This window comes from Cyanothece sp. BG0011, from assembly GCF_003013815.1.
Lineage (GTDB): Bacteria > Cyanobacteriota > Cyanobacteriia > Cyanobacteriales > Microcystaceae > Crocosphaera.
Genome location: NZ_PRLH01000008.1, coordinates 1 through 49,508 on the forward strand (window position 1 = coordinate 1; position 49,508 = coordinate 49,508).

The 49,508-nt window shown below is 37.9% G+C and carries 45 protein-coding genes, 3 pseudogenes and 1 riboswitch; of the genes and pseudogenes, 26 read left to right on the top strand and 22 right to left on the bottom strand.

Annotation, left to right across the window (positions count from 1 at the left end; translation table 11 throughout):
• The 6 genes and pseudogenes from argC to C4E06_RS02440 form a co-directional block, all read right to left on the bottom strand.
• Positions 1-188 (bottom strand): annotated as a pseudogene (gene argC / locus C4E06_RS02415) (N-acetyl-gamma-glutamyl-phosphate reductase); the annotation flags it as partial.
• A gap of 181 nt (positions 189-369) precedes the next feature.
• Entirely contained in the window at positions 370-867 is a 498-nt protein-coding gene (locus tag C4E06_RS02420) for a DUF427 domain-containing protein (RefSeq protein WP_107666640.1), read from the bottom strand.
• 55 nt (positions 868-922) lie between these two features.
• Positions 923-2,262, bottom strand: a pseudogene (locus C4E06_RS29425) (ArsB/NhaD family transporter).
• Between the two features lie 18 nt (positions 2,263-2,280).
• The gene (locus C4E06_RS02430) at positions 2,281-4,065 is read right to left on the bottom strand and encodes an SLC13 family permease (protein WP_107666641.1); all 1,785 of its coding nucleotides are present in this window, start codon (positions 4,063-4,065) and stop codon (positions 2,281-2,283) included.
• A 147-nt stretch (positions 4,066-4,212) separates the two neighbouring features.
• On the bottom strand, positions 4,213-7,029 hold the full coding sequence (locus C4E06_RS02435) for a cation-translocating P-type ATPase (protein WP_107666642.1): 2,817 nt from the start codon (positions 7,027-7,029) through the stop codon (positions 4,213-4,215).
• A 19-nt stretch (positions 7,030-7,048) separates the two neighbouring features.
• Positions 7,049-7,654 carry an exopolysaccharide biosynthesis protein gene (locus C4E06_RS02440; RefSeq protein WP_107666643.1) on the bottom strand — a complete coding sequence of 202 codons (606 nt, stop codon included), beginning with the start codon at positions 7,652-7,654 and terminating at the stop codon, positions 7,049-7,051.
• A 274-nt stretch (positions 7,655-7,928) separates the two neighbouring features.
• Positions 7,929-8,085: riboswitch (cyclic di-AMP (ydaO/yuaA leader) on the bottom strand.
• 183 nt (positions 8,086-8,268) lie between these two features.
• Between C4E06_RS02440 and C4E06_RS02445 the strand changes: the two genes are divergently transcribed.
• Positions 8,269-9,885 carry a YcjF family protein gene (locus tag C4E06_RS02445; RefSeq protein WP_107666644.1) on the top strand — a complete coding sequence of 539 codons (1,617 nt, stop codon included), beginning with the start codon at positions 8,269-8,271 and terminating at the stop codon, positions 9,883-9,885.
• A gap of 93 nt (positions 9,886-9,978) precedes the next feature.
• Complete coding sequence (locus C4E06_RS02450; RefSeq protein WP_107666645.1) at positions 9,979-10,269, top strand: YggT family protein; 291 nt, start codon at positions 9,979-9,981, stop codon at positions 10,267-10,269.
• A 173-nt stretch (positions 10,270-10,442) separates the two neighbouring features.
• Here the strand turns inward: C4E06_RS02450 and C4E06_RS02455 are convergent, their stop codons facing one another.
• Complete coding sequence (locus C4E06_RS02455) at positions 10,443-10,892, bottom strand: hypothetical protein (protein ID WP_107666646.1); 450 nt, start codon at positions 10,890-10,892, stop codon at positions 10,443-10,445.
• 93 nt (positions 10,893-10,985) lie between these two features.
• Here C4E06_RS02455 and C4E06_RS02460 point away from each other — a divergent pair, with 93 nt between their 5' ends.
• The 4 genes from C4E06_RS02460 to C4E06_RS02475 are packed head-to-tail and all read left to right on the top strand — an operon-like array spanning position 10,986 to position 15,762.
• Positions 10,986-11,915, top strand: coding sequence for a lysylphosphatidylglycerol synthase domain-containing protein (locus C4E06_RS02460; RefSeq protein WP_107666647.1), 930 nt, complete (start codon positions 10,986-10,988; stop codon positions 11,913-11,915).
• A 52-nt stretch (positions 11,916-11,967) separates the two neighbouring features.
• Complete coding sequence (locus C4E06_RS02465) at positions 11,968-12,405, top strand: DUF29 domain-containing protein (protein WP_107666648.1); 438 nt, start codon at positions 11,968-11,970, stop codon at positions 12,403-12,405.
• Between the two features lie 45 nt (positions 12,406-12,450).
• Positions 12,451-12,993 (top strand): dCMP deaminase family protein, encoded by a 543-nt coding sequence (locus C4E06_RS02470; protein WP_107666649.1) that lies wholly within the window; start codon positions 12,451-12,453, stop codon positions 12,991-12,993.
• Between the two features lie 27 nt (positions 12,994-13,020).
• Positions 13,021-15,762, top strand: a complete 2,742-nt coding sequence (locus C4E06_RS02475; RefSeq protein ID WP_107666650.1) for a cation-transporting P-type ATPase — start codon at positions 13,021-13,023, stop codon at positions 15,760-15,762.
• 14 nt (positions 15,763-15,776) lie between these two features.
• Here the strand turns inward: C4E06_RS02475 and C4E06_RS02480 are convergent, their stop codons facing one another.
• From C4E06_RS02480 to C4E06_RS28570, 11 genes and pseudogenes are all read right to left on the bottom strand, one after another.
• Positions 15,777-16,469 carry a TrkA family potassium uptake protein gene (locus tag C4E06_RS02480; protein WP_107666651.1) on the bottom strand — a complete coding sequence of 231 codons (693 nt, stop codon included), beginning with the start codon at positions 16,467-16,469 and terminating at the stop codon, positions 15,777-15,779.
• A 63-nt stretch (positions 16,470-16,532) separates the two neighbouring features.
• Positions 16,533-17,897 (bottom strand): TrkH family potassium uptake protein, encoded by a 1,365-nt coding sequence (locus C4E06_RS02485; RefSeq protein WP_107666652.1) that lies wholly within the window; start codon positions 17,895-17,897, stop codon positions 16,533-16,535.
• An 85-nt stretch (positions 17,898-17,982) separates the two neighbouring features.
• Entirely contained in the window at positions 17,983-18,546 is a 564-nt protein-coding gene (gene nrdR, locus C4E06_RS02490; protein WP_107666682.1) for a transcriptional regulator NrdR, read from the bottom strand.
• A gap of 179 nt (positions 18,547-18,725) precedes the next feature.
• Positions 18,726-18,821 (bottom strand): photosystem II reaction center protein T, encoded by a 96-nt coding sequence (locus C4E06_RS02495; RefSeq protein WP_008277098.1) that lies wholly within the window; start codon positions 18,819-18,821, stop codon positions 18,726-18,728.
• A gap of 130 nt (positions 18,822-18,951) precedes the next feature.
• The gene (locus C4E06_RS02500) at positions 18,952-19,239 is read right to left on the bottom strand and encodes a DUF2288 domain-containing protein (RefSeq protein WP_107666653.1); all 288 of its coding nucleotides are present in this window, start codon (positions 19,237-19,239) and stop codon (positions 18,952-18,954) included.
• A gap of 68 nt (positions 19,240-19,307) precedes the next feature.
• Entirely contained in the window at positions 19,308-20,768 is a 1,461-nt protein-coding gene (locus C4E06_RS02505; protein ID WP_107666654.1) for a glycoside hydrolase family 13 protein, read from the bottom strand.
• 131 nt (positions 20,769-20,899) lie between these two features.
• Complete coding sequence (locus C4E06_RS02510; protein WP_107666655.1) at positions 20,900-22,066, bottom strand: McrC family protein; 1,167 nt, start codon at positions 22,064-22,066, stop codon at positions 20,900-20,902.
• Between the two features lie 56 nt (positions 22,067-22,122).
• Positions 22,123-22,464 (bottom strand): XisI protein, encoded by a 342-nt coding sequence (locus C4E06_RS02515; protein WP_107666656.1) that lies wholly within the window; start codon positions 22,462-22,464, stop codon positions 22,123-22,125.
• Positions 22,452-22,869, bottom strand: a pseudogene (locus tag C4E06_RS02520) (XisH family protein). The gene C4E06_RS02515 and the pseudogene C4E06_RS02520 overlap by 13 nt, the downstream one beginning before the upstream one ends.
• A gap of 368 nt (positions 22,870-23,237) precedes the next feature.
• The gene (locus C4E06_RS02530; protein ID WP_232826124.1) at positions 23,238-24,167 is read right to left on the bottom strand and encodes an McrB family protein; all 930 of its coding nucleotides are present in this window, start codon (positions 24,165-24,167) and stop codon (positions 23,238-23,240) included.
• Positions 24,168-24,232: 65 nt separating this feature from the next.
• Positions 24,233-24,583 (bottom strand): hypothetical protein, encoded by a 351-nt coding sequence (locus C4E06_RS28570; protein WP_232826125.1) that lies wholly within the window; start codon positions 24,581-24,583, stop codon positions 24,233-24,235.
• Between the two features lie 503 nt (positions 24,584-25,086).
• On the opposite strand from C4E06_RS28570, the gene C4E06_RS02545 reads away from it, so the two are divergent.
• Together C4E06_RS02545 and C4E06_RS27535 are read left to right on the top strand one after the other, a co-directional pair.
• Positions 25,087-25,341 (top strand): type II toxin-antitoxin system prevent-host-death family antitoxin, encoded by a 255-nt coding sequence (locus C4E06_RS02545; protein ID WP_107666662.1) that lies wholly within the window; start codon positions 25,087-25,089, stop codon positions 25,339-25,341.
• A gap of 3 nt (positions 25,342-25,344) precedes the next feature.
• Positions 25,345-25,497, top strand: a complete 153-nt coding sequence (locus tag C4E06_RS27535; protein WP_198648238.1) for a hypothetical protein — start codon at positions 25,345-25,347, stop codon at positions 25,495-25,497.
• A 44-nt stretch (positions 25,498-25,541) separates the two neighbouring features.
• Here the strand turns inward: C4E06_RS27535 and C4E06_RS02550 are convergent, their stop codons facing one another.
• Positions 25,542-25,820 carry a hypothetical protein gene (locus C4E06_RS02550; protein WP_232826126.1) on the bottom strand — a complete coding sequence of 93 codons (279 nt, stop codon included), beginning with the start codon at positions 25,818-25,820 and terminating at the stop codon, positions 25,542-25,544.
• A 227-nt stretch (positions 25,821-26,047) separates the two neighbouring features.
• On the opposite strand from C4E06_RS02550, the gene C4E06_RS02555 reads away from it, so the two are divergent.
• From C4E06_RS02555 to C4E06_RS02605, 11 genes are all read left to right on the top strand, one after another.
• The gene (locus C4E06_RS02555) at positions 26,048-27,592 is read left to right on the top strand and encodes a ferredoxin--nitrite reductase (protein ID WP_107666663.1); all 1,545 of its coding nucleotides are present in this window, start codon (positions 26,048-26,050) and stop codon (positions 27,590-27,592) included.
• A gap of 108 nt (positions 27,593-27,700) precedes the next feature.
• On the top strand, positions 27,701-29,290 hold the full coding sequence (locus tag C4E06_RS02560; protein WP_107666664.1) for an MFS transporter: 1,590 nt from the start codon (positions 27,701-27,703) through the stop codon (positions 29,288-29,290).
• A 450-nt stretch (positions 29,291-29,740) separates the two neighbouring features.
• Entirely contained in the window at positions 29,741-30,373 is a 633-nt protein-coding gene (locus C4E06_RS02565) for a Uma2 family endonuclease (RefSeq protein ID WP_107666665.1), read from the top strand.
• A complete protein-coding gene (locus tag C4E06_RS02570; protein ID WP_198648239.1) occupies positions 30,363-30,983 on the top strand; it encodes an LppP/LprE family lipoprotein in 621 nt (206 codons plus the stop codon). The genes C4E06_RS02565 and C4E06_RS02570 overlap by 11 nt, the downstream gene beginning before the upstream one ends.
• Before the next feature lie 66 nt (positions 30,984-31,049).
• Positions 31,050-33,275: a molybdopterin oxidoreductase family protein gene (locus C4E06_RS02575; protein ID WP_107666666.1), complete on the top strand. Its 2,226-nt coding sequence runs from the start codon at positions 31,050-31,052 to the stop codon at positions 33,273-33,275.
• A gap of 360 nt (positions 33,276-33,635) precedes the next feature.
• Positions 33,636-33,926: a citramalate synthase gene (locus C4E06_RS02580; RefSeq protein WP_107666667.1), complete on the top strand. Its 291-nt coding sequence runs from the start codon at positions 33,636-33,638 to the stop codon at positions 33,924-33,926.
• Between the two features lie 66 nt (positions 33,927-33,992).
• Positions 33,993-35,018, top strand: a complete 1,026-nt coding sequence (locus C4E06_RS02585; RefSeq protein WP_107666668.1) for an ABC transporter permease — start codon at positions 33,993-33,995, stop codon at positions 35,016-35,018.
• A gap of 74 nt (positions 35,019-35,092) precedes the next feature.
• Positions 35,093-35,299: a hypothetical protein gene (locus C4E06_RS02590; protein WP_107666669.1), complete on the top strand. Its 207-nt coding sequence runs from the start codon at positions 35,093-35,095 to the stop codon at positions 35,297-35,299.
• On the top strand, positions 35,292-35,705 hold the full coding sequence (locus C4E06_RS02595) for a PIN domain-containing protein (RefSeq protein ID WP_107666670.1): 414 nt from the start codon (positions 35,292-35,294) through the stop codon (positions 35,703-35,705). The genes C4E06_RS02590 and C4E06_RS02595 overlap by 8 nt, the downstream gene beginning before the upstream one ends.
• Before the next feature lie 59 nt (positions 35,706-35,764).
• Positions 35,765-37,528: an ABC transporter substrate-binding protein gene (locus tag C4E06_RS02600; protein WP_107666671.1), complete on the top strand. Its 1,764-nt coding sequence runs from the start codon at positions 35,765-35,767 to the stop codon at positions 37,526-37,528.
• An 82-nt stretch (positions 37,529-37,610) separates the two neighbouring features.
• Positions 37,611-39,983 carry a class I SAM-dependent DNA methyltransferase gene (locus tag C4E06_RS02605; RefSeq protein ID WP_107666672.1) on the top strand — a complete coding sequence of 791 codons (2,373 nt, stop codon included), beginning with the start codon at positions 37,611-37,613 and terminating at the stop codon, positions 39,981-39,983.
• Between the two features lie 82 nt (positions 39,984-40,065).
• Here C4E06_RS02605 and C4E06_RS02610 read toward each other — a convergent pair whose 3' ends face one another.
• Positions 40,066-40,404 carry a DUF86 domain-containing protein gene (locus C4E06_RS02610; protein ID WP_107666673.1) on the bottom strand — a complete coding sequence of 113 codons (339 nt, stop codon included), beginning with the start codon at positions 40,402-40,404 and terminating at the stop codon, positions 40,066-40,068.
• Complete coding sequence (locus tag C4E06_RS02615; protein WP_107666674.1) at positions 40,401-40,706, bottom strand: nucleotidyltransferase family protein; 306 nt, start codon at positions 40,704-40,706, stop codon at positions 40,401-40,403. Before C4E06_RS02615 ends, C4E06_RS02610 begins: the two co-directional genes overlap by 4 nt.
• A 286-nt stretch (positions 40,707-40,992) precedes the next feature.
• Between C4E06_RS02615 and C4E06_RS02620 the strand changes: the two genes are divergently transcribed.
• From C4E06_RS02620 to C4E06_RS02635, 4 genes are all read left to right on the top strand, one after another.
• The gene (locus C4E06_RS02620) at positions 40,993-42,291 is read left to right on the top strand and encodes a restriction endonuclease subunit S (protein WP_107666675.1); all 1,299 of its coding nucleotides are present in this window, start codon (positions 40,993-40,995) and stop codon (positions 42,289-42,291) included.
• A gap of 109 nt (positions 42,292-42,400) precedes the next feature.
• Positions 42,401-42,664 carry a hypothetical protein gene (locus C4E06_RS02625; protein ID WP_107666676.1) on the top strand — a complete coding sequence of 88 codons (264 nt, stop codon included), beginning with the start codon at positions 42,401-42,403 and terminating at the stop codon, positions 42,662-42,664.
• Positions 42,664-43,089, top strand: a complete 426-nt coding sequence (locus C4E06_RS02630; RefSeq protein ID WP_107666677.1) for a type II toxin-antitoxin system VapC family toxin — start codon at positions 42,664-42,666, stop codon at positions 43,087-43,089. The genes C4E06_RS02625 and C4E06_RS02630 overlap by 1 nt, the downstream gene beginning before the upstream one ends.
• 163 nt (positions 43,090-43,252) lie before the next feature.
• Positions 43,253-46,204, top strand: a complete 2,952-nt coding sequence (locus C4E06_RS02635; protein WP_107666678.1) for a type I restriction endonuclease subunit R — start codon at positions 43,253-43,255, stop codon at positions 46,202-46,204.
• Positions 46,205-46,450: 246 nt separating this feature from the next.
• Here the strand turns inward: C4E06_RS02635 and C4E06_RS02640 are convergent, their stop codons facing one another.
• Positions 46,451-47,146 carry an aldehyde oxygenase (deformylating) gene (locus C4E06_RS02640; RefSeq protein WP_107666679.1) on the bottom strand — a complete coding sequence of 232 codons (696 nt, stop codon included), beginning with the start codon at positions 47,144-47,146 and terminating at the stop codon, positions 46,451-46,453.
• 180 nt (positions 47,147-47,326) lie between these two features.
• Between C4E06_RS02640 and C4E06_RS02645 the strand changes: the two genes are divergently transcribed.
• From C4E06_RS02645 to C4E06_RS02655, 3 genes are all read left to right on the top strand, one after another.
• Positions 47,327-48,172, top strand: coding sequence for an alpha/beta fold hydrolase (locus tag C4E06_RS02645; RefSeq protein WP_107666680.1), 846 nt, complete (start codon positions 47,327-47,329; stop codon positions 48,170-48,172).
• Between the two features lie 126 nt (positions 48,173-48,298).
• Entirely contained in the window at positions 48,299-48,742 is a 444-nt protein-coding gene (gene psbQ / locus C4E06_RS02650) for a photosystem II protein PsbQ (RefSeq protein ID WP_107666681.1), read from the top strand.
• Positions 48,743-48,816: 74 nt separating this feature from the next.
• Positions 48,817-49,508, top strand: a 692-nt coding sequence (locus C4E06_RS02655; RefSeq protein ID WP_157951101.1) for an FAD-binding oxidoreductase, incomplete at its 3' end; no start/stop codon positions are given.

A 49,508-nucleotide genomic window follows, 5' to 3' on the forward strand; every position in this document is an offset into this window, starting at 1 on the left:
AGGTCAATGGTTAAATCGACAGCATGGCCTAAATGGGGATAGATTTCAGCGTAAGCTTGTCCTGCGCTACTGTTGCCCCCTAAATAGACAATGTCTACTAAAGGATGTTCTTGTAGTAGTCTAACTAATTGGACTCCGCCATATCCCGAAGCTCCAATAATTCCCACTGATATTTTTTTCTGACTCACCCATATCGATTAATTCCTAATACGATTTCTCTTTAATATTGCCATTGACCGCATTGTAATCTTAAAACAGAGTCTTGAATCAAAAGCTTTTGTAAAGTTGAAGTTTTCACGCTTAACTGATTTGTACTATCTGCTCCCTGCTTCCTGCTCCCCCTGCTCCCCCTGCTCCCCACACTCATACTTACCATCCCCAACTGCCGGGTTCCCCTTTAAACGGTCCAACAACATCAGAGGTGATCCAACCTCCATAAAAGTTTCCGGGTTGGGGGGTGACGGTTTCCCCATCCACTAAACATTCATCCATCGGATCAGCATAAAATGCCACATAATCTTTAATATCGGCAAAGTCTGGGGTGGGGTTGGGGTAATACCAAGCCACATTAACCACTTGTTTATCCTTGACGGTAAGGGTGTAATAGTTTCCTGGGCCTTTCCATTCACAAAAAGAACCTTTTTCGGTGGGTTGTAAGTATTCCATTTTGATGTCTTCGGGGGGAATATAATAAGTCGGGGGATGGGAGGTTTCTAAGACACGATAGGCTTTTTTGGTATCAGCAATAGTAACACCATTAAAAATGATTTGAATATGTTTATCACAGGGTTCTAAACGAGGGGGACGAGGATAATCCCATACTGACTCTTGGCCTTCTTTGGGTTGAATGGGTTGGGGTCGAAACATGGTTAATAGTTAATAGTTAAGAAGATGGGCATTGCCCACCTTACAAAATTAACTCTTATCTTAACAAGAAAATTACCACATATAAAGCGGAGACAACTAACTGCATTGCCATCACCGGGAAACCATATTTAAGAAAGGTTTTAAAGGAAATGGGTTGACCATGTTGTTCAGAAACGCCGGCGGCCACAATATTAGAAGATGCCCCTACTAAAGTACCATTTCCTCCTAAGGTTGCCCCAAACATCATGGCATAAAATAAGGGTAAAACTTCGGGAGGTAAATGACCGGAAAAATCGGGATTTAAAATGTCAGGACTGGCTAAATTGATGTTAACCAGATACTCTTTTAAAAGAGGAACCATGGCCACAACTAGGGGAATATTAGGAACTACACTCGATAGAATTCCAACTAAAAATAAGAGAACTAATGCCCCTAACATGATATTTTGACCAATGACTAAGGCGAGTATTTTGGATAAATAGCTAGTTACTCCCGTCTTTTGTAACCCCCAATTAAAACAAAGGTGGACATAAAAAATAATAGGGTACTCCAATCTAAATCTCGAAAGATATTATTGATGGTATCAATTTTACTTTGATGGGCTAAAATTAGAGCCAATACTGCCCCAAATAAGGCGACAGAGGCAGGAGCAATCGGAGTGGGTAACGATTCCCCAATCATGAAAAATAAGAGGACAAAAGCCATAATAACTCCCCCTAACATTAAGACTTTTGGGTGATTAATTTTTGGCTGGGGTAACTGATCTAAATGGGTAAATTTTTTGTTCCATATTTTAGCAAAAAGAAACGGGGCCATCACTAAAATAGTAATAACGGCGATCGCTCCTCCTAAACTGAGTCGAGTTAGATAATCTGTAAAGCTTAAATTAATAGCATCCCCCACAATAAAAGTAGCCGGATCTCCTACTAACGTTAATAGTCCAGCACTATTAGCAACAAACACCATTAAAATGAGCAAGGGAACAAAATCTACGCCTATTTCTTGAGCAATAGGAGGAATTAATGGAGCTAATAACATCACTGTTGTCGCATTAGGTAAAACGGCACAAATTGGGGTAGTAACACCAATAATTCCCATAACTAAAAGTTTACCGCTTCCTTTAGCCATTAACACCATTTGAGTGGCTAAATATTCAAAAATTTTTGTCGGCTCAAAGGCTCTGACTAAAACCATAACTCCAAAAAATAGAGCTAATGTTCCATGACTATTACTAATATAATCAAATGCTTCTTGTAGGGTCATTATGTGGGTAAAAACAAGAATTAAAGCCCCCAAAAAAGCAGCGGCAGTGATGTGTAATCTTTCGGTCATAATGGCAAACATTACACCGATGAAACTAGAGATAGAAATAAGTGCGGGTAAAGACATAATTATTGCTCCTTTCTTGTTTAATTAAAGTCCATAAATTAAGGTAATCAGTAACGGGGTTCCTATCATAAATAATAGATTTAGCCATAAACCAATTTTTACAAAATCTGAAAATTTATAGCCTCCTGGTGCATAAACCATTGTATTAGTTTGGTAGCCAATGGGGGTTAAAAAGCTATTAGATGCAGCGAAGGTAACAGCAAAAATAAACGCCATTGGATTCAAAGTTAAGGATTTTGCGACTTCCACTGCAATGGGAATCATTAAAACAACACTGGCATTATTAGATAAAATTTCTGTCATTAATGAAGTCACAATATAAAAACAAGTTAAAAGCCAATAACCTGATAAATGACCTCCTAAGTCAACTAAAAAGTTAGCTAACCATTCAGTGGTTCCTGAGTTTTCCATGGCAATGCCTAACGGAATTAATCCAGCCAATAAAAAGATAATATCCCAACGCACTGCACCGTAGATTTCTCCTGGTTTTAAACATCCAGTAATAACCATTAAAATTACTCCCATTAAACTACTAACGAGGATAGGTAAAATATTAAAAGCAGCGATAAGAATAACTCCTAAAATAATAGATAATGCTATCCAAGCTTTATCAGTTCTAAGGGTTTCTAAGTCCCTTTCTTCTAACACTAATAATTCTCTAGTAGTTTGTAGACCGATAAAACTCTCTTTTGGGGCTTGTATAAGTAATAAATCTCCAAATTTAATGGAAAGTTTACCGAGCCTTTCTCTAACTAATTCTTCACCTCTACGGACAGCTAATACAGTGGAATTATACCGTTGTCGAAACCTTAAATCTTTTAGGGTTGAACCAATCAAACGGGAATTAGATAACACCAAAACTTCTGCGATTTTTTCCTCACTTTCTTGATTAGTTTGTTCTAGGTTACTAAATTTAAAATCGGCAAAAATTTCGACTCCTTTTTCATCTTTAATTTGTAGTAAACTTTCACGACTTCCTCTGACTAATAAGATATCTCCAACGGATAATCTTTTATCAGCAAAAGGGGAAATAAAATGGGTGTCATTATGGATTAACTCTAAGACATCAATATCAAACTTACGTTGAATTCCACTTTGTTTTAAGGTTTGTTTTACTAAACTAGAATTCGGTAAAATAATCAATTCTGTAACATAATCTTTTAAGTCATAATTTTCACTCATTAAGTTACTTTTTGCTGGTATTCTTTCAGATAACAACTTAGGAGCAAAAATCATTAAATAAACTAAACCAATAATAAAAGTAATGATTCCTAATCCTGTAAACTGAAATAAGCTAAATTCCCCATAACCTAACTGTTTAGAAACACCACTAGCTAAAAGATTAGTTGATGTGCCAATTAAAGTTAACATTCCGCCTAAAATAGTGACAAAAGATAAAGGAATTAAGAGTTTAGAAACGGATATTTTTCTCTGTTTACACCAAGCTTCAACAATGGGTAAAAAAATAGCAACCACAGCCGTATTATTAATAAAAGCACTAATAGGACCTACAATTAAACCCATGACTAAAATTTGTTGACTGGCACTTTTTCCACCCCATTTCATTAACAAATCTCGAACAATTTGTATCACTCCTGTACGAGTAATTCCTGCACTTAAAATAAACATGGCCATCACGGTAATGGTGGCATTATTCGCAAATCCTGAAATTCCTTCCTCTGGACTCACTAACTTGAGTAAAATCAAAACAACAGCCACCGATAAAGCAGTTAAATCAGCCGGTAGCCATTCAAAAACAAAGAAAACTAGAGCAATAATAATAATGGAAATAGTTAGAAGAATTGGCATATTTTAGAATTTAGAATTTAGAATTTAGAATTTAGAATGTAAAAAAAGATCCTAAACTATAAATAATTGTTCACTGATGATAGAGTGAGGAATAGGCAAGAGATTCTTTAAATGTTTGCTACCTATTCCTAGAATGTTGGACTTTGTCTAAATGTTTTTAAATTTAGATTTAGACTTAGGTTTTCTCTGGAAAAACCAGCGAGAAATCAACTTTTCTAACTCGATCCAAACAAACATTAAAGCACTAAATCCAAAACAGATTAACAACTCAGAAAAACTCAGGGTATGAGTGCCAAAAAACTGTTGTAATGGAGGAACATAAATCAACAAAATTTGCAAACAAGTGGTTAAAGTGACTGCCCCTAAAATATAAGGATTAGAAAAAGGATTGAGATTAATAGTTAACTGACTATCCGATCGCACCGCTAACCCGTGGCCCATCTGGGCTAAACACAAGGTGGTAAAGACCATGGTTTTCCAGCGATCGGGATCACCAGATTGATGAGCGTGATCATAAGCCCATACCATCAAAAGAATGGTCAAAATAGCAAAAATAACCCCAATTCTCACCATATATAAGCCTAAACCTCTAGAAAAAATGCTTTCACGGGGACTATAAGGCGGACGCTGCATCACGTTGGGTTCTGCTGGTTCCATAGCCAAAGCTAAAGCCGGTAAACCATCGGTAACAAGGTTCATCCAGAGAATTTGTAACGGGGATAGGGGAACCCCACCCAACCCAATCAGAGGGGCTGCTGCAATCACCAACACTTCGCCGATATTGCTACCTAAAATGTACTTGATGAAGCGACGAATATTATCGTAAACCACCCGTCCCTCTTCTGTGGCAGCGACAATGGTGGCAAAATTATCATCCAGTAAAATGGCATCGCTGGCCTCTTTACTAACATCGGTTCCGGTGATACCCATCGCGATACCAATATCTGCTTGTTTGAGGGCCGGGGCATCATTAACCCCGTCCCCTGTCATGGCCACAAACTCCCCTTGGTGTTGCAGGGCCTGGACAATTTGCAATTTATGTTCCGGGGCAACACGGGCATAAACACTCACCTTTGAAACGATTTTTCTCAGTTCTAAGGGGTTCATTTGTTCTAAATCTTGGCCCGTGACAATGGAATCATGGGGTTGGGCAATACCTAACTCAGTGGCGATCGCTTGGGCCGTTAGGGGATGATCTCCGGTAATCATAACGGGGCGAATACCAGCGTTACGGCAACTTAACACCGCTTGTTTAACTTCTTTGCGAGGGGCATCAATCATGGCCACTAATCCCAACCAAATCAGCCCGTTTTCTGCTGTTTCTGAGTCATGATCTTCAGGAACCTCATCCAGGAGTTTGATCCCTAACCCTAACACCCGTAATCCTTGGGCAGCCCATTGGTCGTTTTGGGCTAAAATTTGCCTCCGTTGTTCATGATTGAGAGAAACAGCTTGATTATTTCGATAAATCTTAGTGCATCGTTCTAAGACAATTTCTGGGGAACCCTTGCTATACATGATATAGGGGCTGGTTTCTTTCTCTTGAAACGTTTTAACCACCACCGACATTCGTTTACGTTCCGAAGAAAAGGGAATTTCAGCCACACGGGGCATTTCTAACCATAGGTCCTCCCGATAGAAACCTGCTTTACCTCCCAAAGTCAATAAAGCCCCTTCGGTGGGATCGCCTAAAATCTCCCAGTTTTTTGCTTTTTTGTGGAGTAGAGCATCATTACAGAAGACACAAGCTCGTAAAAGTTGTTCTAATTCGGGATTAATGTCGTATTCATCACTATTCTGAACGATAAAATCTCCTTGTGGGGCGTATCCTTCCCCAGTCACTTCGTAAGTATGGCTTCCTGTGTGAATCTTTTGAACCACCATTTTATTTTGGGTTAGGGTTCCTGTTTTATCGGAACAAATAGTAGTAACTGATCCCAAGGTTTCCACCGCCGGTAACTTACGAATTAAGGCGTGACGGCGTACCATGCGCTGAGTTCCAATGGCTAAGGTTACGGTAACGACGGCCGGCAACCCTTCGGGAACCACCGCCACCGCCATGCTCAAAGAAACCTCTAATAATTCCTCGAAATTTTGCCATCCTGAGCGCAAAACCCCCACAAATACCACTAAGACCACTAAAACTAAAGAACTACTCACTAAGACGTTGCCGAGTTGGGACATTCTGCGTTGTAAGGGTGTGTCTTCTGCTTCTACGCCTTGGATGAGGGTGGCAATGTGGCCGATCTCGGTGTCCATACCGGTGCGAGTTACCAGCACTTTGCCCCGTCCCTGAACCACTTCTGTGCCTTGAAAGACTAAATTAATGCGATCGCCTAAGGGAACCCCTTCCCCTAAAACGATGTCAGCTTGTTTATTGACGGTTTCCGCTTCTCCCGTTAAAGCAGACTCCCGAATTTGTAGATTATGGCTTTCCATTAAACGACCATCGGCCGCCAGGGAGACACCGGCCTCCAATAACATAATGTCCCCTGGAACGAGTTCGGTGGCTGAAATTTCTTCCACTTGACCGGCACGAATAACCCGTACATTAGGAGAAGATAAGCGTTTTAAGGCAGCTAAAGCTTTTTCTGCTTGACTTTCTTGAAAATACCCTAATAATCCATTGAGAATGACAATGGCGAAGATAGCCACCGCATCTTTAGGAAATGCTTGTTGTCGGATATCTAAAACAGCAGAGATGACGGCCACCGCCATTAACATCACTAGCATGATATTGGTGAACTGTTCCCATAAAATTGTTAACGGGGAACGGCCAGCCATTTCTTTGAGTTCGTTGGGACCGAAATATTGCTGACGTTGTTTGATTTGGTCTTGGGTTAAGCCTTGGTTAGCATCACTGTGTAATTTTTCTAAGGATGCGTCCACAGACAGGGCCTGCCATGAGTCACTAAGTTCGGGAAAGGCAGGAGACGGGGAAGTAGAGGTGGTAGGAAAGGTCATAGGAGTTAGTTTAAGAGGATTATTGAAAGATTTTGGGTAAAAATTGGGGAGCTTGCCAGGCTAGATAGGCCAGAGAACCGAAGAATAGGGTATTGAGCAGAGTTAAGCCATAACCGACACACATCATCAGTCCGTCTTTTTCGAGGGTGGCCACGGCCAGAACCAAAATAGCGATGGTGGGTAGGGGGTTGGTGAAAGGGATGGGTAACATCAGTAACACCGCTAACCAGGCCATACATAAGCCATTGCCTCGCCAAACTAAGGGATGGTTAGCAACGGTGAAAAAGCGAGGACGGCTGACTTTTTCTAGGTGTTTGGTCACTTTTTTTAAATTTTTGAGTAATTGTGTTGTAAAACCTTTAGGAAACTGGAATTCAGCGACGGGTTGGGGTAGCCAAGGCGATCGCCGTCCTAACCCCATTTGCAGGGATAACAGTAAACAACCTCCCCCTAAAATGCTCGAAAAACCAGGCGGCATGGGAAATAAAAACGGTAACACCAGTAAACTGATGGTTAAACAAAAACCTCGTTCTGACGTTTGTGAGAGAATTTCTCTTAAAGTCAGGGGACGAAGTAGCAAACAATTAAGTAAGGTTTCAAGATCCTCAGAAAATCTTAATTTCATTTACTAATCCGTTATTTTTATTGATAACCCTATTTTTTAAGGGCGAACATCAGTTCGCCCCTAGTGGTTTGAGTTCATTTTCTTCTCTAAATAGCTATCACGATAGGTTTCAGCTATTCATCGCTAAAAAATGTCTATATTTTGTTTCTAATTTCTTTTTGTTATGTGCTTCTCATACCTTGAGCCTCAATTTCAAAACAACAATCTAAGTTAAAGTAGGGTCAAACTCAGAGTCACTGAATGAAATCAAGGCATTTTTTTAAATGCTGATTGTTCAGTCTCCTCTCATTGCCGACGAGGTTAGCTGACGGGCTAGGATTGAGAGTTATCCCTTTCTAGTTGGCGTTCCCCTAGAAATGCGCCCCACGATTGGTTCCCCCGCTTTCTTACTTGCCAATTTTGGTCAACAAGAAACTAGGCTGACTTTCCTTTACTCTATTTATTACCTGACTTGGGGACATTTGTCAAGAGTTTATTCCTCTTTTTATAAAAAGTTAATGTTTTAACCTCTGTTATATAATAAAAAAAGACTGATAAATTAGGCAATATCTACTTATTTTATTCTATTTTACATCAACTCATTCAACTAATTATAAATTAATTAATTTTGGTCTATGCCTCTTCCTCGTTTAATAATTCTAATCATTGGTTTATGTATAATCATTGGCTTAATTATCTGGTTAATTAACTCTATTTATCGACTTTATATATCCATTTCTTTTACGGCTCCCTTATTAGCTAATTTTCTCATTTTTCTGATTATGGGATTATTAGGGTTGCTAATTTATGCTTTCATTTATTATTTTAATATTTTTTCTTCTCGTAAAAAGTCTCGTCGTCGTAATAAGCGTTATGCTAACCTAAAATTACCCGAACAAAAAACAGAAGCTGCTCAAGAAAACTTAAATGCCATTCGCAGACAACTCGAAACCATTCAAGATAAAGTCGCTCAAAAAGCATTATTAAATCGCTCCCAAGAAATTGCCGAAAATTTAAGGAGAGGAGAGTTTAAAGTCGTTGTTTTTGGCACAGGTTCAGCCGGAAAAACCTCTTTAGTTAATGCCTTATTAGGAGAAATTATCGGTCAAGTTCAAGCTACCATGGGAACGACAAAAATAGGAGAAACCTATTCTTTAAAATTAAAAGGTTTATCCAGAGAAATATTAATTACCGATACCCCTGGAATCTTAGAAGCAGGAATAGAAGGAACGGAAAGAGAACAGTTAGCTAGACAGTTAGCAACGGAAGCGGATTTACTCTTATTTGTCGTTGATAATGATTTAAGACAGTCAGAATATAAACCCTTACAAATTTTAGTCGATATTGGAAAGCGATCGCTATTAGTTTTTAATAAAGTTGATCTTTATACCGAAGAAGAAGAAACCCAAATTTTACAGCAACTCAAAGAAAGAGTAAAATCATTTATCCCTGAACAAGACGTTATTTCTGTAGCGGCTAATCCTCAAAGCTTTCCATCCCAAACCGGTCAAAAAGTTCAACCGTCTCCTGATATTCTTCCCTTAATTAAACGCTTAGCAACTATTTTAAGAGCAGAAGGAGAAGACTTAATCGCTGATAATATTTTATTACAATCCCAACGATTAGGAGAAGAAGCCAGAAACCTCATTGATCGTCAAAGAAAACGACAAAGCGATCAGATTATTGATCGTTATCAATGGATTAGTGCAGGGGTGATTGCTGTTACACCTTTACCCGTGGTTGATATGTTAGCCACCGCAGCCGTTAATGCTCAAATGGTAATAGAAATCGGCAAAGTTTATGGCTGTGAAATTAATAGCGATCGCGGTAAAGAATTAGCGTTATCATTAGGGAGGACGTTAGTTAGTTTAGGGGTGGTTAAAGGGGCGATCGATCTCTTAGGAAAAGCCTTACAATTACATATCGCCACCTATTTAGTCGGGAAAGCTATTCAAGGGGTTACCGCAGCTTATTTAACCCGTATTGCTGGTAAAAGCTTTGTTGAATATTTCCGTCAAGATCAAGACTGGGGTGATGGAGGAATGACAGAAGTGGTACAACGACAGTTTCAACTCAGTCGAAAGGATGAATTTCTCAAAGCTTTTGTCAAGGATGCTATCACTAAAGTGGTGCAACCCTTATCAGACAGTTGGGAAGAAGAGACAGAAGAGATGGAAGATAGAAAACCCCTCAAACAACCCCCTCTGCAACAACAAGCGGTGTTAGAAGATGAAGAGGAGGATGATTGGTAAACGCAGGTGCAAGATGTGAGTCAGTTACATTTCATCTAAAATTGATATAAGATCACTTAGTAGACCTATTATTTATCAGGAAAATAGTTCATTATGGATAGTTCCATTACCCAATTAATTTTTCAAACCCTCAGCGCATTTCTTAACATCTATTTGGTATTACTGTTTATTCGCATTCTTTTATCGTGGTTTCAAAGTGCGGAATGGGCAATGAATGCCATGTCTTTTTTAAGTCCTATTACTGACCCTTATCTTAACATTTTCCGTTCTATTATTCCCCCACTAGGTGGCATCGATTTTTCTGCCATTTTAGCGATTTTGGCGTTACAATTTCTTTCGAGTGCCATTGATAGCTTATATGTTTCTAGTATGACAGGATTTTAAATGATTAGAAAAATACCCCATCCCTGTTAAGCTGTTATCTATTTAAACAGGGTATTTAAAGGTTTAATACAAAGGATTAAACTCTTTTTCCTGCGCTCCCTTTGCTCCCTGCTCCCATGCAGTCTAAACTAGCAACTTAAATGATTAACAGCTTATGATGGGGCATTTTTTTGTTAAAAAATAGGGGTAACTTTTGTGGTAAATCCAGACGCTTTAAATTTCTTCAATTTTAAGGGAGTGGGTTGATTCGCTGGAACGGTAATTCTTACTTCAAAATCACTCACTCCTGGGGGAACTTCTGCAATGGAACCTACACGACTTCTGTTTTGTAAAGCGGGTTCATTATTAGCATCTAAAATCCGTCCGAAGACATCAGCATCATAAACCATTTTACCCGATGTATTTTTAGCTTTTCCTGTGATAATATAACAATCAGCAGGAAGACTCGAACCCCCACTGGTGACATTACCTTCTGCTAATTCTGGAGGACAATCTTTATAAGAAATATCGAATAAATCAATATTGGTTAAAGCTAAAGCGGGTTGACTCCAGAAGCTGGTGAATACAGAGAAGACACACCCGATTATTATTGCGATCGCATGATTTTTTATAAACTGTAACATTAATCATTTCCTCAACTTGTCGTTTTAAGGTAATATAGACTTCTTGATTATTATCATAACAAGGCCAGTCATTTCAATTTACTAAATTATCTCATGGTTCGGCGTTATATCAAATATTTGCCCGTCTTTTTAGCTATCGCCTTATTAACTCTTTCTATTGTTACCATTAGCCATGAGTTTAAAGACCATAATCCTGCTGAAATTTTACGCTATTTAAGTAACCTAAACACAACTCACAAAATAGGCGTTATTGCTTTAACCAGTCTAGGATATTTTATCATGACGGGTTACGATTTTTTAGGATTTCATTATATTGATCAATACCTCAAACGGTCTAAAATTATCATGACAGCTTTTATCAGTTATGCTGTGGGTAATACCATTGGGTTTACTGCGTTTTCAGGAACAGCAATTCGTTACCGTTTTTACGGGAGTTGGGGGGTTTCTAAGGTAAAAATTGCTCAATTAATTATTTTTACTCATTTAACGTTTTGGGTGGGATTATTAGGGGTGGGTGGCGTTGTCTTTTTAATTGATCCTTTAAGTTTACCAAAAATTTTAAATCTACCTTTTCAATCTGCTCATCCTATTGGTTTCGTTTTTCTTGTTTTAGTTTCTATTTATTTTATTATTAGTTTTTTTAGAAAACAACCTTTTAAAATGGGTTCAGAATTGATCTATTTTCCTTCCCCGAAAATTTCTTTAGCTTCTATTTGTATTGCTGCCATGGACTGGGGAGTTGCTTCTGGAGTCTTATATTTATTGCTTCCGTTATCAGAAAAAATATCATTTCCTGGCTTTTTTGGCATTTATATTTTAGGATTAACGGCCGGTTTAATTAGTAGTGTTCCTGGGGGATTAGGGGTTTTTGAAACCGTTATTTTATTGTCTCTTCCTAATACTATTTCTCAAGCAGATATTTTAGGAGGATTGATTGCATATCGAGGAATTTATTACTTTTTACCGTTGGTAGTTGCTATATTTTTGTTGATTATTAAAGAAGTACAGCAACAAAGAAGTTAACTGCCTAGATTTAGGCTATAATATTGAAGTCTATAGTCTCAAATAAAAACTGATGAATGAAACCTCTACTAAAATCAGTAACAACCCATCACTAAGCTATGAAAAAGACTTTTATCAGTGGACAATTGAACAATCTGAAGCATTACGCGATCGCCAAATAAAAGCATTAGATTGGGATAACTTAACGGAGGAAATAGAAGCATTGGGCAAAGAACAACTTCACGCAGTGGAAAGCTATCTGAAGCAGTTGATTGCCCATCGTTTTAAACTAGAATATGTTAATGACGAATATTGTCGTCGGGGATGGCAGAAAGAAATTAATACGTTTAAAGATGGGATTGAAGATCGTTTAACTAATTCATTAAAACGAAAAATTGATCTAGAAAAAGTTTATAACCGAGCTAAAAGAGACTTATTAATAGATTATCCAGAACTTAAAAGAAAGTTACCCGAAAAATGTCCATATTCCCTAGATGAATGGCTTCAATAAATAACATTTAATCCCTAGAGTAATTAAATCAGTTTAAAAGTACCAATGACCTTTCTTGAAGAACAACGACCCAGTTGGGATGAATACTTTATTATGATCGCTAAATTAGCAGCGACTCGCTCAACCTGTTTAGCCTTTCCAGTGGGTGCAGTGATCGTCAAAGATAGACAAGTCTTAGCCACCGGTTATAATGGTTCCCCTTCCGGTTCAGCCCATTGTACCGCACAAGGATTCTGTTACCCTGGACTCGATAGCTGTGATAGTTCCAGTGGTCTCCCTTCCCGTGCCATTCACGCTGAAGCTAATGCGATCGCTCAAGCGGCTAAACATGGCATTTCGACCCACGGAGCCAGTATATATGTTACCTTAGAGCCATGCGTTTCTTGTTTAAAATTAATTATCTCTGCAGGCATCAAAGAAGTTTTTTATGAAACAGGGTTTAACAAAGGAGAAAAAGTTTTGGTTAGGGATGCTTTTCTCAAAGATGGATTAGTCAATTTAACCCAGATTCACTTATCCTCAGAAACGGCAAAACGCGCTTCGATTTTTCTGTTAAACCCCACATCAGTTGCCAGAGAAATGAGTTAACCATCTAGCTTTCATCGTGAGGACAAAATGCAGACAAAATCTTCATCTTCTCACCGATATCATGAACGTTCAGACTTAGAAGTCCTCAACACTTTTAACAGCGATGTGGAAAAGGGTTTAACTGCCGAAGAAGTGGCCAGACGATTAGAACAATATGGCTTTAACGAACTGGAAATAAAACAGGGAAAACCGGCCTGGTTAAGATTACTCTTACAATTTCATCAGCCTTTGCTGTACATTCTACTCATTGCAGGGGCGATCAAAGCGTTACTGGGTTCTTGGACCAATGCCGGGGTGATTTGGGGGGTAACGATGATCAACGCCGTGATCGGCTTTATTCAAGAATCAAAAGCCGAAGAAGCGATCGCCTCCCTATCCAAAGCCGTCACCACCGAAGCCACTGTTATCCGTGATAATAGCACCATCGAAATTCCTTCACGAGATTTAGTCCCAGGAGACATTGTTCTCTTAGTTTCTGGGGATAAAGTCCCCGGAGATTTGCGACTCTTAAGGGTTCGTAACCTACAAATTGATGAATCTGCACTCACAGGAGAATCCCTACCTGTCACCAAATCTGTCTCCCCTTTACCGGCCGAAACCACTCTAGCTGAACGCACCAATATGGCTTATACCGGCAGTTTCGTCACCTTTGGCCAAGGCAAAGGAATAGTCGTCGCCACCTCAGAAGCCACCGAAGTGGGTAAAATTTCCCAGTCCCTCGATAAACGGGTCAATCTTAACACGCCCCTCACCCGTAAATTTACCAAGTTTAGTCAGACCCTATTGTATGTCATTTTAGCTTTGGCAACCCTGACCTTTACCATCGGTATCGGCCAAGGAGAGTCTTGGGTTTATATGTTTGAGGCAGCCGTTGCGTTAGCGGTGAGTGCCATTCCTGAAGGGTTACCCGCCGTTGTCACCATCACCCTGGCCATCGGAGTCAACCGCATGGCCAAACGTAACGCCATTATTCGCAAATTAAGCGCCGTCGAAGCTTTGGGCAGTGCCACCGTCATTTGTTCCGATAAAACAGGAACCCTCACAGAAAATCAAATGACGGTTCAATCCATTTATGCAGGAGAAGAACAATATAGTGTAAGCGGTGGTGGTTATAGTCCCAAAGGGGAGATTTCCTGCGATCTCCAAGAACCCCATTCCCATCAATCTATTGACACCTTGAGTCCAGTCTTAGAAGACTGTTTGAAAGCAGGATTATTGTGTAATGATTCCCATTTAGAAGCCCGTCATGGAGATTGGATTGTCGTGGGAGACCCCACGGAAGGGGCTTTAATCGCGGCCGGGGCCAAAGCCGGCTTAAGCCAAGCTGCCCTAAACAACGCTATGCCTCGCTTAGATGTGATTCCGTTTGAATCAGAGTTTCAGTATATGGCCACGTTACATCGGAATGGGGAAGAATCGCAGTCCGAAAGGGTTATTTATGTCAAAGGGTCTGTAGAAGCCATTTTGAGCCGCTCTCAATACCAATTACAGCATAACGGTCAACGGGTGAGCATTGATCGCGCTTTCATTGAACAAAAAGTTGAGACCATGGCAGAACAAGGGTTACGGGTCTTAGCCTTTGCGAAAAAAGAAGTGAACCGTTATCAACATTCTTTGAATCATGAAGATATTGAAAGGGAGTTAATCTTTTTGGGGTTACAAGGTATGATTGATCCCCCTCGTCCCGAAGCGATCGCAGCCATTGATAATTGCCAATCCGCCGGCATTCGAGTCAAGATGATTACAGGGGATCATCTGGCCACGGCTAAAGCCATTGCCCAACGCATGGGCATTAAATCAGGGGAGAAAGTTCTGGCCTTTTCTGGACAAGAATTAAGTCAAATGGATACGTCTACCTTGGTGAAAACCGTAGAAGAGGGATCGGTGTTTGCCCGTGTTGCCCCTGCCCAAAAACTGCAACTGGTAGAGGCCCTGCAATCTCAAGGGGAAATCGTGGCCATGACGGGAGATGGGGTTAATGATGCCCCGGCGCTGAAACAAGCAGATATTGGGATCGCCATGGGGAAAGGGGGAACAGATGTGGCCCGAGATGCTGCGGATATGTTGTTAACGGATGATAATTTTGCTTCTATTGAGGCTGCCGTAGAAGAAGGAAGAACCGTTTATCAAAATTTGCGTAAGGCGATCGCTTTTCTCTTACCGGTGAATGGGGGGGAGTCGATGACCATTTTAATTAGTGCCTTGTTGGCCAGGGATTTACCCATTCTATCTTTGCAAGTGTTGTGGTTGAATATGATTAACTCAGTGACCATGACAGTGCCTTTGGCCTTTGAACCGAAAACCCCTGGCCTGATGCAAAAACCCCCCCGTGATCCTCAGCAACCGTTATTGACCAAACGATTACTCCGTCGTATTTTGCTGATTTCTCTGTTTAACTGGATGCTGATTTTTGGTATCTTTGAGTGGGCTAAGACCACCACGGGCAATATTGCGATCGCTCGAACCATGGCCATTCAAGCTTTAGTGGCAGCCCGGATCGTTTATTTATTAAGCATTAGTTCTTTGGGAATGAGTTTAGTGAGTCGTTTTCGTTCCCATTCAACCCTGATCACCAATACACCGATAATTGTCATCGGCATTGTAACAGCTATTATTTTACAAATTCTCTTTAGTCAATGGGGACTGATGAACAGTCTATTTAACACTGCCCCATTAAACGGATATCAATGGTTAATCTGTCTGTTACCCATGTTACCTATGATTCCTGTGGCCTTTTTTGCTAATTGCTTGGATTCACCTCAATCTTAAATAGTCGATAATAATTATAACGGTAATTTCTGAATGGCTTTATTAGAACCAATCACCACCATGACTAAATTTTTATCAAGCTTTTCTTGAGGATGAGGATTAATTTGAAACTTATCATCTTTACCAACAGCCAAAATACTAATTTTATAACGACTTCTTAACCTTAATTCTTCGAGGGTTTTACCATGAAACTCTTCAGGAATACGAGTTTCTACAATGGAGTGATCCGGGTCCAGTTCAAACCGTTCCATCACCCCTGGTTTTTGGGTTAAGACATGAGCTAAATCGCATCCGGCTTGATATTCAGGAAAGACGACTAAATCCGCTCCTACCCGTTGTAATAGTTTACCATGAATATCGGAAGAAGCCTTGGCTACCACATATTTTACCCCTCCTTCTTTGGTGTTCAAAGTCGTAATAATACTTTCTTCTAAATAGTTGCCAATGGCAACAATAACCGTGTCAAATTCAAAGATACCTGCTTCTTTTAAAGCATTAGGTTTCGTCGAATCTAATTCAATGGCACTAGAGGCAAGTTTTTCAGCTAAAACTTGAGCCACTAACGCTTCATTTATATCAGTTGCTAACACTTCATACCCTAATTGATGAAGGGTTCCACAGACGGCACGGCCAAATCTTCCTAATCCAATAACAGCGAATTGACGGGTTTCGCGACGGAGACTACTTAAGAAGTTTAAGGATTTCAAATTAATACCTCACCCTCAATTTAATAATAGTTTTCTAATTTTTGATCATACCAAAGTTTAGGCTTATCCCACTAATAAATTTTCTTCGGGATATTGGACAACCCGTGGACGAGTATCCCCTATGATTGAAGCCATAAACAGAAGAATTCCCACTCTACCTGTATACATAGTTAAGATTAATAAAAGTTGAGAAACGGGGGATAAACTGGCTGTAATTCCTGTGGATAATCCCACGGTGGCAAAAGCGGAAATGACTTCAAATAAAACTTGTAACGAACTAACACCAGAATCAAAAAAGCTAGGGTTAACAAGTCCTTCGTTCAAAGAAATTAAAAAAGTAATTAATACCACCATATTAGTCGATCCAAACACCACCGCCACCGCTTTTAAAATCAAAGAAACGGGGATTTCTCGACGAAACATAACCACTTCATCATTCCCTCTTAAAACGGAACGAGTACAATTAAATAAAATCCGCAACGTTGTGGTTTTGATTCCTCCCCCTGTACCACTCGGACTGGCACCAATGAACATAAATCCCATGGTCAAAAATAAACCAGCAAAGGTCATTTGTCCGATATCAATGCTATTAAAACCTGCTGTTCTTGTGGTTACTGATTGAAACCAAGCTGTTAGCAACTTACTTCTAAAATCAAGTCCTCTTAATGTGTCAGGATTGGCGTATTCAATGATAAAAAAGATAATTGTTCCTGCCACTAATAAAATTGCGGTCGTGCTAATGACTACTTTAAAATTTAATGAAAAAAGTAATCTTTCCTGTTTCTTCGTTACTAAATGAACAATGGCCATGTAAAGTTCCATAATTACTTGATAACCAATGCCACCAAAAATAATTAATAGGGGAATAGTAAAATTAATGATCCAAGAATCATAAAATCCCATTAAGCTATCAAAAAATAAACTAAATCCTGCATTATTCCAGGCACTAATACTATGAAAAATAGCTAACCATAACCCTTGTAATGTTCCATATTTTTCAGCAAAAACATTAAACATTAAGATAACCCCTAATATCTCAAAGGTGAGAGTGGTGGCAATAATAGAACGAATTAAAGTTTGACTATTTCCGTGTAAAAAAGGACGATCAAAAGACTCTTGTATGGCTAATTTTTGTCTGAGATCAAATCTTCTCCCTAACAATAAAATTAAAAAAGTTGTGGTGGTCATATAACCTAATCCTCCGACTTGAATTAAGAGAAGAATAATTAATTGACCCCAAAAAGAAAAATAACTCCCCGTATCAACAACAATTAATCCAGTGACACAAACAGCAGAAGTTGAGGTAAAGAAAGCAACTAAAGGATTATTCCAACCGCCATCATTAGTGGCAAAAGGTAACATTAACAACAGGGTTCCTACAGTAATGACTGCAATAAATCCTAAACAAATCGTCCTAGAAATTGTCATCAGAAATTATAATTCTACGATAAGATTGACTGATTTATTATTAATTATCAATTATCGATTGTCAATTATTTCTGATGCTGATTACTTATCGAGAATTATCTGAACCATTATGGGTTAAACTAAGATAAGGGGAGGTTGATGATTTATCTTTTTTGCTACCCGAAGACTCAGACCATTGAGACACAGAGGAAGTAATGGTTTTTTCTTGTAGTTGATCGAGGGTTTCAACAAAATCCTTAATTCCTTTAAACCGTCCATAAACAGAAGCAAAACGGATATAAGCCACTTCATTTTCTTCTCGTAAATATTTTAAGACCAATTGTCCAATTTCATGGGTGGTGACTTCTCGTTGAGGCCGTTGTTGTAAATAGGCCTCGATATCATCTACAATAGTTTCGAGACGTTGATGGGAAATTCCTGTTTTTTCACAAGCTCTAACCATACCTCTCAAGAGCTTAGATCCATCAAAGGATTCTTTTTTTCCATCGTGTTTAATGACAGTGATGGGAACAAACTCAATCCGTTCATAAGTCGTAAAACGATGTTTACAGTTTAAACACTCACGACGACGACGAATGCTTTGTCCACCTTCAGAAGAGCGAGATTCTAGAACACGGCTATTGGTATGCTGACAGTAGGGACATTGCATGGGACTATCCGTAGCAACGGAACATGAAGGTAAAAAGAGTAAGAAACCAGAATAATTAACGAACTCCTGGAAAATACAAGAGTCTGAGCCGTTCTTATTTTCCCTGGTAACATGAGGAAAAATAGCGGCCCAGATCACAATGAAACTCAATTGAGGGTAGGGGGATTAAACCCCTATACCTACTTTTGGATACGGGGGGGTTCGCGAAAGGCGATCGCAAAAAAGAGAACGGCAAGAGCCATTGTTAAAACAACGATATAAGCAACACTTTCCATCTTAATAATTTCCTAAAATTATTTTCATACCTAGTGTATCAAAAAAATGACAAAATTAAAGGGAGTCCCTCAACTCATATCTTGCACCCACCCATTTTTCCCACACCCCGCACCCTAAACCCTACTTTTCTTAGAGACTTTGAACTAGAACAAATGGCTGTACAATTAAAGTCTTGAATAATTGAGTTTCATTAATATTCCAATCACTTAATTGTTGATTAGATGGCTTAGTGAGAAGTTCCTCTGTAATCCAATGTTCAACAACCATTTTATCATCTTGAGCAATGGCAACCCCCACATCTAATAAGTTTAAATTTTCATCCACAACAATGACAGCATCCCGTTGAGCATGGGGTTTAATATCATTCCAATTAACATTGGCCATGTCTTCTTGTAGGCGTTTTTTGAGGTCTTCCATAAATCAGTGTTCGTTAATGAGTCAAGTGATCAGTGAACAGTCACCAGTATACTGTTCACTGTTACCTCTTAATCAGCTAATATTAAGCCAGTACGGGGAGGAATGGTTAATTTTAACTCATCCTTGTCCCAGTTACTTACTCCGTCTCCATAAATAAGATGACTCGGTTTTGCTGGTAATATGGAAGGCACTTTTTCCCATTCAGAAAGGGTAATTTCGGCTTTGGTTTCCCCATTATTCACAGCAATGATTACGGCTTCCTCTCCTAAAATACGAGCAAAAATATAGACTTTCCCTTGAGCATAAAGCGTGTGATAGTCTCCTGTGCGTAACGCCCTAGATTTTTTCCGAATTTGGATTAATTGTTTATAATAAGCTAACGCTTCAGCGTCCCATTTTTCTTCGGGGGGAAAGCCTTTTCTACAATCGGGTTCATGGCCCCCTTCAATGCCAATTTCGTCCCCATAGAAGATGTTAGGGGTTCCAGGAAAGGTCATTAATAATAAAGCCCCTAGTTTAGCCGAAGTGCGATCGCCGTTGGCAATACTGAGAAATCGGGGGGTATCATGACTATCGAGTAAGTTTAACTGGGTTAATTGAATTTCCCAAGGATGACGGGCCAGTAATTCTTCAATTCCCTTGGCATATCCAGCAGCGTCAAGGGTTTCGTAGGGTTCGTAAAAATGAGGGATGATTTCTTTATCCACGCGATCGCCGATAATAAATCCGGCCGTTAAACGAGCAAAGGGATAATTCATCACCCCATCAAATTGCTTTCCATCCAGCCATTGTGAGGCATCAAAGGCAATTTCTCCGACAATATAGGCTTCAGGGTTCACTCCTTTAACCCTGTCTCGAAAGTCCACCCAAAACCCTTCTGCTGTAACGCAGTCCGGCACATCTAACCGCCAACCATCGATCCCTTGTTTTAACCAATATTCCCCCACCTGCATAATATATTCTCTAACGGCGGGATTATCGTGGTTAAACTGGGGTAAGGCACGATAATCGATCCAGGATACATAATTAGCCGGAAGACTGCCATCATAGGCAGATAAGGGCCACCCTTCGATTTTAAACCAATCTAACCAAGGGGAATTAGGGCCATTTTCTAGGATATCGTTGAAGAAGAAAAAGCCTCGACTGGCGTGATTAAACACCCCATCTAAAACCACTTTAAACCCTTTATCGTGGGCAGTTTTCAGTAATTGATCAAAGGCTTCTCGATCTCCTAATAAGGGATCAATGCCATAATAATCGTGGGTATGATAGCCATGATTACAAGCAGAGCGAAAAATAGGGGTAAAATAAAGAGCCGTTACCCCTAAATCTTGTAAATAATCTAATTTTTCCATCACTCCCCAGAGATTTCCCCCTTTGTATCCTTGATAGGTTGGGGGTGCATCCCAGTCTTCTAGGGGAACGTCTAATAACCATTTCTGATGGGGTGGAACCTTTCTCGCAAAGGAATCAGGATAAATTTGGTAAAAAACGGCGTGTTTCACCCAGTCGGGAGTTTTAATAGCCATGCAATCTCTCGTAATGGTTTTCCATTTTCAGATAACTATGGTATCACGGGATAGATGAGAATTCCCCATCAGACTACCTATATCTTTCTAAGGTATGGGATAGGATGATAAACAAGATAATTTCACCGTTTTTAATTCTGGCTTATTAATTGTTGGAGAAAGTTATTTCCTGATACTTCTATATTATCATCTAAACTAAAGTTAAGACTACGAATATTAATATTATTTATTCTATCATTAACAGCATTTTTTGTATTGGGAGTAATAAGAATAGCATCATGACAATTTTGTTCAAAGGTATAGGTGATAATTTGATAAATATCATATTCTTTTATTTTTGTTTTATACTTTGTATCCAGTACATATAAATTTTCTTTTGTGGTTTGATTGTAGATAATTAAATCAATTTTGAAACTAAAACTATCATAGTTTACACGATGTTGTGTTTTAATTCCCAAGGGTGGGGGAAGATGTTGTTTTAACCATGCTGCAATAAATTTTTCATACAATTGATTCATATTGACTAAAAAAGGTAAGCTGTTATAATTGCCTTTTTTGTGACTGGGTGTAGTATTTTCTAAGAAAAAGCGACACAGAGAATGTAAGCCGTGATAATCTTGGTTAAGACGGTTATATTTTCGGTTCATACAATCATTTGCGGTAAAGGGTGAGAGGGTAATATAACCTTGTAATGCGTGGTAAGCTTTTCTAATTAATATACGGGTATTTTCTTGACAGATTTCTTGACGACTTATTATATATATTGTCCACAGTAAAATCTGATTATCTTCTATGTCTTGGGTAAAGTTATCATAATGACAAGTTAGTTTAGGTTTCCAGGGATGTTTAAGCATGGTTTTAATATCTACTTTTCCCCTGAGATAACTTAATTCTTGTGACTGTTTAATATAAGTTGCATAGAGTCCTTTTTGAATACGGTTTAAGATACGATGAGCAAAAATAGTTACTAAACGGTTATAAAAATCTGGTAAACTTTCACACTTCATTAAACCATTTAAAAATTGAAAACTTTTCAGGTGATAAGCATACTCTAACATTTTAAAAATATTAGTGATCGGAACTTTCGGTTTAATGTGAAAATTCCAGTCATTATTAATAGGAATATAACCTATCCATCCTTGAGAAATAATTTCCCATTGATCCCCTTCTTTTGTATATTTTAGATTAATTTTGAACTTATTTTTATACTTATCTTTTAATTGATCAATAATCTCTTGTGGAATGCGATCGCGGGGAATATTACAGGGATTATATTCAATTAATTCTATAGTATTCATGAAGTAGCTATAAATATAAATTAGATATAATTTGTAGTGTTAAAAGTGTATAAAAATTAAGCAATGGAAAACTCAGTTAATTTTCGAGTTTCGGGATCATGAAATCCTAACACAATATCATCTTTTGGGACACCATTTTTTAATAATTCAACGGCAATTCCTTCTTCTGTCCAATCTTCCTCAATCCAAATTTTATTATTTTTAATCCGAATATAAACAGAAATTGCTTTAATTCTTTTTTCCTTTTTCCAACCGATATTAAACCAGAGATATTGACTTCTCTCATCATCAAACATGAGAACTTCATCTATATCTGGATCGGGAACTTGAGAGGAAATTTTTTCATATTCTGTTAGAATACTTTTGATCAGATTTTGGTAATGTTTTAATTTATCCATTGGATAATCTCCTCTTTGGTAATATCGACAATGAGTAGTAAAATTTGATATTTTTTTAATATTAATTGAATAGCAATTTGTATAAAAAATTTTTCATAAATCCTGTGACTAATGGCTAAATAGATTGTATAATTAGGATGAGTAACAGAAAGAAAAGTTTGATAGATTAAATATTGACCAAGTGCAGTTTCAAACTCACGCATGGGAGAAGGACTATTAAAGCTTTTTACTTCAATCACAATGTATTGTTCTCCTTTCATTGCAGAAAGGGTTTTTTCTCCTGCTAAGTCTGCAAATAGTTTGACTTCTTCATATTTAATAGGATAAGGATCAGCCGTAATTTTTCCAACCTTCTTTTATTAAAGCATTTTTGACCGCATCATGATAGGCATCTTTTGCTGGCATTTTAATTGTAGGGTGGGTTAGATGGCTATAATTTAGTTTAGCACAAGTATTTAATTGTCCATCGTAACCCACCAAAAGACAACAATAATGGTAAGTTATCCTATCGTTTAAACTTTAGTAGACATTCACCTAATCGTAGGGTGGGTTAGATGGCTATAATTTAGCTTACCACAAGTATTTAATTGTCCATTGTAACCCACAAAAAGATAACAATAATGGTAAGTTATCCTATCGTTTAAACTTTGGTTTGTACAAGCAGGATGCTTATGTTACATTATAGGTATATAGTGGGTTACTGTATCATTTAAATCTTAGTTTAGCATCAATAATAAAGTGTAACCCAACCCACCCTCCAAGTTCAATTTGTCTTATATATTTTCCCAACGAAATTGATCAATTTTATCCGTTTCGTCAAAGAAGTATTCTTCTAAATAAGGTTCTATTTCCATTGTCCAAATGTCTTCAAGATCATCTTGTAAGGTTTCAGTTAGGAAGAAAGAAACCCCAATTTCATAATTAGGATTATTGATGGTTTCATTGAGTTTTTTCAAAATGTTTATTAATGATTCAGTATCATAGTCTGGGTTATGTTTTTGATGGTATTTTTCGAGGATGTTATAGTTAGGTTTGATGGGAATAAATGCAAAGCGACGACGCAACGCATGATCCACTAAAGCAATTGAGCGATCGGCTGTATTCATAGTTCCAATTATATAAACATTTTCGGGTATTTTGAACTTTTCATTGCTTCCTGCGAGGTGTATTTCTTCTTCTCTATATTCTAGTAAATACATCAATTCTCCGAAAACTTGAGATAGGTTAGCGCGGTTAATTTCATCAATAATTAAAATACACATCCCTTCCTTATCTTCTGCTTTTTTACAGAAGTTTAAAAAGCGTCCAGGAATCATAGAATAGTTTAGGTTTCCATCGGGTGAAGTTTGTGGACGAATACCTTGTATAAAGTCTTCATAACTATAACTAGGATGAAATTGTATGAGTTCACAATATCCATCTCCACTACTGGTTAAATGGTTAGCAATGTGTTTCGCTAAGTAGGTTTTTCCTGTTCCTGGTGAACCTTGAAAGATGATATGTTTTTTACGTTTTAGAGTTTTGATATATTGGTTTAATTTGTTTCTTTCTATATTTGTATCTTTTATTAAATCTTCTATTGGATAAGTTGGAATATGTAAGTATTGGTAAACTTCTGTTTGTGGATCATCAGAAGTAAATAATAATATAAGAGGGAAAAAAGACTCAATAAATTTTACGATTTTTATAGTTAATTCTTGCAAAGATAGTGTTAGTATTTCCTCTTGACTAATAAAAGTCCAAGCTTCTAAAATAAATATTGGTTGTTTTATTGAATTATTGTCATTTTTATCATAAATTTCTGTATCATTAAAATCATAAGTTTTATAGTTAAAAGTTTTTTCAATGTCTTTGGATCAGACGTTTTAGTATAAAAAAAATCAACTGCATTATTTTCTATATTGAATATTTTACGATATTTAACCATGTCAATTACAGTTTCATGAAACATAAAAGACATAATTATATCATATGTTTTTGTTGAATTACATAATTCAAAAATATATTTTTTATCCTCTTCAATATATATATGTAAACTTAAACTTTGTTCATCTAATTCACTAGAGAAATAAATTGGAGTTTCTTCAGAAAACCATAATGTGTACCAAACGTGAGTCATTTCCAAAGAAGCAGCTTTAGAAAAAGATGTCTCATAAAATTCTGTTTTTTTTGATTTTTTTAGTTATTGGTCTAGATAATCGTTTATTAATTTTTTCTGCCAAGTAATTCAATTGTATTTCTAGATAAAATTTTAATTTCTTATATTCCGAAAACGACATATGGTTAATAGGTTTATCATCAAAATATTTTTGTAAACACTGAAATATATCTTTCGTAAATAATGGTTTTGAGTGATCTTGTTTGTATTGATAATTATTACTCATGTTTTGACTAAAATATTTGATATATTCTAATGTGGGCAAATGAGAAAATTATCTAAAGTTATCATAATTGATCAAACATTTGCCCACCCTACAGAATATGTTTATTTTACTATTTTTGTGTATTGGTTGAAAAAAGTAGAATTACTGATTTTTTTGATGTAGCGATCGCTTTCTATTCTTTGGCGGTATTTTAATAAACAAGAGCTATAATGATATGTAGATTTAATTATCTACAATTTTGACTATGAATATTATAAACATGAGTGAAGAAGCAAACAACTTTGAATCTGTACTTGAGACAGTCAGAAAAGATAAAAATACAACTGTTATTATCAGAAGCGATGTAGAAGATGCTGTCATTATGTCCAAAAGTTATTATGACAGTTTAATGGAAACAATTTATCTATTAAAATCTCCTGCTAATGCTAAACATTTAGAAGAAGCAATTTCAGAATATAAAGCAGGAAAAACACAAAAACATGATTTAATCTAAGTTATGAACAAAAAAACTGAGTTTTCTTTTAATAAAGAAAGAAGAGTTACACCAGAAGAAAATCAGAAATTTAGACAAGCTATTTCTGAACAGTTTGGAATAAAGTTCAGACGACAAAAAACAATAAAACAACATGAAGATGACCAGAAATTATAGTTATATTTTGATATGCGATCGCTAAAATTTATCGAAAGTTATAATTACTCATTCAAAATTTCATTTAATAAATCCTCACTTTCTTTAACTCCTATTAAACCCTCTTCTTTTGCTTCTTTTGCTTTTAAACTTAACATTATATCTTCACAAAATTCTAAATAGTCGTCAATAGAATCATAAAACGCTTGACACGCTTCTTCTAAACTTTTGCCTGGAAATGTAATCACATCTTTAATATCAAGAACACGACCAAAAAATATACCACTATCGAGATCAATCTCAATATGACCTTGATAACCCTTATAAGTTAAATTGTCTTGCATTATTCTTCAAATAATCAACCTTACATAATCTATTTTACCCTTAAACCCACCACAATCAATACATTTGACCCCTACCCGTAGGTAAACAAACGGAATTAAAATGCAAAAAATCCATGATTAAAATGCAAAAAACGGATTTTAGATAAAACTTTGTTACATTAGCTACAAAAGTTATCAGACTGTAGCGTTTAAATAGGTACAACTCGACCAGATGGAGGGTTTACCCTGTGGTGCCAAGTACCCAAACTCAAAACAAACAAAAGTTAAACAAATTTGAAAAGATCAAGGCCGAAAAAGATGGACTCGATATAAAAGACCAACTCGAACACTTTGCCCGGATCGGTTGGGAAGCAATGGACAAAACCGATCTCGAACATCGCCTCAAATGGGTGGGCATTTTCTACCGTCCCGTCACCCCTGGCAAGTTCATGTTACGGATGCGGATGCCAAATGGTATCCTAACCAGTGACCAAATGCGCGTACTGGGTCATATTGTACAACGATATGGGGATGATGGAAACGCCGACATCACCACCCGACAAAACCTGCAACTAAGAGGTGTTCGACTCGAAGATATCCCCGACATCTTTAACCGTCTCAAAGCGGCCAAAATGACATCTATGCAGTCGGGAATGGATAACGTCCGTAATATTACTGGTTCTCCCATGGCCGGGTTAGATGCAGATGAACTCATCGACACCCGTGAATTAGTCCAAAAAGTGCAGGACATGATTACTAACCACGGGGAAGGGAATTATGAGTTTACTAACCTACCCCGAAAATTCAATATTGCTATTGAAGGGGGACGAGATAACTCCGTTCACGCCGAAATTAATGATATTGCCTTCGTTCCTGCCTATAAAGACGGTGAATTAGGGTTTAACGTGGTGGTTGGTGGCTTTTTCTCCGCTAAACGCTGCGAGGCTGCCATTCCCCTTAATGCTTGGGTTCCCCCCACCGATGACGCTGTGATGGGGTTATGCCGTGCCATTTTAACCGTATTTCGGGATCATGGACCGAGAGCCAACCGTCAAAAGTCTCGCCTGATGTGGTTAATTGACGAATGGGGCTTAAATAAGTTCCGTTCCGAAGTTGAGAAAGCATTAGGCTATAAATTAGCCCCAGAAGCCAAAAAAGACGCAATTGACTGGGAAAAACGGGATCATATTGGTGTCTTCCCCCAAAAACAAGCAGGTTTAAACTATGTGGGGCTTCATATTCCCATTGGTCGTTTATACGCTGAGGATATGCTAGACTTAGCCAGGATAGCAGAAGTCTATGGAAATGGTGAAATTCGCCTCACTGTTGAGCAAAATGTCATTATTCCCAATATTCCTGACGACAACTTAGAGCCATTTTTAGAAGAACCCATCTTAGAAAAGTTCTGTATTAGCCCAAAACCCTTACAACGAGCCTTAGTTTCCTGTACGGGGGCGCAATTTTGCAATTTTGCTCTGGTGGAGACGAAAAACCGTGCGTTAGCTTTGGCTAAGGAACTAGATGAAGTCTTAGAATTACCCCAAACCGTCCGTATTCATTGGACAGGTTGCCCCAACTCCTGCGGACAACCCCAAGTGGCCGATATTGGCTTAATGGGAACGAAAGTTCGCAAAGATGGCCAAACCGTCGAAGGGGTTGACCTATATATGGGTGGAAAAGTGGGTAAAGATGCTCATTTAGGCACTTGTGTGCAGAAAGGTATTGCTTGCGATGATTTACTCTCTGTTTTGTCCGATCTCTTAATTGAAAATTTTGGGGCAAAACGTCGGTAACAACATGGGTTTAACACTGTTAAACCCCTACGGAAACTAACTGTTCCGAAGTTCCCTAACACTTGACTTTAAATCTTATTTAACTACATCGAGAGGAAAATAACGAAAATGCTCGGAGAAATGTGGTCATTACGTGGACGATATAAGATCCTCCACTTGACATGGTTTGCCTTCTTTTTAACCTTTGTGGTCTGGTTTAACCTTGCACCCTTGGCAACCCAGGTAAAAGCTGATTTTGGACTAGAAGTTAGTCAAATTAGAACCTTAGCTATCTGTAACGTTGCATTAACCGTTCCTGCGCGGATTATTATCGGAATGTTATTGGATCGCTATGGTCCGAGAATTACCTATACATTATTATTGATATATGCAGCTATTCCCTGTTTAATCTTTGCCACCGCCCAAAGCTTTACCCAGTTAGTGATCGGACGGTTAATGTTAGGTATTGTGGGTGCCGGGTTTGTGATTGGTATTCGCATGGTTGCAGAATGGTTTCCCCCCAAAGAAATAGGACTCGCTGAAGGTATTTATGGCGGTTGGGGTAACTTTGGATCGGCTGCTGCTGCCTTTACCCTGCCTACTATCGGCGGTTGGTTCGCCTTTGGCGCACTTTCCCCCACCGGTGATCCCCTCCTCAACTGGCGGCTTTGTATCGCTGGAACGGGCATTATTGCTGCGCTGTATGGACTTTTATACTACAATAATGTTCAAGATCATCCCCCCGGAAAAACCTACCGAAAGCCTAAAAGTGCCAGAGGGATCGAAGTAACCACGAAAAAAGATTTTTGGTTTTTAATGGTGATGAATGCACCGTTATCAGGCATTCTCATGGTGTTAGCTTGGCGGTTAAACCGTATTGGCTTCTACGGTAACAATACCATGTATATTGTCTGGGCTTGTTTATTGGGGTTATATCTGTTCCAAGCTTATAACTGTTGGGTGGTGAATAAAGACTTAATGACCGGTAAGAAGCATTATCCGGCAAAAGATCGCTATCGTTTCTCTCAAGTTGCTATTTTAGAATTAACTTATGTAGTGAACTTTGGATCGGAGTTAGCGGTGGTTTCGATGCTTCCTGCTTTCTTTGAAGGAACCTTTACCTTAACCCCGGCCCAAGCAGGAATGATCGCCTCTAGTTATGCGTTTATGAACTTAGCGTCTCGTCCCGGTGGGGGTTTAATCTCCGATAAGTTAGGAAGTCGTAAGAATACCATGGCTGTGTTAACCTTCTGTATGGGTATTGGTTATCTAATGATGGGTAGTGTCGGTAGTAGTTGGTGGCTACCTGGGGCCATTATTTTAACCATGGCTTGTTCTTTCTTTGTACAAGCGGGAGAAGGGTCAACCTTTGCGATCGTTCCCCTGGTAAAACGCCGTATTACGGGGCAAGTTGCCGGTAATGTGGGGGCTTATGGAAATGTGGGTGCAGTGGCTTATTTAACCATTTTCAGTCTGCTGCCGGAATGGTTAGGAGGTGGCAATAACCCCAGTGAAGCGATTATTTCTCAAGCTAATAGTCTGTTTTTCCAGATAATGGGAACAATGGCTATTATTGTCGCTTTCTTATGTTGGTTTATCCTTAGAGAACCGGAAGGATCATTTGCTGAACACCATGAAGGGGAAGAAGAGGATCATCAGTTACCCCATGTTCCTGTGATGGAAAGTGATGCTTCTTTTGACTCTATTCCTAGAGGTTAACATAGACTTGTAGGGTGCGTTAAGCCAATTATAGTTTAGTGGAAAAAGCTACAATTTTTCTGATGGCGTAACGCACCAAAAGGCTTAACTCTGGTGCATTACGCTATGCTAATACACCCTACTGGACTAGGGGTTAAATTAAATGGATGTGGGCTTAATACTATTAAGCCCCTACATAATATTAAGCTCCTACAAAGATTTATTGAAAAATTAAGCTAATTTAGGCTTTCTTTTTTACTGTTATTAGCCTTTATTTTTTGTTTGAGAGAAATTGATTGTCTTAATCATATAAGCAATATGCGGCGATGAGCAAATTTTAACGATAAAATAGAAGCAGTTAGAGAAATAAAAGACGGAGAAAAGTAAGCAATATTGAGTTTAGAGAAACATTGGACTAAAACGCAATTGTTAAACTAACAATATAATACTCAAGAACCATCTAATACAATTATGGTTACTCAACTTAAAAACGAAACCACTTTAAACATTATTTATCCAGACAGCGATGGCAAACCCATGGCCGATAATACCCTTCAGTTTCGTTGGATTACTATGATAAAAGCAAATTTAGACTGGTTATTTGCTGATAATAATAATGTCTTTGTTGCTGGTGATTTACTGTGGTATCCCATCGAAGGTGATAATAAAAAAAGACTTGCCCCCGATGTTATGGTCGTTTTTGGTCCTCCTAAAAAAGAAAGGGGTTCCTATCAACAATGGAAAGAGGATAATATTGCTCCACAAGTGGTGTTTGAGATTCTTTCCCCAGGAAACACTCAGACAGAAATGAGCAGAGAATTGTTATTTTATGAGCGTTATGGAGTGGAAGAATACTATATTTATAATCCTCATAAAAATGAACTCACTGGACTCTTAAGAGGAGAAGAAGGGTTAGAAATTATTGATAATATGAATAATTGGATTAGTCCCCGTTTAGAAATTCGTTTTGAAACAACAGAACCCGAAGTAAAACTATATTATCCCGATGGTAATCCTTTTACCACTTATACTCAAGAAAAAAAACGGGCTGACAAATTAGCGGCTAAATTAAAAGAATTAGGAATTGACCCAGATGAACTTTAAATTAATGTCACAGCATAAGCAATTTCTTGTCTTGATAATTCCAGGTTTTCTAGTAACAAGTTCACTGTTACTAACCACAACAAGTTTCGCTCAAACTAATCCTAATGGTAGTTGGTTAGATCAAGAGGAAAATTGGAATCAACCCAATAATTCTATCCCTAAAGCACCAGTAGAAACAGCAACTAATTTTGAGTCTTGTCAGCAGACTATTCGTCCGGCTGTTTTACCCGAAGATAAATTAGTAGAGGATGCAGGTTGGACATTAACGAATGCTGCTCAAATTTATGGATCAACGACAATAATAACAGGAATGACCGATACAGATGGAATGTGTCGTCCCATGAATTTTCAAGTTTTTGTCTTCACTGATGGTCAGTTTTCTGGCACTTTGTCCCCCATTCCTATGACTTCTCGCACCGATGGGAGTCTGTTTAAATTTGAGCTTTATCGTGAGGGCATGATTGATGCTTCATTTAATCGTTATCTTCCCACCGATGCCCTATGTTGTGCCTCTCGTGAAAGTCGGATTTTTTATCAAGTAAATACTAACACCGATCGCTCTTTTTTAGTTCCTCAATTACCAGCAGATACCTATGATCGTCCTAAGTAAAATGTTTTGATAATTAAATTATTCTCCTTGTGTTGCTTAAAAAGACTATATTCAACTAGATAATCTATGACAAACTCTACTAAAACTCTCTGTCCTTACTGTGGTGTCGGTTGCGGTTTAGAAGTCCTGCCTCCGGCCCAACCAGGAAAACCGGTTAACCGAGATAGTGAAGGAACCCCAATCTGGCAAGTCAGAGGCGATCGCAACCACCCGTCTAGTCTTGGTAAAGTCTGTGTTAAAGGGGCAACGGTTAGTGAGTCGTTACACAAGTCTCGTCTGAAATATCCCATGATGCGAGACAGTTTAACCGATGAGTTTCGTCGAGTGAGTTGGGACGAAGCGTTAGAAGCTATTGTCAACCGTATGCAAACCGTTCGTTTAACCCAAGGGCCAGACGCTTTATGTATGTACGGTTCCGGTCAGTTTCAAACCGAAGATTATTATATCGCTCAAAAACTATTTAAAGGCTTTCTCGGAACCAATAACTTTGACGCTAACTCCCGTCTGTGTATGTCTTCAGCAGTGGCCGGATATACCCAAAGTTTCGGCAGTGATGGGCCACCCTGTTGTTACGAAGACTTAGAGTTAACGGACTGTGCATTTTTAATAGGAACCAATACCGCAGAATGTCATCCCATCGTCTTTAACCGTCTCCGTGTCCATCATAAAAAGAACCGTAAGGTTAAAATGGTGGTGGTTGACCCCAGATACACGAAAACCGCAGAAGCAGCCGACTTACACTTACCTATTAAACCCGGAACTGATATTGATCTGTTTAATGGTATTGCCTATTTACTCATGCGGTGGGGTCGCATCAATACCTTTTTCATCGATGAATGTACCCAAAACTTTTCAGCCTATGCTGAGGTTATCCGTCATTATCCCCCTGAGTTGGTAGCCCGTAACTGTGGTATTCGTGTCGATGAGTTAGAAAAAGCAGCCCAATATTGGGGAGACTCAGAACGGGTGTTATCCTTATGGTCAATGGGGATCAATCAATCTTCTGAAGGAACGGCCAAAGTTCGCACCCTGATCAACTTACATTTAATGACGGGAGATATCGGTAAACCTGGGGCCGGACCTTTTTCTCTCACCGGACAACCTAACGCCATGGGCGGCCGAGAAGCCGGGGGACTTTGTAATATTTTACCGGGGTATCGTGTGGTGAATAACCCTCAACACCGGGCTGAAGTTGAACAGTTTTGGAAACTTCCTAAAGGGACGATTCAACCGCAACGGGGCCGAACCGCTTGGGAAATGATCCAAGGGTTAGAAACCGGAGAGGTGGGTTTTTTGTGGATCGCAGCCACTAACCCGGCTGTCAGTATGCCCGATATTAAACGCACTCAAGCCGCCTTGAAGCGATCGCCTTTCACCGTTTATCAAGACGCTTATTATCCCACCGAAACCTCAGCCTATGCTCATATTCTACTCCCTGCAGCCCAATGGAGTGAAAAAACAGGGGTCATGACCAACTCAGAACGAATGGTGACCCTGTGTCCCCAGTTTCGTGATCCCCCAGGGGAAGCCAGGGCCGACTGGGCAATATGGGCAGAAGTGGGACGACGGTTAGGGTTTGAAAAAGCATTTAGTTTCAAAAATTCCGCCGAGGTGTATGGGGAGTTTGTGCAAATAACGGAAGGCCGCCCCTGTGATAGTTCGGGGTTGAGTCACGACAAGTTACGCACCTATGGCCCTCTGCAATGGCCCTATCCCGATGCTTGGCCCTGGTTAGAAGGAGAGGACTTAGAGAAACAAAACCGCACCAATAAGCGACTTTATACGGATTTTCGGTTCAACACCCCCGATGGACGGGCAAGGTTCGCCGCCTACCATTCTAAAGGGCTGGCCGAACCCCCTGATGAGGCTTACCCTTTTGTGTTAACCACTGGAAGATTATACGGCCATTGGCACACCCAAACTCGCACCGGACGCATTCCTAAAATTCAAAAGATGCACCCTGAGCCATTTATAGAAATTCATCCTAAAGATGCGGCCAAATTGAACATTGAAGAGAATACTTTAGTTGAAGTGCGATCGCGTCGAGGAAAGGCTCGTTTTCTGGCAACAATAACTAAGGCGATCGCTCCTGGGACTCTATTTATCCCCATGCACTGGGGCGCACTTTGGGCTGAGGATGCCGAAGCTAACGCTTTAACCCATCCTAATGCCTGTCCAACTTCTTTGCAACCAGAGTTAAAAGCTTGTGCGGTACAGGTAAGGGTTGCTACTGAAGAGGAATGGGTTTTGTTATCTGAACAACTCCCTCAACACTCAGTAAGAACAGTTTAGAGACGTCAATCAGAATGTAGAATTTAGAATGTAGAATTTAGAATTACCTCTACCTCAAGTTGGAGGCTTAAAACCAGGAAAACTCTTCTTCTCTTGGTCGATTGGATATGGCGAGGAAACCTCGCCATCCCTCGACCGCTTTCATCCCCTTGAAATAGGAGGCTTAGAACTCTTTATTAAGGGGGGAGTTAGAGGGGGGATCTCTCTAAAAATTATTGATTAACCCAACAAAGTTTATCAATTGTTTGTATACTCCATTACCTTCCTAGAGAAATTCGTCAAAAGTTAACAAGTTACAGGGTTATCTTAGGTATAGTTAAACTTAAACCCCTTTGAACTATCTTTGAGGCAATAGCCATTATGGCATCCAATCAAGATAAAGATAACTTCTTCTATCCCCATTATCCTTATCGTGGGGAAGTTAAACCAGAAAATGTACTTTTTAATGCTAATTTACAAGAATTCGCTCAAGAAGTTAGCTATATTTGTAACTTAGAAACCGCCGGAAAAATTAAACCTGAACAAGCTTATCTTAAAATTAAAAATCTTTGGACAAAACTGAGATTGTCTAAAGACGAATTGAAAATAGGAGACAATTTATTTAATCAAGAATTTGATGATGATAATGAGGACGATGACGATGAAACTTAAAGGATAGGTTGACCGATTGTCACCTCTAAAGCTAATAATAATGTAACTCTTTCATCATTGCTCATAATGTCCCGTTCTAAAGCGATACAGTATTATATAGTAGCTCGTCTTCTACTTGCTCCTCTGATGGTATGGACCATTGTCACTCTGGTTTTCTTGCTGTTACGAGCAACTCCTGGCGATCCGGCGGATGCTATTTTAGGAAATCGTGCGCCAGAAGCGACGAAAGAAGCCTTAAGGGAGAGTTTAGGCTTAAATAAGCCTTTGTTCTTACAATATATCGCTTATTTAGGGCAACTGCTCAGTTTTAACCTAGGAACCTCTATTACCAGTCAAGGCCAGTCGGTTTGGGAAATTATTCGTCAACATTTTCCGGCCACGGCGGAACTGACCTTTTATAGTATGGTCATAGCGATCGCCATTGGGGTGACTATCGGTATTTTGTCGGCCTCTCGCCCTAATACTTCGGTGGATGTGGGTGGGCGACTGTTTGGCATTATTACTTATTCTTTGCCTATCTTTTGGGTAGGGATGTTGTTTCAGTTAATTTTTGCTGTACAGTTACGCTGGTTTCCCCTAGGAACCCGTTTTCCTCTCAACCAAACCCCTCCGAGTGGTTGGACAGGGATTTATACTGTTGATAGTCTTTTTAGTGGTAATTTGGGGCAATTTTTCACTGCCGTCTATTACTTAATTTTACCTTGTTTTACCTTGGGTTTATTATTAAGTGGTATTTTTGAGCGCATGGTGAGGGTTAATTTAAGACAAACGTTGCAAGCTGACTATGTAGAGGCTGCTAGGGCGCGAGGAATCCCCGAAAGGCGAATTTTGTTAGCCCATGCCCTTAAGAATGCTCTCATCCCCGTTATTACCGTCTTAGGATTGACGTTTGCTGCTCTGTTAGGGGGTGCGGTGTTAACGGAAGTTACTTTTTCCTGGCCAGGGTTGGGAAACCGGTTGTATGAAGCGATCGCAGTGAGGGACTATCCCACAGTACAAGGAATTATGGTCTTTTTTGGGGCTATTGTGGTAGTGGTTAGTATTTTAATTGACTTAATTAATGCCTACATTGATCCTCGTATTCGTTATTGATCAAGTCAGCTTTGTGATCTACTAAGATTAGGATCAATTTGTTATAATCATCCTGAAAATAGAGGCAACCCAAAATGTATAAAATCCTAGAAGCAACCTATCATCAAGGAAACTTAATATTAAAAGATAAACTGAGTGAATCTTTAGAAGGAAAACAAATCAAAATTATTATCCTAGAATCTTGTGAAACTAAAAAAGAAAATTTTTTAGACAAAGTTAACCAACATTCCTTTAAACTTCCTCAAGACTATCAATTCAATCGAGAAGAACTTTATGACTAAACCCATCATTTTAGATACTAACCTTTGGGTTTATCTCTATTCCAAAGATCCGCTCAATAAATCTTTACAAGTAAGAGCATTAGTTAATCAAAAGTTTGAACTGATTATTGTTACTACTCAAATTTTAGGAGAACTGTTCAACGTTTTAACCCGTAAACAAATTATAGAACTAAAAGAAGCAAAACAGATTATTAGTGAAATCATCTCAAGTTTTTTAATTATACCGATTGAAACCCCCCAAGTTTTACAAGCCTTAGAAATTCATTCTCGCTATCACTATTCTTATTGGGATAGCCTAATTATTGCTACAGCATTAATAAGTGACTGTGAATTTATTTACTCAGAAGATATGCAAAACCAACAAATTATTGAAAATCAGATAACAATTATTAATCCTTTTATATAACTTATAGGCTAAACTGTATCAATATTTCTCAATACACCTGTACAAACTTATTTTAAACGATGAAATTCTTAAACAAAATTAAAACAATTTATAGACAAATTTTAACCCTAATATTAGTGGGGTTTTCTATTTTAACCATAACTGCTTGTGCGTCTCCTGTGGATCAAAATAGAGTGGTTTTATCCATTTTGAGCGATCCTAAAACCTTTAATGCTGTGTTATCTCAAGAGTCTCCCAATATTTTTGGGTTAACCTATGAAGGGTTAATTACAGAAAATCCGTTAACCGCAGAAAAAGAACCAGCGTTAGCCGAATCTTGGGATATTTCTGATGATAAGTTAACTATTGTTTTTACCTTAAGAGAAGGGTTAAAGTGGTCAGATGGTGAACCTTTAACAGCCGATGATGTTGTTTTTTCTTACAATGATTTATATTTGAATGAGAAAATTCCTAACAACTATCGGGATAGTTTTCGGGTGGGTAGTAACGGAGATTTTCCGACTATTAGAAAGTTAGATGATCGACGGATAGAATTCAAAATAACAGAACCCTTTGCCCCGTTTTTAGATAATGCCAGTGTTCCCATTTTACCGGCTCATATTTTGCGAAAAACCATTCAAGAAACTGATGCTGAAGGAAGTCCGAAATTTTTATCAACTTGGGGAACAGATACCCCACCAGAAAACATTATTGTTAATGGTCCTTATAGACTCAAAGAATATGTTACCAGTCAACGGGTTATCTTTGAAAAAAATCCTTATTATTGGAAAGAAGATAAACAAGGAAATGACTTACCGAATATTGATACTGTTATCTGGGCGATTGTGGAATCAACGGATACTTCATTGTTACAATTTCGATCTGGTAGTTTAGACTCTATTAGTGTTAGTCCTGAATATTTTTCTTTATTAAAACGAGAAGAAGATCGAGGTAACTTTAATATTTATAATGGGGGTGCTGCTTACGGAACTGTATTCATTTCTTTTAATCAAAATAAAGGTAAAAGAGACGGTCAGCCTTTAGTTGATCCCATTAAATCTGAATGGTTTAACAATGTTAATTTTAGGAAAGCTGTTGCTTATGGAATTGACCGACCCCGAATTATTAATAATATTTATCGCGGTTTAGGTAGTCCGCAAAACACACAAGTTTCTGTACAATCTCCTTATTACAATCAAGCTGTCGAAGGATATGATTATGATCCCGAAAAAGCCAAAGAATTATTATTACAAGAAGGGTTTACTTACAATTCACAAGGACAATTATTAGATAGTAAAGGAAATGAAGTTGAATTTAATTTAATTACCAATGCAGGAAACAAAATCAGGGAAGCGATGGGGGCGCAAATTAAAGAGGATTTAGGTAAACTGGGAATGCAGGTTAATTTTAGTCCTTTAGCGTTCAATGTTTTGGTGGATAAACTCAGTAACTCTTTAGATTGGGAGGCGCATATTATTGGATTTACAGGAGGAAATGAACCCCATTCTCCTAACCTTTGGTATACCGATGGTAACTTACATATGTTTAACCAAAAACCTCAACCGGGAATGAAACCCATTACCGGAAGAGTGGTAACAGATTGGGAGAAAGAAATTGAGCAATTATATATTGCTGGTTCTCAAGAATTAGATATGGATAAACGTAAGGAAATTTACAATGAAGCACAAGAGCTAGTGTCAGAATATTTGCCATTCATTTACTTAGTCAATCCTTATTCCTTAGCTGCGGTTAAAAATCGTTTTGAGGGGATTGAATATTCAGCGTTGGGGGGTGCATTTTGGAATATAGAAAAACTCTCGGTTAAGGATATTAGTGAACAATAACTTTAATTTGACTAAAACTACCCCGAAGCAATCTTTCTCCCTATAAGATTAATAATAGACCTCAAAAAAGCAGAAAATTTCTATGGATTACACCGTACATAACAAAATTGTCTCATTTATTTGGCAAATTGCTGATGATTGTCTCAGGGATGTTTATGTACGGGGAAAGTATCGGGATGTTATTCTACCCATGTTCGTTTTAAGGCGGTTAGACTGTCTCCTAGAACCCTCAAAAGAGGCTGTTTTAGAAGAGGTACGGTTTCAACGAGAAGAGGTGGAGTTAACTGTTTTAGAAGAGGAAGGGTTAAAGGATGCGTCGGGGTATGTGTTCTATAATATTTCGGAATGGACCCTACAAAAGTTAGTGAAAACGGCCACCAATAACCGTCAAATCTTAGAAAAGAACTTTAAGGCGTATTTAGACGGGTTTAGTGACAATGTAAAGGAAATTATCGCTAAATTTGACCTGAGAAACCAAATTAAGCGCATGGTAGAGGCCGATGTCTTACTAGATGTGTTACAAAAATTCATCGACCCCCGCATTAACTTGAGTCCCCATGCAACCCTGGACCCCGACGGTAACAAACTCCCTGCTTTGAGTAATCTGGGAATGGGATATGTATTTGAGGAGTTGATACGGAAGTTTAATGAGGAGAATAATGAGGAAGCAGGGGAACACTTCACCCCCCGTGAGGTGATACATTTAATGACACATTTGCTGTTTTTGCCTGTAAAAGATGAATTACCCCCAGTTATCACCGTTTATGACTGCGCTTGTGGTTCCGGGGGAATGTTAACGGAGTCGGAAGGGTTTATTAAGCATCCGGAGGGGAAAATTAAAGCGGAGAATAAAGCTGTCTATTTGTATGGTAAGGAGGTAAACGGAGAAACCTACGCTATTTGTCAATCAGATATGATGATTAAGGGAAATAACCCTGAAAATATCCGTTATGGGTCAACTTTAGCCACAGATGAGTTTAGGGGGATGACTTTTGATTTTATGTTATCCAACCCTCCCTATGGGAAGTCGTGGAAATCGGATCAAAAGTTCATTTTAGAAAAGAAAACGGTGTTAGACCCTCGCTTTGAGGTGATTTTACCCGATTTTAAGGGAATTAAGGCAACTGTCCCGGCCATTCCTCGGTCTTCCGATGGTCAGTTACTTTTCCTTATGGATATGGTGAGTAAAATGAAGAGTTTAACCCATAGTCCTAATGGTAGCAGAATTGCATCGGTGCATAATGGGTCTTCTTTGTTTACAGGGGATGCAGGAAGCGGTGAAAGTAATATTAGGCGTTATATTATCGAAAATGACTGGTTAGAAGCCATTATTCAGTTACCTAATAATATTTTTTATAACACAGGAATTACGACTTATATCTGGGTATTATCGAATCATAAAACATCTCAAAGACGAGGAAAAGTTCAGTTAATTGATGCTTCGGAAATGTATCGGAAATTAAGGAAAAATTTAGGGGCAAAAAATTGTGAGTTTTCGGCTGAACATATTAATTTAATTACTCAGTCTTATTTAGAGTTTGTTGACGGGGAAGTGATAGCAGAGGGGGACAATAATGGAGAAAAAACACCAATTTTAAGGGCTAAAATCTTTGATAATGCAGATTTTGGTTATTATAAAGTAACTATAGAAAGACCGTTACGATTAGCAGTACAAGTTACAGAAGAACGGGTTAAACCCTTACGATTTCTTCCTGCTTTACAAGATATTATGGAGTGGTGTTATCAACAATGGGGTGAGGATATTTATAGTCATTTAGCTGATTATAAAAAAGCCATCACAGAATACATAGAAAAAGAAGAGATTTCCTTAACGCCTAAAAATAAGAAAGCTTTGTTTGATATCAAAACTTGGAATAATCAACGGTCATTATTAACAGTTATGGAACAGTTATATCCTTTGATTGGAGATGATTTATATTTAGATTTTAATCAATTTATAAAAGTATTTGATAATGGGGTTAAATCCTTGGGGTTGAAGTTATCTAGTAGTGAGAAAAATCAGATTATAAATGCTATCAGTTGGCGAGAGGAAACTGCAGAAAAAGTTATTAAAAAAGTTCATAAAATAAAAGGTGAAAAATTAGAAACTTTATTAAGTCATTTAGAAACAACTGAGGAATATTTACAACATTTTGGTTATTTTCCTTCAGAGAAAAAAGGAGAATATATCGAATATGAGTCAGATAGTGAGTTAAGAGATACGGAAAATGTTCCCTTAACTGATAAGATTCATGACTATTTTATCAGAGAAGTATTACCCCATGTTGGGGAAGCGTGGATAAACTGGGATAAGACAAACATTGGTTATGAAATCAGTTTTAATAAGTATTTTTATCAACATCAACCCCTCAGAAGTTTAGAAGAAGTTACCGCCGAAATATTAGCATTAGAAGCAAAAACCGACGGGTTATTAAAACGCATCGTAGGGGCATAATATCATTATATCCACATTTTAACGTAGGGTGGGCATTGCCCACCTTACCAACTAGAATATAAGCATTGCCCACCGTATAAAGTCAATTAGATAAATTATTGATAATTTCCTCAATATTTACTTTTAATAAGGGCAAATCATCAATAATAATTAACCAAACTTCCTCTAAATCTATCCTCAGATAATCGTGGATTAAAACATCTCTAAATCCTGCAATTTTTCGCCAAGGAACATGAGGGTAAGTCTCTTTTATATCCTTACTTATTTGTTTAGTTGCTTCTCCAATAATCTCAAAGTTACGGATAACTGCATCTTGAATCATACGGTTTTGTTTAAAGCTTTCTTCTCCGTCTTTAGTATAAGTTTCTATGTTTTCAATACATTCTTGAATGTTACTTAAATAAAGTTTATTATTTTTCATAAGCTAATTGATTCTTGTAAAACTTGTTCTTTAATAAGTTCATGAAGTTGTTGAGGTTTAGCCACATCTACTTTACAGTTTAATAAGTCTTCTAATTCTTGAATTAAACTAATACGATGGAGTAAACTATGTCCTGATTCTATATCCATAAGAAAGTCAATATCACTGTTTTCTGTTGCTTCTCCCCTCGCAACTGAACCAAATATTCTAATATTACTTGCGCCGTATTTTGTCGCTATTTTGATGATAGCTTCTCGTTTTTCTTTGATATGTTGAAGATTTATTCTTGATGTTGGTTGCATTTTCGTAAAAAGATAATAGATTGGACAATAACCAGCTTACTAACTAGAATATAATAATTGATCGTAACCCACCATGTTAACCGTTTGGGTTTAACCGTGTAGGGTTTTAATTGTTGGGGTTTAACCATTGGGGGTTTAATTGTTGGGTTTTAACCGTGTAGGGGTTGAATCATATTCAGGGTTGAATCATATTCAACCCCTACGAGATTGTTTATTTTTTTACATATAAACCCGATGTTAATTATATAATAAACATGAATAATCATTAAACCAAGGATTTTAATTAATGGTTTCTTTTCCTAAGTATGACAGTTATAAGGATAGTGGGGTTGAATGGTTGGGAGATATTCCTAGTCATTGGGAGGTTATAAAAAACAAATATTTAGGAACAATTGTTAATGGTTCAACTCCTAGTAGTTCTATTCCTAGATATTGGGATGGTGATATTGTGTGGATTACTCCTAATGACTTAGGTAAACTTAATTCAACTTATATATATGACTCTGAGAGAAAAATAACAAATGATGGATTAAAAAGTTGCGGAACTCATATTACACCAATTAATTCTATCATTATTTCTTCTCGTGCGCCAATCGGACATCTTGCCATTACAAAAGTTCCTTCTTGTATTAACCAGGGATGTAAAATTATTGTTCCTAATTTATCAAAAATAGATCCTAGATTTACTTATTACTTTTTATTGACATTTAACTTATATATCAAATCTTTGGGAAAGGGAACTACATTTTGTGAACTTAGTTCTTATGATTTAAAGTCACTTAAGGTATTAAACCCTCCCATACAAGAACAACAAAAAATTGCTAAATTTCTAGATGAAAAAACCGCAGAAATAGACGAAGCAATTAGTTATAAACAAAGATTAATTGAACTGCTACAGGAACAAAAAGCTATCTTAATTAATCAAGCAGTTACCAAAGGACTTAACCCGAATGTTCCTATGCGTTATAGTGGGATTGAATGGTTAGGGGATATTCCTGAACATTGGGAGGTTAAAAGGGCTAAATATTTATTAAAAGAAATAGATGAACGTTCGCAAACAGGAAAAGAAGAATTGTTGTCAGTTTCTCATCTCACAGGAGTAACACCACGTTCTGAGAAAAATGTTACTATGTTTATGGCAGAAGATTATACAGGCTCAAAAACTTGTCAAAAAGATGATCTTGTAATTAATATTATGTGGGCGTGGATGGGAGCATTAGGTGTTTCAGATAGAACAGGAATTATTAGTTCTTCTTATGCTGTTTTTAGACAATATAATTCTAAAGCTTTTGATTCATGGTATTTAGAAAACTTATTAAGAAGTACAGCATACATAGCCCAATATAACAAACTATCAACAGGTCTTAGAGCCTCTAGATTAAGACTTTATTCAGATGTATTTTTAAGATTACCTTTGAAAATTCCTCCCAGAAAAGAACAAGAAAAAATAAAAGTAGTTGTTACTGAAAAGCTTAAAAATATTGATAGAATTATCAATCAAATTCAACAACAAATTGAAAAATTAAAAGAATTAAAACAGATATTAATATCCAATGCAGTAACAGGAAAAATTAAGGTATTGTAGGGACATAATAATATTATGCCGAAACTTTAAGCTATCAATAAACGATTGACAATTGACTCAAAATTGATTAATTAGTGTTATAATAAGAAGATGATTTGATTAATAAAAAATGCTTTCAATAAACCTAGACAAAGAAACCGAAACCTACTTAGTAGAAATCATTAGTAAAGAAAATATAACCTCAGAAGAACTTCTTAAACAGTTAATTTATCAACATTGGCAAAGTTTACAAACTCCGCAAACATTAGCCCAAAGACGGGGCGGCCATCCTCAACATTTACTACAAGACGCATCCCCAGACTTATCCTTACGAGAAAACCGGAAAAATGCTGTAGCTAATCACATTAAAAACCGTAATCAATCTTCCCAGTAATGAATAATTATCCTCCTGTTATTCTCACTGATAGTAGCATTTTAATCGCTTATTACAGTAGCAAGGATAACTATCATAACGCCGTTTGTCGCTTTTTTGAACAATGTACCAGTGAACTTATTACCACCACTGCTTGTGTCACCGAAATCATGTATCTTTTGAGTGCAGATTATCGGACACAAAACGAATTTCTTAACGATTTAGCCCAACAACTTTATCAATGTATTCCCCTTTTACCCCATGACTTTAACCGTATCAAACAACTCAATCAACAATATTCAGACTTACCTGGGGATTTTGCTGACTTATCCTTAATTGCTATTTCTGAAAGACTGAATATTTCAGCTATTCTTACCCTTGATAGTGACTTCGATATTTATCGTCGTTATCGCAAACAACCCTTTCAACGAATATTTTTAACTTAAATTTATTAAAATTATACCCAATATATCCTAGTAGACAGTAGGATGGGTTAGACGGCTATAATTGAAATTGTAACCAGATAATAATCATCTGTCGTCACCTACCATTTCAGTATTAGGTTTTGTTGGGTTTCGTTCCTCAAACCAACCTACTATATTTATTATTATGCCTAGTGAAACCAACGAAAAATCATTAGAAAATTCTATCGAAACCGCTTTAATAAATGCAGGTTATCAACAAGGAAACCCCAAAGATTTTAACAGAGAATTTGCCATTGATACCGCTAAACTTTGGCAATTTCTCGAAACCACGCAACCGGAAGAATTAGCCAAATTAAAAGACCATCATAACTGGGAAAGATTAATATTAGAACGCCTCAACCGTAAAATCTTAAAAGATGGAATTATCTCTGTTCTTAAAAAAGGAATTTACCTCGATAATGCCCATTTAACTCTACTTAATAGTCTTCCCTACAACGACTTAAACCCCCAAATAACAGCCGATTTTCAAAAAAATATCTTTTCTATTACCCGTCAGGTTTATTACTCCCGAAACAACCGAAAATCTATTGATATTGTTCTCTTTATTAATGGTATTCCTATCACCACATTAGAATTAAAAAATCCCTGGACAAATCAAACAGTTTACCACGCAAAACAACAATATAAAAATGATCGAGATCCCCAAGAACCTTTATTTAATTTTGGTCGCTGTTTAGTTCATTTTGCTGTTGATATCGATGAAGTTTATATGACAACTCATCTCGATGGCAAAAACACTTATTTTTTACCTTTTAATAAAGGCAATAATCACGGAAAAGGCAACCCAGTCAACCCCAACGGTTATAAAACTGCCTATCTTTGGACAGACATATTAACCCCCGAAAGTTTAACTAATATAATAGAACATTTTGCTATTTTAGTAACGAAAAAAGATAAGAAAACCAAGAAAATAGCTAAAAATTTATACTTTCCTCGCTACCATCAATTAGATGTAGTTAGACAACTGATTCAAAATACCAAAGATAACGGTATTGGTAAAACTTATTTAATACAACATTCCGCCGGTTCCGGAAAATCTAACTCTATCACTTGGACAGCTTATCAACTGATAGAAGTGTATCAACCAGGGGCAGATACACCCTTATTTGACTCTGTAATAGTTGTCACCGATCGCAGAAATTTAGATACACAAATTAAAGATAATATTAAACAGTTTTCTGAGGTAAAAAATATCATTACCCACGCAGAAAATAGTCAACAATTAAAAACAGCCCTAGAAAATGGTAAGAAAATAATTATCAGTACCATTCAAAAATTCCCCTTTGTTGTAGACAGTATTGAACAACTGAAAAACCATAATTTTGCCGTTATTATTGACGAAGCGCACTCCAGTCAAAGTGGGAAAGCTGCTGATAGTTTAAACACCGTTGTTAACAAAGATGGAGACGAAGCACCCGAAGACTTTCAAGATAAAATATTAAAAGCAATGGAAGGGCGAAAACTGAGTAAAAATGCTTCTTATTTTGCTTTTACAGCCACTCCAAAAAACACGACTCTAGAAAAATTTGGACAGCGTAATATAGACGAAAAATATCAACCCTTTCATCTTTATTCTATGAAACAAGCTATAGAAGAAGGCTTTATCTTAGACGTATTAGAAAAATATACGACCTATAGAAGTTATTACGAAATCCAAAAATCTATTGATGATAACCCAGTTTTTAACACAAACCAAGCCCAAAAGAAACTAAGAAAATATGTAGAAAGTCATAAACAAACCATTGCCACCAAAGCCGAAATTATGGTTAATCACTTCATAGAAAAAGTGTATAAAACCAAAATAATGAAAGGCAAAGCCAAAGCAATGGTAATTACCCGAAATATTGAAGCAGCGATCCGCTATTTTCAGGCAATAAAAACCCTACTTAAAGAATATAATGCCCCCTTCCAAGCTGTGGCTGCTTTCTCAGGTAAAAAAACAGTAGATGGTATTGAATACAGCGAAGACATTCTTAATAACTTTCCCAGTAAAGATATAGAAGAAAAATTCAACAGCGATGACTATAAAATACTCATAGTTGCTAATAAATTTCTCACAGGATTTGATCAACCCTTATTACATACCATGTATGTGGATAAAAAATTACAAGGAGTGTTAGCAGTTCAGGCACTTTCCCGTCTTAATCGCTGCCATGCTAAACTAGGAAAAAATGACACCTTTATTCTCGACTTTTTTAATAGTATCAACGAGATAAAAACTGCTTTTGATCCCTTTTATACTGCCACATCTTTAAGGGAACCTACTAATATTAATATTCTCCATGACTTAAAAGAAAACCTCGATGATGTAGGGGTTTATGAACAATCTGAGGTGAAAGAATTTAACCAATTATTCTTTAATAATAGCGATGCCGATCAACTTAGTCCTATTATTGATCTAGCTGCTGATAGATTTAACCAAACATTAAATTTAGAAGAAGAAGAAAAGATTGATTTTAAAATAAAAGCCAAACAATTTGTCAAAATTTATGGTCAAATGGCCTGTATTATTCCCTTTAACAATAGTCACTGGGAGATGTTGTATTGGTTTCTTAAATTTCTCATCCCCAAACTAACCGTTAGAAACCCGGAACAAGACACTTTAGACGAACTTTTAGAAAGCGTGGATCTGTCTACTTATGGTATCGAAAGAGTCCATTTAAACCCCGTCAAAATTGACCTTAACGACGACGAAAGCGAGATAGAACCCCAAAACCCTAACCCCCGTGGTTATTACCCCTCAGAGGCAAAGCAAGACCCCTTAGATGAGATAATTAATGCTTTTAATGAACGCTATTTTAGTGGATGGGATGCCACCCCAGAAGAACAACGGGTTAAACTGCAAACTATTATTAACCATGTTTGCAATAACCCCCAATATGAAAGTCAGGTTATCAATAACCCCGACGAACAAAATAGGAATATTGCCCTACAAGAGATTATCCAACAAGCAGTTAACGCACAACGTCGCACCAACTTAGATTTGTATAAACTGTATGCCTCAAATTCTGAATTTAGACAAACCTTCAACCAAATTATCATTACATTTTTGCTGAATAATCAAGAAGTGTCCTAATACTACTCGGTTAAGCTCAAAACCCTAGCTGAGACTGCAAGGGAGCTCCGGAGCAGGGGGCGGGGGAGAAAACCGAAAAGCCCTCTCCTCAGCGAAGGTCTCCTCAGCGAAGGTCTCCCTGCTCCTCTGCTTGCCTTAAAGAAAAGTCAAAATCCTTAACCGAGTAGTATTGAGAAGTGTCCTAAAATAAAAGGGCTTAATATGATTAAGCCCCTAGGAGTATTTTAATGTCTTTTGGTTAATGTTTTAAGCAGCAGCTAACCCATGAGAAGACATTTTCATGATTTCACGGGTAGAGAAACCAATATGACTTAAAGCTTCTCCATAACTAATCATGAAATCTTCAACTAAAGCTTCTTTTTCCATTCCTAAGATTTCGGCATCCTTTTCAACTTCGTTGAGCATTTGCCAAACAATGGGTAAATTTTGTTTATTTGCTTCTTCTAATTCTGCTTTTGAGGCTTCAAAATGCTCTTTTAACCAGACTTCTCCAAAATTGAGGTGAGTATATTCGTCCTTAACCACCCCTTCAGTAATTTTGCGAGCAAAGGGATCAGCCACGGGGATATAAATATTATAAGCGGCGATCGCAAAGGCTTCGATGATCAAAGATTGAATTAATAAGCAAGTAACAATTTTTCCTTCAGCTTTTGCCCTCTGGAAGTTCCCATGAAGTTCCGAGAAAAATTTCTGAGCGTAGTCCATATCCGGAGTCACGTTCAAATTCCTGCCACAAGCTTGAAAGCCCTTTTTATGGCGGTTTTCCATTTTAGAGAGACGAATTAACTCGGCCTCATCTTCCGGGAGAAGTTGCGCCATATCAATGTAATTTTGATAAGCTTCTTGTTCCCCTTCGATGACAATAGCATTGATGCGACTGTAGGCATCTTTATAGGTTTCGCTGTTAAAATCAAGCTCTGAGCGTAAAGCAAGCTCTTGCATAAGCTATTTTATCTCCTGTGGTTTATCAACTAAGTTAGTGGCTAAATGGGTTTCCTTAATCGAATTAAGGAAACTAAGGGTATAAGTATGGGCTAACGGGTGTTAACCCTGGGCTATTGTCCATAGTATTGGTTCTACTCTAATGTATAAAGTTTAAACAGAAAAGACAAATAAGCAAATATGATTACAGAACAACTCATCACTGTCGGTTCGGTCGAATGGTTTTATCGCGAAGTTATCCCCACCAACAGCAATAATAAACCCCCAGTTATTCTGGTTCATGGGTTACCGAGTCATAGTTATACCTGGCGTCGGGTGATGGAAAATTTAGGAGAGCGGGGGTTCACAGCGATCGCCCCTGACTGGCTGGGTTCTGGGTTTTCAGCTAAACCGGATAAACGGGACTTTGCTTATACCCCTGCTGCTTATGCCAAGGCATTCGGCGAGTTTCTCAAAGCACTCGAACTACAAAAAGTGTCTTTAGTGATGCAGGGGTTTTTGGCTTCTGTCGCCTTAGAATACGCTTTTAACCATGCTGATACCATTGAACGCTTAATTATCCTTAATACCCCCTTATCCCCTGACGTTAAGCTACCTTGGTTAATGCAGCAATGGACAATTCCCTTTATGGGGGATATGGTTACCCAAGATCCCTTATTGGTCGATCGCACCTTAGAAAAGGGGAGCGGTTTTGTCATTGAAGATAAAGATTTAGATATTTTTCGACAACCCTATCTTAAAAGTTCGGCAGTGGGACGGGCGTTACTGACAACCACTAAAAATCTGAAACTTTCTCAAACCCTCAAAGACATCGAAACTAAGTTTTCGAGTTGGCAAGTTCCCACCCTCATCCTCTGGGGAATGGCTGATCCCTGGTTATCGGCCGATATTCCCGAAAAATTAGCGGCCAACGCTTCTAATATTGAGATGATGAAGTTAGAAGAAGCCAAACATTATCCCCAAGAACATTGGCCCAAAGAAGTCAGCGAAGAAATTATTACTTTTTTACGCCGTCAAGTCGTTTAATGGTCACTGTTGCCTGTTGCCTATTCCCTATTGCCTATTCCCTCATAAAAACATTGACCAATTTACGCAATTCTTGAGAAAATCGACTGAGGAGTTTACTTAATATCATTAGCAAAACTTAGAATTATGCCACGTATTCGGTCTATTCTGTCTCTATTATTGGTGGTTGTAGCCATTTTCTGTGTCAGTTGTGGTGGCCAAAAAGCCTCTATCCCCACTACTTATGCCCCTGAGAAAATTGAACAATTACAGGTTCTCGTTGAACCCATTGAGGAAGCGAAAGAAAATTTTGATGTTCTCAAAGGGTTTATTGCCGATGAAAATTGGATCGATACCCGTACCTATATTCATGGTCCATTGGGGGGTCTTCGTCAAGAAATGAGTAGTTTAACTCGTTCTTTGTTACCCAAGGATCAAAAGGAAGCCACAAATTTATCTAAGTCATTATTTACTGACTTAGAACGGTTAGATGCGGCTGCAAAAGAACGTAACTCAGCAGTGGCGCAACGGCAATATGGCAAGGCAGTCAATGATTTACAAAGTTTCTTAGATTTAGTTCCCAAAAGCTAAATCATTTTAGTTATAACATCTGTAGGGGCATAATTATTATGCCCCTATAATTATGGAAACTTCTTAACATCAATATGACTCGTATTACTATTATTGGAGCCGGCATTATTGGAGCAGCGATCGCCTATGAATTAAGTTTAATTAAGGGGTTAAAAATTACCCTCATTGATGCCAAACAACCTGCTTCGGGATCGACGGGGGCAGCTTTGGGGGTTTTAATGGGAATTATTAGCCACAAAACGAAGGGACGGGGTTGGAAACTTCGTCGCCTTAGTTTAGAGCGTTATGCTACTTTAATTCCTGAGTTAGAAAAGGCAACGGGTCAGAAAATGCCTGTTAATTATCAGGGAATTTTGATGTTACGTTTTGCCGATGATCCCCTAGAGAGATGGGAAACCTTAAAACAAGTTCGCCGGGATGGCGGATACCTTCTAGAAATTTGGGATCAAAATGAGCTATTAAAACGCTGTCCCCAGGTACAAAATGACCGTGTGATTGGGGCTATTTATTCCCCTCAAGATCGACAAATTAACCCCACTATTTTAACTGAATCTCTTGTTTTAGCTGCGTCTCAAAATGGTGTTAATTGTCAGTTTGGTGTCGAAGTTCAAAGGATTCTCAAGCCTTCAAATAAGGGTCAATCCTACAGTATTAAAACCCCAGACCAGACCCTAGAAACCGATTGGTTAATTATGTGTGCTGGCTTAGGATCAACTCCTTTGATTAACCCATTAGAACCCATGGTTAATATTAAACCTGTTCTGGG

Excerpts from the sequence above, each read along its gene's own strand:
- C4E06_RS02420 (WP_107666640.1), bottom strand. The coding sequence starts at position 867 with ATGTTTCGACCCCAACCCATTCAACCCAAAGAAGGCCAAGAGTCAGTA.
- C4E06_RS02430 (WP_107666641.1), bottom strand. The coding sequence starts at position 4,065 with ATGCCAATTCTTCTAACTATTTCCATTATTATTATTGCTCTAGTTTTC.
- C4E06_RS02435 (WP_107666642.1), bottom strand. The coding sequence starts at position 7,029 with ATGACCTTTCCTACCACCTCTACTTCCCCGTCTCCTGCCTTTCCCGAA.
- C4E06_RS02440 (WP_107666643.1), bottom strand. The coding sequence starts at position 7,654 with ATGAAATTAAGATTTTCTGAGGATCTTGAAACCTTACTTAATTGTTTG.
- C4E06_RS02445 (WP_107666644.1), top strand. The coding sequence starts at position 8,269 with ATGCCTCTTCCTCGTTTAATAATTCTAATCATTGGTTTATGTATAATC.
- C4E06_RS02450 (WP_107666645.1), top strand. The coding sequence starts at position 9,979 with ATGGATAGTTCCATTACCCAATTAATTTTTCAAACCCTCAGCGCATTT.
- C4E06_RS02455 (WP_107666646.1), bottom strand. The coding sequence starts at position 10,892 with ATGTTACAGTTTATAAAAAATCATGCGATCGCAATAATAATCGGGTGT.
- C4E06_RS02460 (WP_107666647.1), top strand. The coding sequence starts at position 10,986 with ATGGTTCGGCGTTATATCAAATATTTGCCCGTCTTTTTAGCTATCGCC.
- C4E06_RS02465 (WP_107666648.1), top strand. The coding sequence starts at position 11,968 with ATGAATGAAACCTCTACTAAAATCAGTAACAACCCATCACTAAGCTAT.
- C4E06_RS02470 (WP_107666649.1), top strand. The coding sequence starts at position 12,451 with ATGACCTTTCTTGAAGAACAACGACCCAGTTGGGATGAATACTTTATT.
- C4E06_RS02475 (WP_107666650.1), top strand. The coding sequence starts at position 13,021 with ATGCAGACAAAATCTTCATCTTCTCACCGATATCATGAACGTTCAGAC.
- C4E06_RS02485 (WP_107666652.1), bottom strand. The coding sequence starts at position 17,897 with ATGACAATTTCTAGGACGATTTGTTTAGGATTTATTGCAGTCATTACT.
- nrdR (WP_107666682.1), bottom strand. The coding sequence starts at position 18,546 with ATGCAATGTCCCTACTGTCAGCATACCAATAGCCGTGTTCTAGAATCT.
- C4E06_RS02495 (WP_008277098.1), bottom strand. The coding sequence starts at position 18,821 with ATGGAAAGTGTTGCTTATATCGTTGTTTTAACAATGGCTCTTGCCGTT.
- C4E06_RS02500 (WP_107666653.1), bottom strand. The coding sequence starts at position 19,239 with ATGGAAGACCTCAAAAAACGCCTACAAGAAGACATGGCCAATGTTAAT.
- C4E06_RS02505 (WP_107666654.1), bottom strand. The coding sequence starts at position 20,768 with ATGGCTATTAAAACTCCCGACTGGGTGAAACACGCCGTTTTTTACCAA.
- C4E06_RS02510 (WP_107666655.1), bottom strand. The coding sequence starts at position 22,066 with ATGAATACTATAGAATTAATTGAATATAATCCCTGTAATATTCCCCGC.
- C4E06_RS02515 (WP_107666656.1), bottom strand. The coding sequence starts at position 22,464 with ATGGATAAATTAAAACATTACCAAAATCTGATCAAAAGTATTCTAACA.
- C4E06_RS28570 (WP_232826125.1), bottom strand. The coding sequence starts at position 24,583 with ATGACTCACGTTTGGTACACATTATGGTTTTCTGAAGAAACTCCAATT.
- C4E06_RS27535 (WP_198648238.1), top strand. The coding sequence starts at position 25,345 with ATGAACAAAAAAACTGAGTTTTCTTTTAATAAAGAAAGAAGAGTTACA.
- C4E06_RS02550 (WP_232826126.1), bottom strand. The coding sequence starts at position 25,820 with ATGCAAGACAATTTAACTTATAAGGGTTATCAAGGTCATATTGAGATT.
- C4E06_RS02560 (WP_107666664.1), top strand. The coding sequence starts at position 27,701 with ATGCTCGGAGAAATGTGGTCATTACGTGGACGATATAAGATCCTCCAC.
- C4E06_RS02565 (WP_107666665.1), top strand. The coding sequence starts at position 29,741 with ATGGTTACTCAACTTAAAAACGAAACCACTTTAAACATTATTTATCCA.
- C4E06_RS02570 (WP_198648239.1), top strand. The coding sequence starts at position 30,363 with ATGAACTTTAAATTAATGTCACAGCATAAGCAATTTCTTGTCTTGATA.
- C4E06_RS02575 (WP_107666666.1), top strand. The coding sequence starts at position 31,050 with ATGACAAACTCTACTAAAACTCTCTGTCCTTACTGTGGTGTCGGTTGC.
- C4E06_RS02580 (WP_107666667.1), top strand. The coding sequence starts at position 33,636 with ATGGCATCCAATCAAGATAAAGATAACTTCTTCTATCCCCATTATCCT.
- C4E06_RS02585 (WP_107666668.1), top strand. The coding sequence starts at position 33,993 with ATGTCCCGTTCTAAAGCGATACAGTATTATATAGTAGCTCGTCTTCTA.
- C4E06_RS02590 (WP_107666669.1), top strand. The coding sequence starts at position 35,093 with ATGTATAAAATCCTAGAAGCAACCTATCATCAAGGAAACTTAATATTA.
- C4E06_RS02595 (WP_107666670.1), top strand. The coding sequence starts at position 35,292 with ATGACTAAACCCATCATTTTAGATACTAACCTTTGGGTTTATCTCTAT.
- C4E06_RS02600 (WP_107666671.1), top strand. The coding sequence starts at position 35,765 with ATGAAATTCTTAAACAAAATTAAAACAATTTATAGACAAATTTTAACC.
- C4E06_RS02605 (WP_107666672.1), top strand. The coding sequence starts at position 37,611 with ATGGATTACACCGTACATAACAAAATTGTCTCATTTATTTGGCAAATT.
- C4E06_RS02610 (WP_107666673.1), bottom strand. The coding sequence starts at position 40,404 with ATGAAAAATAATAAACTTTATTTAAGTAACATTCAAGAATGTATTGAA.
- C4E06_RS02615 (WP_107666674.1), bottom strand. The coding sequence starts at position 40,706 with ATGCAACCAACATCAAGAATAAATCTTCAACATATCAAAGAAAAACGA.
- C4E06_RS02620 (WP_107666675.1), top strand. The coding sequence starts at position 40,993 with ATGGTTTCTTTTCCTAAGTATGACAGTTATAAGGATAGTGGGGTTGAA.
- C4E06_RS02625 (WP_107666676.1), top strand. The coding sequence starts at position 42,401 with ATGCTTTCAATAAACCTAGACAAAGAAACCGAAACCTACTTAGTAGAA.
- C4E06_RS02630 (WP_107666677.1), top strand. The coding sequence starts at position 42,664 with ATGAATAATTATCCTCCTGTTATTCTCACTGATAGTAGCATTTTAATC.
- C4E06_RS02635 (WP_107666678.1), top strand. The coding sequence starts at position 43,253 with ATGCCTAGTGAAACCAACGAAAAATCATTAGAAAATTCTATCGAAACC.
- C4E06_RS02640 (WP_107666679.1), bottom strand. The coding sequence starts at position 47,146 with ATGCAAGAGCTTGCTTTACGCTCAGAGCTTGATTTTAACAGCGAAACC.
- C4E06_RS02645 (WP_107666680.1), top strand. The coding sequence starts at position 47,327 with ATGATTACAGAACAACTCATCACTGTCGGTTCGGTCGAATGGTTTTAT.
- psbQ (WP_107666681.1), top strand. The coding sequence starts at position 48,299 with ATGCCACGTATTCGGTCTATTCTGTCTCTATTATTGGTGGTTGTAGCC.